Source organism: Stenotrophomonas nitritireducens (assembly GCF_001431425.1).
Lineage (GTDB): Bacteria > Pseudomonadota > Gammaproteobacteria > Xanthomonadales > Xanthomonadaceae > Stenotrophomonas > Stenotrophomonas nitritireducens.
The window spans coordinates 115,344-167,790 of the sequence record NZ_LDJG01000011.1 but is presented as its reverse complement, the minus strand read 5'-3'; the positions used below and the strand labels follow the sequence as shown (position 1 = coordinate 167,790).

At 68.8% G+C, this 52,447-nt stretch carries 50 protein-coding genes and 3 tRNA genes (1 of these 53 running past the window's edge); 25 read left to right on the top strand and 28 right to left on the bottom strand.

Annotated features, from left to right (window positions below):
- Together ABB22_RS08690 and ABB22_RS08685 are read left to right on the top strand one after the other, a co-directional pair.
- Window positions 1–245, top strand: a 245-nt coding sequence (locus ABB22_RS08690; protein WP_152984090.1) for an energy transducer TonB, incomplete at its 5' end; no start/stop codon positions are given.
- Between the two features lie 131 nt (window positions 246–376).
- Window positions 377–931 carry a TonB family protein gene (locus ABB22_RS08685; protein ID WP_055764957.1) on the top strand — a complete coding sequence of 185 codons (555 nt, stop codon included), beginning with the start codon at window positions 377–379 and terminating at the stop codon, window positions 929–931.
- 72 nt (window positions 932–1,003) lie between these two features.
- Here ABB22_RS08685 and aroA read toward each other — a convergent pair whose 3' ends face one another.
- The 4 genes from aroA to ABB22_RS08665 all read right to left on the bottom strand — a co-directional run bounded on the left by aroA (window position 1,004) and on the right by ABB22_RS08665 (window position 5,780).
- Complete coding sequence (aroA, locus tag ABB22_RS08680; protein WP_055764955.1) at window positions 1,004–2,314, bottom strand: 3-phosphoshikimate 1-carboxyvinyltransferase; 1,311 nt, start codon at window positions 2,312–2,314, stop codon at window positions 1,004–1,006.
- Window positions 2,315–2,494: 180 nt separating this feature from the next.
- Window positions 2,495–3,664, bottom strand: a complete 1,170-nt coding sequence (pheA, locus tag ABB22_RS08675) for a prephenate dehydratase (RefSeq protein ID WP_055764954.1) — start codon at window positions 3,662–3,664, stop codon at window positions 2,495–2,497.
- A 54-nt stretch (window positions 3,665–3,718) separates the two neighbouring features.
- A complete protein-coding gene (gene serC / locus ABB22_RS08670) occupies window positions 3,719–4,804 on the bottom strand; it encodes a phosphoserine transaminase (RefSeq protein WP_055764952.1) in 1,086 nt (361 codons plus the stop codon).
- A 142-nt stretch (window positions 4,805–4,946) separates the two neighbouring features.
- The gene (locus ABB22_RS08665) at window positions 4,947–5,780 is read right to left on the bottom strand and encodes an FHA domain-containing protein (protein ID WP_425477796.1); all 834 of its coding nucleotides are present in this window, start codon (window positions 5,778–5,780) and stop codon (window positions 4,947–4,949) included.
- Window positions 5,781–5,869: 89 nt separating this feature from the next.
- Between ABB22_RS08665 and ABB22_RS08660 the strand changes: the two genes are divergently transcribed.
- Window positions 5,870–6,145 carry a polyhydroxyalkanoic acid system family protein gene (locus ABB22_RS08660; protein ID WP_055764948.1) on the top strand — a complete coding sequence of 92 codons (276 nt, stop codon included), beginning with the start codon at window positions 5,870–5,872 and terminating at the stop codon, window positions 6,143–6,145.
- A gap of 91 nt (window positions 6,146–6,236) precedes the next feature.
- Complete coding sequence (locus ABB22_RS08655) at window positions 6,237–6,698, top strand: phasin family protein (protein ID WP_055764946.1); 462 nt, start codon at window positions 6,237–6,239, stop codon at window positions 6,696–6,698.
- A gap of 440 nt (window positions 6,699–7,138) precedes the next feature.
- Here the strand turns inward: ABB22_RS08655 and ABB22_RS08650 are convergent, their stop codons facing one another.
- The 4 genes from ABB22_RS08650 to ABB22_RS08635 all read right to left on the bottom strand — a co-directional run bounded on the left by ABB22_RS08650 (window position 7,139) and on the right by ABB22_RS08635 (window position 13,640).
- The gene (locus ABB22_RS08650; RefSeq protein WP_055764943.1) at window positions 7,139–8,548 is read right to left on the bottom strand and encodes a coniferyl aldehyde dehydrogenase; all 1,410 of its coding nucleotides are present in this window, start codon (window positions 8,546–8,548) and stop codon (window positions 7,139–7,141) included.
- Window positions 8,549–8,708: 160 nt separating this feature from the next.
- Window positions 8,709–11,174: a TonB-dependent receptor gene (locus ABB22_RS08645; RefSeq protein ID WP_055764941.1), complete on the bottom strand. Its 2,466-nt coding sequence runs from the start codon at window positions 11,172–11,174 to the stop codon at window positions 8,709–8,711.
- Window positions 11,175–11,269: 95 nt separating this feature from the next.
- Window positions 11,270–12,409 (bottom strand): SO2930 family diheme c-type cytochrome, encoded by a 1,140-nt coding sequence (locus ABB22_RS08640; RefSeq protein ID WP_055764940.1) that lies wholly within the window; start codon window positions 12,407–12,409, stop codon window positions 11,270–11,272.
- Between the two features lie 10 nt (window positions 12,410–12,419).
- Entirely contained in the window at window positions 12,420–13,640 is a 1,221-nt protein-coding gene (locus ABB22_RS08635) for a parallel beta-helix domain-containing protein (protein WP_055764938.1), read from the bottom strand.
- Between the two features lie 121 nt (window positions 13,641–13,761).
- Between ABB22_RS08635 and ABB22_RS08630 the strand changes: the two genes are divergently transcribed.
- Window positions 13,762–14,799 carry an AraC family transcriptional regulator gene (locus ABB22_RS08630; protein ID WP_055764936.1) on the top strand — a complete coding sequence of 346 codons (1,038 nt, stop codon included), beginning with the start codon at window positions 13,762–13,764 and terminating at the stop codon, window positions 14,797–14,799.
- A 282-nt stretch (window positions 14,800–15,081) separates the two neighbouring features.
- Here the strand turns inward: ABB22_RS08630 and pgi are convergent, their stop codons facing one another.
- The 6 genes from pgi to pcnB form a co-directional block, all read right to left on the bottom strand.
- Window positions 15,082–16,590 carry a glucose-6-phosphate isomerase gene (gene pgi, locus ABB22_RS08625; RefSeq protein WP_055764933.1) on the bottom strand — a complete coding sequence of 503 codons (1,509 nt, stop codon included), beginning with the start codon at window positions 16,588–16,590 and terminating at the stop codon, window positions 15,082–15,084.
- Window positions 16,587–16,967 carry an aspartate 1-decarboxylase gene (panD, locus tag ABB22_RS08620; protein WP_055764931.1) on the bottom strand — a complete coding sequence of 127 codons (381 nt, stop codon included), beginning with the start codon at window positions 16,965–16,967 and terminating at the stop codon, window positions 16,587–16,589. The genes pgi and panD overlap by 4 nt, the downstream gene beginning before the upstream one ends.
- A gap of 307 nt (window positions 16,968–17,274) precedes the next feature.
- Window positions 17,275–18,117, bottom strand: a complete 843-nt coding sequence (panC, locus tag ABB22_RS08615; protein WP_055764930.1) for a pantoate--beta-alanine ligase — start codon at window positions 18,115–18,117, stop codon at window positions 17,275–17,277.
- Entirely contained in the window at window positions 18,114–18,929 is an 816-nt protein-coding gene (panB, locus tag ABB22_RS08610; protein ID WP_055764928.1) for a 3-methyl-2-oxobutanoate hydroxymethyltransferase, read from the bottom strand. Before panB ends, panC begins: the two co-directional genes overlap by 4 nt.
- A gap of 31 nt (window positions 18,930–18,960) precedes the next feature.
- On the bottom strand, window positions 18,961–19,449 hold the full coding sequence (gene folK, locus ABB22_RS08605) for a 2-amino-4-hydroxy-6-hydroxymethyldihydropteridine diphosphokinase (RefSeq protein WP_055764925.1): 489 nt from the start codon (window positions 19,447–19,449) through the stop codon (window positions 18,961–18,963).
- Between the two features lie 5 nt (window positions 19,450–19,454).
- Window positions 19,455–20,825 (bottom strand): polynucleotide adenylyltransferase PcnB, encoded by a 1,371-nt coding sequence (pcnB, locus tag ABB22_RS08600; protein ID WP_055764923.1) that lies wholly within the window; start codon window positions 20,823–20,825, stop codon window positions 19,455–19,457.
- Between the two features lie 41 nt (window positions 20,826–20,866).
- Between pcnB and ABB22_RS08595 the strand changes: the two genes are divergently transcribed.
- Window positions 20,867–20,941 (top strand) — tRNA-Glu (locus tag ABB22_RS08595).
- Between the two features lie 279 nt (window positions 20,942–21,220).
- Complete coding sequence (gene fdxA, locus ABB22_RS08590; RefSeq protein WP_055764921.1) at window positions 21,221–21,544, top strand: ferredoxin FdxA; 324 nt, start codon at window positions 21,221–21,223, stop codon at window positions 21,542–21,544.
- A gap of 147 nt (window positions 21,545–21,691) precedes the next feature.
- On the opposite strand, the gene ABB22_RS08585 is transcribed toward fdxA, so the two are convergent.
- Together ABB22_RS08585 and dapA are read right to left on the bottom strand one after the other, a co-directional pair.
- Window positions 21,692–22,201 carry a hypothetical protein gene (locus ABB22_RS08585; RefSeq protein ID WP_055764919.1) on the bottom strand — a complete coding sequence of 170 codons (510 nt, stop codon included), beginning with the start codon at window positions 22,199–22,201 and terminating at the stop codon, window positions 21,692–21,694.
- A gap of 33 nt (window positions 22,202–22,234) precedes the next feature.
- A complete protein-coding gene (gene dapA / locus ABB22_RS08580; protein WP_055764917.1) occupies window positions 22,235–23,128 on the bottom strand; it encodes a 4-hydroxy-tetrahydrodipicolinate synthase in 894 nt (297 codons plus the stop codon).
- Between the two features lie 63 nt (window positions 23,129–23,191).
- Here dapA and ABB22_RS08575 point away from each other — a divergent pair, with 63 nt between their 5' ends.
- The 9 genes from ABB22_RS08575 to ABB22_RS08535 all read left to right on the top strand — a co-directional run bounded on the left by ABB22_RS08575 (window position 23,192) and on the right by ABB22_RS08535 (window position 29,065).
- Complete coding sequence (locus tag ABB22_RS08575; protein WP_425477797.1) at window positions 23,192–23,851, top strand: glycine cleavage system transcriptional repressor; 660 nt, start codon at window positions 23,192–23,194, stop codon at window positions 23,849–23,851.
- 78 nt (window positions 23,852–23,929) lie between these two features.
- Window positions 23,930–24,409 (top strand): peroxiredoxin, encoded by a 480-nt coding sequence (locus tag ABB22_RS08570; RefSeq protein ID WP_055764914.1) that lies wholly within the window; start codon window positions 23,930–23,932, stop codon window positions 24,407–24,409.
- A gap of 81 nt (window positions 24,410–24,490) precedes the next feature.
- Window positions 24,491–25,891: a PhoH family protein gene (locus ABB22_RS08565; RefSeq protein WP_055764912.1), complete on the top strand. Its 1,401-nt coding sequence runs from the start codon at window positions 24,491–24,493 to the stop codon at window positions 25,889–25,891.
- Window positions 25,888–26,379 carry a hypothetical protein gene (locus ABB22_RS08560; protein WP_055764910.1) on the top strand — a complete coding sequence of 164 codons (492 nt, stop codon included), beginning with the start codon at window positions 25,888–25,890 and terminating at the stop codon, window positions 26,377–26,379. The genes ABB22_RS08565 and ABB22_RS08560 overlap by 4 nt, the downstream gene beginning before the upstream one ends.
- Window positions 26,380–26,403: 24 nt before the next feature.
- Window positions 26,404–27,078, top strand: coding sequence for a YoaK family protein (locus ABB22_RS08555; RefSeq protein ID WP_055764908.1), 675 nt, complete (start codon window positions 26,404–26,406; stop codon window positions 27,076–27,078).
- Between the two features lie 35 nt (window positions 27,079–27,113).
- Complete coding sequence (gene thiD / locus ABB22_RS08550) at window positions 27,114–27,923, top strand: bifunctional hydroxymethylpyrimidine kinase/phosphomethylpyrimidine kinase (RefSeq protein ID WP_055764907.1); 810 nt, start codon at window positions 27,114–27,116, stop codon at window positions 27,921–27,923.
- Complete coding sequence (locus ABB22_RS08545) at window positions 27,920–28,750, top strand: alpha/beta hydrolase family protein (RefSeq protein ID WP_055764905.1); 831 nt, start codon at window positions 27,920–27,922, stop codon at window positions 28,748–28,750. Before thiD ends, ABB22_RS08545 begins: the two co-directional genes overlap by 4 nt.
- 109 nt (window positions 28,751–28,859) lie before the next feature.
- Window positions 28,860–28,936, top strand: a tRNA-Arg gene (locus ABB22_RS08540).
- Window positions 28,937–28,988: 52 nt separating this feature from the next.
- Window positions 28,989–29,065, top strand: a tRNA-Arg gene (locus ABB22_RS08535).
- A gap of 430 nt (window positions 29,066–29,495) precedes the next feature.
- On the opposite strand, the gene gyrA is transcribed toward ABB22_RS08535, so the two are convergent.
- From gyrA to rpsF, 11 genes are all read right to left on the bottom strand, one after another.
- Window positions 29,496–32,192 carry a DNA gyrase subunit A gene (gene gyrA, locus ABB22_RS08525; protein WP_055764900.1) on the bottom strand — a complete coding sequence of 899 codons (2,697 nt, stop codon included), beginning with the start codon at window positions 32,190–32,192 and terminating at the stop codon, window positions 29,496–29,498.
- A 246-nt stretch (window positions 32,193–32,438) separates the two neighbouring features.
- On the bottom strand, window positions 32,439–33,503 hold the full coding sequence (mtnA, locus tag ABB22_RS08520; RefSeq protein WP_055764898.1) for an S-methyl-5-thioribose-1-phosphate isomerase: 1,065 nt from the start codon (window positions 33,501–33,503) through the stop codon (window positions 32,439–32,441).
- Between the two features lie 24 nt (window positions 33,504–33,527).
- Window positions 33,528–34,217 (bottom strand): DUF3011 domain-containing protein, encoded by a 690-nt coding sequence (locus tag ABB22_RS08515; RefSeq protein WP_055764896.1) that lies wholly within the window; start codon window positions 34,215–34,217, stop codon window positions 33,528–33,530.
- 181 nt (window positions 34,218–34,398) lie between these two features.
- Window positions 34,399–35,343, bottom strand: a complete 945-nt coding sequence (gene epmA / locus ABB22_RS08510; protein WP_055764894.1) for an EF-P lysine aminoacylase EpmA — start codon at window positions 35,341–35,343, stop codon at window positions 34,399–34,401.
- A 115-nt stretch (window positions 35,344–35,458) separates the two neighbouring features.
- Window positions 35,459–35,935: a GNAT family N-acetyltransferase gene (locus ABB22_RS08505; RefSeq protein WP_055764892.1), complete on the bottom strand. Its 477-nt coding sequence runs from the start codon at window positions 35,933–35,935 to the stop codon at window positions 35,459–35,461.
- Window positions 35,932–38,412, bottom strand: coding sequence for an NAD-dependent DNA ligase LigA (gene ligA / locus ABB22_RS08500; protein WP_055764891.1), 2,481 nt, complete (start codon window positions 38,410–38,412; stop codon window positions 35,932–35,934). The genes ABB22_RS08505 and ligA overlap by 4 nt, the downstream gene beginning before the upstream one ends.
- Before the next feature lie 422 nt (window positions 38,413–38,834).
- The gene (zipA, locus tag ABB22_RS08490; protein ID WP_055764889.1) at window positions 38,835–39,569 is read right to left on the bottom strand and encodes a cell division protein ZipA; all 735 of its coding nucleotides are present in this window, start codon (window positions 39,567–39,569) and stop codon (window positions 38,835–38,837) included.
- Between the two features lie 48 nt (window positions 39,570–39,617).
- On the bottom strand, window positions 39,618–43,121 hold the full coding sequence (gene smc, locus ABB22_RS08485; protein ID WP_055764888.1) for a chromosome segregation protein SMC: 3,504 nt from the start codon (window positions 43,119–43,121) through the stop codon (window positions 39,618–39,620).
- A 325-nt stretch (window positions 43,122–43,446) separates the two neighbouring features.
- Window positions 43,447–43,896, bottom strand: a complete 450-nt coding sequence (gene rplI / locus ABB22_RS08480) for a 50S ribosomal protein L9 (protein WP_055764886.1) — start codon at window positions 43,894–43,896, stop codon at window positions 43,447–43,449.
- An 80-nt stretch (window positions 43,897–43,976) separates the two neighbouring features.
- Window positions 43,977–44,207 carry a 30S ribosomal protein S18 gene (gene rpsR / locus ABB22_RS08475; RefSeq protein WP_054666474.1) on the bottom strand — a complete coding sequence of 77 codons (231 nt, stop codon included), beginning with the start codon at window positions 44,205–44,207 and terminating at the stop codon, window positions 43,977–43,979.
- An 11-nt stretch (window positions 44,208–44,218) separates the two neighbouring features.
- On the bottom strand, window positions 44,219–44,650 hold the full coding sequence (gene rpsF / locus ABB22_RS08470; RefSeq protein WP_055764884.1) for a 30S ribosomal protein S6: 432 nt from the start codon (window positions 44,648–44,650) through the stop codon (window positions 44,219–44,221).
- A gap of 259 nt (window positions 44,651–44,909) precedes the next feature.
- Between rpsF and ABB22_RS08465 the strand changes: the two genes are divergently transcribed.
- Window positions 44,910–46,124: an MFS transporter gene (locus ABB22_RS08465; protein ID WP_055765425.1), complete on the top strand. Its 1,215-nt coding sequence runs from the start codon at window positions 44,910–44,912 to the stop codon at window positions 46,122–46,124.
- Between the two features lie 41 nt (window positions 46,125–46,165).
- On the opposite strand, the gene ABB22_RS08460 is transcribed toward ABB22_RS08465, so the two are convergent.
- On the bottom strand, window positions 46,166–46,504 hold the full coding sequence (locus ABB22_RS08460) for a HesB/IscA family protein (RefSeq protein ID WP_055764882.1): 339 nt from the start codon (window positions 46,502–46,504) through the stop codon (window positions 46,166–46,168).
- Window positions 46,505–46,649: 145 nt separating this feature from the next.
- Here ABB22_RS08460 and asnS point away from each other — a divergent pair, with 145 nt between their 5' ends.
- The 8 genes from asnS to ABB22_RS08420 all read left to right on the top strand — a co-directional run.
- Window positions 46,650–48,044: an asparagine--tRNA ligase gene (asnS, locus tag ABB22_RS08455; RefSeq protein WP_055764880.1), complete on the top strand. Its 1,395-nt coding sequence runs from the start codon at window positions 46,650–46,652 to the stop codon at window positions 48,042–48,044.
- 24 nt (window positions 48,045–48,068) lie between these two features.
- On the top strand, window positions 48,069–48,374 hold the full coding sequence (locus ABB22_RS08450; protein WP_055764878.1) for a hypothetical protein: 306 nt from the start codon (window positions 48,069–48,071) through the stop codon (window positions 48,372–48,374).
- Window positions 48,371–48,685, top strand: a complete 315-nt coding sequence (locus ABB22_RS08445) for a hypothetical protein (RefSeq protein ID WP_055764876.1) — start codon at window positions 48,371–48,373, stop codon at window positions 48,683–48,685. Before ABB22_RS08450 ends, ABB22_RS08445 begins: the two co-directional genes overlap by 4 nt.
- 7 nt (window positions 48,686–48,692) lie before the next feature.
- On the top strand, window positions 48,693–49,331 hold the full coding sequence (locus ABB22_RS08440; RefSeq protein ID WP_055764874.1) for an FMN-binding negative transcriptional regulator: 639 nt from the start codon (window positions 48,693–48,695) through the stop codon (window positions 49,329–49,331).
- A 74-nt stretch (window positions 49,332–49,405) separates the two neighbouring features.
- Window positions 49,406–50,068, top strand: coding sequence for a carbonate dehydratase (gene can / locus ABB22_RS08435; protein ID WP_055764873.1), 663 nt, complete (start codon window positions 49,406–49,408; stop codon window positions 50,066–50,068).
- A gap of 19 nt (window positions 50,069–50,087) precedes the next feature.
- Window positions 50,088–50,603, top strand: coding sequence for a 3-hydroxyanthranilate 3,4-dioxygenase (locus ABB22_RS08430; protein WP_055764872.1), 516 nt, complete (start codon window positions 50,088–50,090; stop codon window positions 50,601–50,603).
- A 173-nt stretch (window positions 50,604–50,776) separates the two neighbouring features.
- Window positions 50,777–52,051, top strand: a complete 1,275-nt coding sequence (gene kynU, locus ABB22_RS08425) for a kynureninase (protein WP_055764870.1) — start codon at window positions 50,777–50,779, stop codon at window positions 52,049–52,051.
- Between the two features lie 18 nt (window positions 52,052–52,069).
- On the top strand, window positions 52,070–52,447 hold the 5' end (the start) of the coding sequence (locus ABB22_RS08420) for an FAD-dependent monooxygenase (RefSeq protein ID WP_055764868.1). Its footprint extends 996 nt past the window's final position; the window shows 378 of its 1,374 coding nt (coding positions 1–378); its start codon is at window positions 52,070–52,072; its stop codon lies beyond the right edge, outside the window.

Genomic DNA, 52,447 nt, shown 5'->3' with positions numbered 1-52,447 from the left:
CGCCTCCGGCCTACCCGCCGGCCGCGCTGCGGCGTGGCGAGAGCGGCACGGTGGTGGTGCGCGTGGACGTCGATGCCAGCGGCATGCCGCTGGACGCGAAGATCGTCCAGCGCAGCGGTTCGCGCGACCTGGACCGCGCGGCGCTGGATGCGGTGCGCGGCTGGCGTTTCCAGCCGGCGCAGAGCAACGGCCAGCCGATGGTCGGCAGCCTGGAAATTCCCTTCGATTTCCAGCCGGCCCAGTAAGCTGAACGCAGCGTGCGCCGTACGCTGAACTGCCGCGGACCCGCGGGCGGCGCATTGACGTCGCGCTGACACCCGCGCCGTGGCTGACGGGCCAGACTCCAGGCGTCACTGGACGCATAAGGAGCCTGACGATGAGTGCCACTCACGCCCATGAACTCAATGCCGCCGCGCAGAGCGGACAACCCAGCAGCCATTCCACTTCGCCCGTGCTGTGGATGGCCCTGCTGCTGGCGATCCTGGTCGGCGTACTGACCCTGATGTGGCGGCACGCCGAGCGGGCCCCCGCGGTTCCTGCCAGCGCGGAAACCACGCCGGTCGTCGCGGCGCCGACGATGGATGCGCCGGCAGCCATGCGTACTCCCGCCACCGCATCGCATGGCCCGCGCAAGCCGGCGGCAGTCGGCGACCGCCAGGCGCGCCCGCTGGCCGGCAACCCCTCCCCCACCTACCCGCCGGCCGCACTGCGCGCCGGGGTCGAAGGCAGCGTCGTGGCCAGCCTGCAGGTCGATGCGCAGGGCAAGGTCACCGACGCCAGCATCGTGTCGCACGACGGCGAACGCAGCCGCGACCTGGACCGCGCGGTGTTGAACACGCTGGGTAGCTGGAAGTTCGAGCCGGCGCTGCGCAACGGCCGCGCGGTGGCCACCGTGGTGCGCGTCCCGGTGGATTTCCGCACCGGGCGCTGAGCGCGTCGCGATTGAAAGAAACGAACGGACCGGCAGCTCCACGCTGCCGGTCCGTTGCATTTTCCCCTGCCGTCAGGCGACCGTCAGCGCGAAACCCGCACCGCGCGCCAGCTGATCGTAGCCGGGGAAGGACGTCGCCACGTTGGCGACATCGTTGATCCGCACCTGCCCCTGGCTGAGCTGGCCGGCGATGGAGAACGCCATGGCGATGCGGTGGTCGCCATGGCTTTCGATGGTGCCACTGCCGAGCACGCCCGGATGGATGGTGGCGCCGTCCTCGGTCTCGTCGATGCGCAGGCCCAGCGTGCGCAGGCCGGCAGCCATCGCCGCAAGGCGGTCGGATTCCTTCACCCGCAGTTCGGCCGCGCCGCGCACCACGGTCGGGCCTTCGGCCGCCGCGGCGGCGATGAACAGCGCGGGGAACTCATCGATCATGTCCGGCACCACCTCCACCGGAATCTCCGCGCCCTTGAGCGGCGCATGGCGCACCACCAGGTCGGCCACCGGCTCGCCACCGTGTTCGGCCGGGTTCTCTTCCGTGATGTCCGCCCCCATCAGCCGCAGCGCGGCCAGCAGGCCGGTGCGGCGCGGGTTCAGGCCCACCGAGCGCAGGCGCACCTGTGAGCCCGGGATGATGCTGGCGGCGACGATGAAGAACGCAGCCGAGGAGAAATCCGCCGGCACCGCGATGTCGGCGGCGTGCAGGCGCTGGCCGCCGCGCAGGCGCGCCCGGCCTGGCTCGAAGTCGATCTCCACGCCGAAGGCGCGCAGCATGCGCTCGGTGTAGTCGCGGGTCGGGTGCGGCTCGACCACGGAGGTCTCGCCCTGCGCGTACAGGCCGGCCAGCAGCACCGCCGATTTCACCTGCGCGCTGGCCACCGGCAGTTCGTAATGGATGCCTTGCAGCGGCTGGCCGCCGTGGATGTGCAGCGGCGGCGTACCGTCGTCCTGCGTGTCGATGCGCGCGCCCATCTGCGCCAGCGGGCCGGTCACGCGGCGCATGGGGCGCTTGGTCAGCGACTCGTCGCCCACCAGGATGGTGTCGAACGGCTGCGCCGCGAGCAGGCCGGCGAGCAGGCGCATGCCGGTGCCGGCGTTGCCGCAATCGAGATCGCCGGCTGGCGCTTTCAGCCCATCCACGCCGACGCCATGCACGATGCGCCGCGACGGCGACGGGGTTTCGAAGCGCACGCCCATGCGCGCGAAGATCGCGGCGGTGGCGCGGGTATCTTCGCCCTCGAGGAAACCATCGATGCGCGATACGCCATCGGCCAACGCGGCGAACATCACCGCCCGGTGCGACACCGACTTGTCGCCGGGAATATCGAGCGTGCCCTGCAGGGGCTGGCCTTTGCTTGCGATCCAGTGGGGCTGGGAGGTCATGCCGGGTCTCTCTGGTGAATCCCTTCTCCCGCCGGGAGAGGGTGCCCCAAGGGGCGGATGAGGATGCGACGGGGCTCAGCGTCGAGGTGTTGCGCCCCGGCCCCTGCGCTGGCGCAAGGGCGTTGGTAGAGCAGCGAACCGGTGGCCCGCCAACCGCCCCTCTGGCCGAGGGGCTTCAAATCACGGCACGGCGACCGGATAGGAACCGAGCACCTTGATCTGCGCCGAGTGCGCCTTGAGCTCGGCCAGCGCGGCCTGCATCGATGCGTCCTCGATGTGGCCGGCCAGGTCGATGAAGAAACCGTATTCCCACTTGGCCTGGTGCGACGGCCGCGACTCGATGCGGTTCATGCTGATGCCATGGCGCGCGAACGGGCTGAGCACGTCGAACAGCGCGCCGGGCTTGTCGTGTATGAAGACCAGCACCGAGGTGCGGTCGTGGCCCGAGGACGGGAAGAACTGGCGGCCGATCACCAGGAAACGCGTGGTGTTGTCCGCATCGTTCTGGATCGGCTTGGTCACCACTTTCTTCAGGCCGTAGACATGGCCGGCGCTCTCGCCGCCGATGGCCGCCGCGTCGTCGGCGTTGCGCGCGCGGCGCGCGCCTTCGGCATTGCTGGATACCGGCACCTTCTCCGCCTTGGGCAGGTTGGCGCGCAGCCATGCCGAGGTCTGCATGAACGACTGCGGGTGCGCATAGACGCGCTCGATGTCCTCCAGCCGGCCGCTGCGCGACATCAGGAACTGCTGCACGCGCAGTTCCACTTCGCCGCAGATCTTGAGGTTGGAGGTCAGGAACATGTCCAGGGTGATCTGGATCGTGCCCTGCCCCGAGTTCTCCACCGGCACCACGCCGAAATCGGCGTTGCCGGCCTCCACTTCCTGGAATACTTCCTCGATGCTGGCCAGCGGCAGGCCCAGCGCCGAGCGGCCGAAATGCTTGAGCACGGCCTGTTGGCTGAAGGTGCCTTCCGGGCCGAGATAGCCGATCTTCAGCGGCTCCTGCTGCGCCAGGCAGGCCGACATGATCTCGCGGAACACGTGCACCAGCAGTTCGTCCGAGAGCGGGCCCTCGTTGCGGTCCACCACCATGCGCAGCACCTGCGCCTCGCGCTCGGGGCGGTAATAGTCGACGGCGGCGGCGAGCTTGCCCTTGGCCTTGCCGACCTGGTGGGCGAACTGCGCACGCTCGGCGATCAGCGACTGGATGCTGCGGTCGATCTGGTCGATCTTGGCGCGCACGTCGGCCAGTACCGGCTTGGCCACGGCGATGCCCGTTTCCTTGGCAGCGGCCTTCTTCGCGGACGCCGGCTTCGCCTTGCTGGTGGTCTTGGGTGGCTTGGATGCCATGGTTCTCGTCTGCCTGTTGCGTGCCGGCGCGATGCGCGCGGCGGGATCTGCGGATCAGCCGTTGCGCTGCTGGAAGTCGTGCATGAACGCCGCCAGCGCCTGCGCGCCTTCCAGCGGCATGGCGTTGTACAGCGAGGCGCGGATGCCGCCGACCGCCTTGTGGCCCTTGAGCGCGATCAGCCCCGCGGCCTTGGCATCAGCGACGAAGCGTGCGTCCAGTTCGGCGCTGGGCAGGAAGAACGGGATGTTCATCCGCGAACGCACCCCCGGCGCCACTTCGTTGCGGTAGAAGCCACCGGAACCGTCGATGGCCGCATAGACCAGCGAGGCCTTGGCCGCGTTGCGGCGGGCGAACTCGGCGGTGCCGCCCTGCGCCAGCATCCACTGCACGGTCAGGCCGAGCAGGTACCAGTTCCAGGTCGGCGGGGTGTTGAGCATGGAATCGCGCGCGGCGTGCGAGCGGTAATCGAAGATGTCCGCACGCGGCTGGCCGGCGCGTTCGAGCAGGTCGCGGCGGACGATGACCACCACGATGCCGACCGGACCGAGGTTCTTCTGCGCGCCGGCGTAGATGACGCCATAACGCGAAACGTCGATCGGCTCGGAAGCGATGGAAGAACTGAAATCGGCCACCAGCGGCACCGCGCCCACGTCCGGCACCTCTCGGAACTCGACGCCGTGGATGGTCTCGTTGGCGGTGATGTGCACGTAGGCCGCATCATCGGAAAGCTGCCACTGCGCGCGCGCGGGAATGTCGCGGAAGCCGCCGGCCTCGCCGTCGGCGGCGATGTTCACCTCCACGTAGGGCTGCGCCTGCTTGACCGCCGTCTTGCCCCAGTGGCCGCTGACCACGTAGTCCACGCGCTGCCCGGGCGCGGCGAGGTTCAACGGCAGCAGGGCCTGCTGCGTGGTCGCGCCACCGGCCAGGAACAGCACCGCGTAGTCATCGGGAATGCCGACCAAGGTACGCAGGTCGGCTTCAGCCTGCGCCGCCACCGCCATGAAATCAGCGCTGCGGTGGCTGATCTCGACGATGGACGCGCCCACGCCGTTCCATTCCAACATCTCCGCCTGCGCCTGGCGCAGGACCGATTCCGGCAGGGTCGCGGGGCCGGCACTGAAGTTGAACGCGCGCGTCATGTCACACCTGTCCAAGGGGAACCCCAAGTATGCCGCAGCGCAACAGGCTTTGGGGGCACAGGAAAAGTTGCATCTGCAGCCAATCCGCACGGGGTGCCACCGGGTGCCCGGAAGGCGGTTCCACCGGGAGGCGGAAGGAAGGTCAGCGGGCGCCGAACAGCAACAGCGCGCTGATCGCGCCGCCCAGCAGCAGCGCGCTGAGCAGCAGCCACGGCCAGCGCCGCGCGCGCGGCGGCCGGAGTTCGTCCGCGCCCGGCTCCTGCTCCGCGCCGGAAGCCTCGGCCGCGGCGGAGAACGCGGCCGAATGGGCATCCAGCGGGACTTCGAGCACGAAGCGCTGGTTGCCTTCAAACACCACCTGGTCGCCGCCCTGCAGCCAGCAGTGCCGGACCGCGACGCCGTTGACCCGGCATCCTTCCGGCGAACCGAGGTCGCGCAGCAATACCCGGTCGCCGTGGCGCTCGAACCGCGCCTGCCGTTCGGGGAAAACCGGATCGTCGATCACCACGTCCGCCGCGCCGTCGCGGCCGATGGTGCGGGGGCGGTCGAGCGGGTAACAGCGCCCATGGTGGCGGCCGCCGACGCCGCGCAGCAGCACGCGCAGGTCCTCGCCGTCATCGCCGGTTGCCGCTGGCGGCTGCGCGACGGGTTCGCACTCCCCGCGCAGCAGCATCTCCACGCCATCGACGTAAACCGAGTCGCCGGCGCGCAGCAATGCCATGCGCCGCACCGGGCGGCCATTGACATGGATGCCGCGGCTGCCGCTGGCCACCTGCAGCCAGACCCCGCGCTCGTCGGTGCAGAAGCGCGCCAGCAGCAACGGGCCGACGCTGTCGTCGCCCAGCCGGACCTGCCCGCTGGCATCGCGGACGATGCGCTGCACCCCCGGCGCTAGGGGCTGATCGGGCTGCTGGCGATTGCTGAAATGGACTTGCAGAGTGCGCACCGGCGGCAGCCTAGCAGGTTGGCAGGACATGCAGAAGGTGGTCGCGGGACTTGGACTGCGCGGCGCGTGTCCGCACAATGCCGCACCCTTGTTCCACGCCAGCCCGCCAGGAGCTTCCCATGTCCACCATCGACATCCGCCACGCCCACACCCTGTCCGACGAAAGCGCCCGCGAAGCCATCGCCGAGGTCGCCCGCAAGCTGCAGGAGCGCTTCGACGTCAACGCCCGTTGGGAAGGCACCAATCTGCATTTCGCCCGTTCCGGCGTCGATGGCGTGATCGAGATGCTGCCCGGCGCGGTGCGGGTGAAGGCCGAACTCGGCTTCCTGCTGTCGGCGATGAAGGGCATGGTCGAATCGGAAATCCAGCGGGTGCTGGCCGAAAAACTGGGCTGAACGAAGCCGCGCGGATGCCGGGCGCCATCACGCCGCGCAGGCATCGCCGCCGCTACGGTATTCCCTGTCGCCCGCACAGAGGAACGCCGCCATGAATACCCACGAACACCACGATGCCGGCCGCGACCCCGGCGCGGCCGCGCAGGAGCGCGGCGCACGCACCGGACGCACGCTCGCCGGATCGGCGCAGCAGGTCTGGCTGGCCGGGCTCGGTGCGCTGTCGCGGGCCCAGGCCGAGGGCAGCCGGCTGTTCGAATCGCTGGTCAAGGAAGGCGAATCGATGGAGGCGCGCAGCCGGCAGGATTCGACACGCGGCGAGACCCTGCGCGATTCGGTGGAAAGCACGCTGGAGCAGGCCCGCGAGCGCGCGGCCGGCACCTGGGACCGTGTCGAGAAATCCTTCGAGGACCGGGTGCAGCGGGTCCTGCGGCGCATGGACATTCCCAGCCGTTCCGACATCGAAGCGCTCAACGCGCGGCTGGACGCGCTCAACCATCGCCTGAACCGCGCCGAAGCCAACGCAACGCCCAGGCAGGCACCTGAAGAACACTGATGTTGCAAAGCAGCATCAACTGAGCAAGAATCGACCCGACCCGCCAGCAGTACCGCGCCGTTTGTCTCCCTCCCCTCACGGCTCCGGATGGCGGGTTTTTTATTGCCGCGATCCCGTGCGGCAACCGCTCCGGGCCATCGCCAGGCGATGTCATGAGCCGCTCCAGGCGGTTTTTTGCGCCCGCTCTCCCGGCGACTCCCCGCATGCCGCCATCCGTGCGTGATGAGCGCGGTTACAGGAGCGCACTTCCGTACGCGGCGGGGCCCGCCCGCCAATGCCTCATCGCGCACTGCAGCGCGCTTCCGCATGGCAGCGCTGCCGCCCTTCACTGGCGACTGCCTTTCGTCGCCGTTGGCGCAGCGTTGCAGCTGCCCGGCCTGACCCTGCCCTGGCGTTGAAGCCTTGGGCGGGGCGAGTCCTGCATCTACGAGCCGGGGATGTCAGCGCACGATCAGGTCGATCAGCCACTGCGCCTGCCGGTACGGCGGTTTCAGCAGGTCGCCACCGGTACGACGGGCCTGCCACAGGATCGGCAGCTGCTTGCTCATCGCGTCGAAGCCGACGCGGCCGTGGTAGGCGCCCATGCCGCTGGGGCCGATGCCGCCGAACGGCAGGTTGCTGATGGCGAAATGGAACAGCGTGTCATTGACCGAGATGCCGCCGGCCAGGGTGCTGCGCAGGATCCGCTCCACGCTGGCGCGGTCATGGCTGAACGGGTACAGCGCCAGCGGGCGGTCGTGGGCGTTGACGTAGCCGATGGCCTCGTCCAGCGAACGCACGCTGCGGATCGGGAACACCGGACCGAAGACTTCCTCCTGCATCACCGTCGCATCGTCGCCAGGTTCCAGCACCAGGGTTGGCGGGAACAGGCGCTGCGCCGGATCGGCTTCGCCCAGCACGATCACCTCCAGTCCGCGCGCACGGGCGTCGTCCACGTAACCCTGCAGGCGCGCGTACTGGCCCGCGTTGATGATGCGGCTGTAATCGCCATTGCCGGCCAGGCCCTCGCCATAGCGCGCGCGCACCTGCGCGCGCAGCGCCTGCACCAGCGCATCGCGGCGCGACGCGCCTACCAGCACGTAGTCCGGGGCGATGCAGGTCTGCCCGCAGTTGAACCACTTGCCGGTCGCCAGCCGTGCCGCGGCCTGTTCCAGCGGATAGTCGTCGCAGACGATGGCCGGCGACTTGCCGCCCAGTTCCAGCGTCAGCGGGGTCAGGTTCGGCGCGGCGGCGGCCATCACCTTGCGCCCGACCGCGGTGGATCCGGTGAACACCAGGTGGTCGAACGGCAGCGCGGCGAACGCGCCGGCCACGTCGGCGCCGCCCTCGGCGACGGCGACACGATCGGCGGGAAACACTTCGGCCAGCAATTCGCGCAGGAAGGCCGCCGTGCGCGGCGTGTGCTCGGAAGGCTTCAGGTAGACGTGGTTGCCGGCAGCGATGGCGGTGGCCAGCGGGATCAGCGCCAGGTTGACCGGATAATTCCATGGCGAGATGACGCCGACCACGCCTACCGGCTCGGGGCGGATCTCCGCGCGCGCCGGCAGGAAGCGCCAGCCCACGCCGACGCGTCGCGGCTTCATCCAGCGGCGCAGGTGCCGGCGCAGGTGGTCGATCTCGTTGAGCACGGTCATGCCGTCGGCGATGCGCGATTCGTGCAGCGAACGATGGCCGAAATCGGCGGCGATGGTCTGCGCCATCTCGTCGAGCCGCCGCTTCAGGGCCTCGCGCAGGCGCAGCAGGTCGGCGCTGCGCTGCGCGCGGTCCGGCTTGTGCATCTGCCAGGCGGCGCGCAGGCGGTCCAGGGTCGGGCGCAGTTCGGAAACGGGCGTGGTGGCGAGGATATCCATGCGATGAAGTCTGTGGAGGCCGGCGGTCCGGCATTGCATCGGGAGGATGGGCCGGCGCATGCCGCCGCGTCCAGCATGGATGCGGCGGCACGCGCCTCGTAGAGCGGGGCTGCGCCCCGCCGGGAATCCATCGGCCAGGCCCCTGCCCGGCAGGCGCGGGTCAGAACCGGTACGCCAGCTCCATGCCATAGAAACGCGGCTCGCTGACGCCGGCGGCTGTGGTGCCGACCACCGTGGTGCCATAGGTATACAAGCCGTTGACGTAGCGGTTGTCGAACGCGTTGTTGACGTACGCGGCCACGCTCCACTGCGTGGACGGCGAACGCCAGCGCAGGTACAGGTCGGTGCGGTTGCGTTCCTCGCCGATGGTGAAGGTGGCATAGCGCCCGCAGTTGCCCTGGCTGGAAGAACCCGAGTTGCAGCGCCCGCGCCCGCCATAGGAATGCCGCGCCGAGAACGTCAGGTCGCCGTGCCCGCCCAGCGGCACGGTGTAGGCCGCGCCGGCGGCGAAGGACAGGTTCGCCTCCCCGGTCGGTTGCCCGCTGAGATCAACGCCATCCGGGGTGATGAAGTCCTTGTAGGTCGAGTCGATCCACTCGGCGGCGAAGTCCACGCTCAGGTGCTCGCTGGCCTGCCAGCGCGCGCTGAAATCCACGCCGCGCGCGGTCAGGTCGCTGGTGCTGACCACGTAGCGCGGGATGTCGGCCGAGGTGTCAAGGCGGATCGCCTGGCGGTTGTCGTACACGTAGTAGAACGCCGAGGCCTCGTACTGGATGCGCAGGTCGCGCAGGTCGCGCTTGATGCCGGTCTCGAAGTTCCACACGCTTTCATTGTCGAAGGCCGCGCCCGGCGAGAACACGTTGTAGCCGCCGGCCTTGTAGCCCTTGGCCACCGAGGCGAACAGCATGGTGTCCCCGGACGGGTGATAGTCGACGACCAGACGCGGGCTCCAGTCGCTCCACGCATGCCTGGCGCGGTTGGTCACGCCCTTGTTGGCCATCGAGATCGGGTCGCTGAAGGCCAGGTCGAAGCCGGCCAGGAACGCCGCATCGAGCGGGATCAGGCCGTCGCCATCCTCGTCCATGGCGCACAGGCCCAGTGCCTCGCACGGCACCGGCTGCGGCAGCACGCCGTACTGCTGCAGCGTCTGCAACGCCTGGTTCAGCGCGTCGGCGCGATGGTAGTCATTGAACCAGGTGAATTTCTTCTCATCGCGCGTATAGCGCAGGCCGAAGGTCAGGTTGAGCTTGTCGGTGGCGTGCCAGATCACGTCGCCGAACGCCGCGTAGGCGGTGGAGTCGACCGTGTTGTCGTAGGCCTCGCGCCACGGATGGCCGAACAGCTGCACCGGGATGCCGTAATAATCCGCCGCGTCCTGCAGCATGCCGAACAGCGGCATGCCGTACAGGCCCGCGGCGGCGGTGTTGATGCTGTCGCTGGTCAGGTCGACCACGCTGGATTGGCTGGCCTTCTCCTGGAACCAGCTCGCACCGGCCACCCAGTCCAGCCGCTCGGTGTTGCCGCTGAACTTGAACTCCTGGTACCAGGTGGTGTTGTCCTCGATGTTGATGGTGTCCAGGTACAGCTCGCTGCGGTTGGTGCCGTCTTCCTCGGCGCGGTTGTAGGTATCGAAGCTGCGCCAGGAGGTCATCGAGCTCAGGTGGCCCCATTCGAACGCGTGGTCGAGGATCAGGGTCGCGCCATCGAACTTGCGGGTCTCGTCGTTGTCCGGCACATCGGTGTAGGCCGCGTGGCCGATCGGGTTCTGGTACTGCGCCGGATCGGCGGGCACCGGCGGCACGCCCGGCGCCGGCGGCAACGCGACGATGCCGATGGCCGGGCGCGAGCGCTGGTCCATGTCCTCGTGGTCCCAGCTCAGCAGCATCTGCGTGTTGTCGCCGATGTCCCAGCGGAAGGCCGCGCGCGTAGCCCAGTTGCGGCCGTCGTCCAGCGGCTTGCCGGTGGCCGCATCCTTGACCCAGCCGTCGGTCTGGCTGCTCATGGCATTGAGGCGGAAGGCCGTGGTTTCGCCGGCCGGCAGGTTGAGCATGCCGTCGAAATACTGCTTGCCGTAATTGCCCATGCGCACGCGCGCGCGGCCTTCGAGTTCGTTGCCGGGCCGCTTGGTCACGATGGACACCGCGCCGGCGGCGGTATTGCGCCCGAACAGGGTGCCCTGCGGGCCTTTCAGTACTTCGATGCGTTCCACGTCGAGGAATGGCAGCACCGTGCCGCCGCCGCGGCCGGCGTAGACGCCATCGACATAGACGCCGACGGTCGGATCGGTACCGATGCCGAAATCGCCGGTGCTCAGGCCGCGCAGCTTGAAGCTGGCCTGGGTCGGCTGGTCGTCGCTGATCGACAGGCCCGGGACGAAGCTGTCCAGGTCGCCCAGGTTCTCGGCCATGGTCTGTTCGATGACGTTCTCGCCGATCACCTGCAGCGCGATGGGCACGTCCTTGAGTTCCTGCTCGCGGCTCTGCGCGGTGACCACGATCCGGTCCAGCTCGATCGCATCCGGCTGCCCTGGCGGCGGATGTTGCGCCTGCGCGGCAAGCGCCGGCGAGGCCAGCAGCGAGGTCAGCAGCGCCTTGCGGACGCCGCGCGACAATCTGTTGTAGGTCATCGAGTTCCCCTTTCCCATTGAGTTCCCCTTGCCATTGGTCGCGCGCGGCACTGCCAAGGCCGCGCGCTTTCCACTGTGTGCATGCCTGCTCCGCGCTACGCGCCGCACTCCTGCGCGGACATGGCCGCGATCCACTGCCGTATCAGTTCCACGCCCTCTTCGTGGACCAGGCTGCGCCCCAGCTCCGGCATCATCACGCCCGGGTCGGTGCTCTCCATCCGGTAGGTCAGGATCGAGTCGTCCGGTTTGCCGGGAACGATGTCCCAGGCCCGGTTGCCGGTGCCCTGCCCCGCGGCGATCGGCAGCTTGCAGCGCCCTACCCGCAGCGGATCGTGGGTGTTCGAATCCAGCCACATGCCCGAGGTGCGCGCCGCGCCTTTCTGGCTGTGGCAATGCCCGCAGTTGATGTCCAGGTACGAACGCGCACGCGCTTCCAGCGGCGCCTGCACATCGTTCCAGGCAAGGTTCCGCGGCAGTTCGCCGGCGGGCACCTCACCCAGGTAGCCGACCTCCTGCCAGTGCTGCAGCTGGTTGGCCTTGCCGCCGGCATAGGCGACATCGTGGTTGAGATGCCGCGCCTTCGGACCGATCGGGAAAATCTGCTTGGACTTGAGATCGACGCCATGACAGCCGGCGCACTGGTTCTCGTCCGGCACCATGTACTCGATCTGCTGGCGCCTGCCGTCCTTGTCCGCCAGGGTCAGCGGCACCAGGTCGCCGGTACGCATCAGCCGGGCCTCGCTCTGCTCGGCGTTCCATACATAGGGCAGCGCGATCCAGCCCGACTCACGACGCACCAGCAGCCGCGTCTCCACCAGCCGCACCTTGCCCAGCGTCAGCCCCCCATCCGCCTCGGCGCCGGCGTCGTCGCTGCGCAGCACCGTGTCGCCCTCGCCACGCGGGTAATAGAAGGTCTTGCTGATGATGGTGCCGACCGGGAAGTCCAGCGCCTCGTCCGCCTGGTAGCGCGCGGATGCGCCTTCCGGCATCCACACCGTGCGCAGCTTGTGCGCGTAGTCGGTGAACAGGGCCGAATCCAGGTCGTAGGGCAGCACCCGCGCATTGAGCCGCAGCCGGCCCTCCGCCACGTAGACAACGCTCCAGTCGGACAGGCGCTCGGGCATGCCTTCGGCGAAGAAATGCACCGGCTTGGGCGCCGGGGTGCGCGCGCAGGCGGCCAGGATCAACAGCGCGGCCAGCCCGGCCACCCCCAGGAAGATTCGATGCAACGCCATGGGCGCCACCTCAACCGCGCTTCAGGTCGATCGCCGGCAGCGACGGCAAGGCGCAGTCGTAAGGCTTGGCGTCCTTGCTCGGATTCTTGTAGCCGCCGGGGCCGTCGGCATTGAGCACGCCGGACACGTCGCGCAGGCAGATCTGCGGGCCTTCCCTGCGCTGCGGATTGACGTAGCCGTCGAACAGCACGTCCGGGAAATGGCCGGTCAGCCCGTACATCGCCACCTTCAATGCCTTGAAATCCATCCGGTCGGGCGAATCGCCGCCGCCGGACAGGCGGTTGCCGTGCACGTGGATGCGCTCCGGATAGGGATCGAACTCGCCCGAGGCCTTGTCGTCCTTGTAGCCGGTGGAATACACGCTGGAAACGATGATGTTGGCGGTCTGGTTGTCGGCGATGTCGTTGTCGAAGATCTCGATGTTGTCGTTGGAGTTGATCACCACGCCGCTGCCGGCCGGCACGCTGGCCACCGGCGTGCCCTTGGCGCCGAAATTGTCCAGGTTGTTCGCCACCACCTTGTTCCTGAACACGCGGATCGCATCGCCCTGCTGGGTCAGCGCGGGCATGTTGAACACCAGGATGCCGCCGGTGTTGCCGGTGGCCACGTTGTCGTAGACGTCGGCGTTGATCGTGTTCTCGACCTCGATGCCGGCCACGTTGCGCTCGGCGCGGTTGTTGCGGACGATCACATCGCGCGACTGGCCCACGTAGATGCCCGAATCCGAGGCGCCGATCGCCACCGAATTCTCGATCAGCACGTTCCTGCACAGCACGGGGTACAGGCCGTAGCCGCCGTTGCTGGTCTTCGGCCCGCCGGTCCACTCCACGCGCACGCCGCGGATGGTGACGTTCTCGGACTGGCTGATCTTGAAGCCATCACCCTTGCTGTCCTCGATCGCCAGGTTCTCCAGGGTGAAGCCGTCGGCGTTCACCAGCAGGCCCTCTGCGCCGGCCTTCTGGCCCTTGAAGCTGAGGATGGACTTGTCCATGCCCTGCCCGCGCAGGGTGACATTGTCCACGCGCAGGCTGAGGCTGCGGTCGAACTGGAAGGTGCCCTCCGGCACCTCGATCACGTCGCCCGGCTTGGCGTCCAGCAGCTTTTCCTGCAGGACCCTGGCGAAGCCGGCGTCGCCCGCCGGCGGCGCCGGCGCGTCGGGAGCCTTCTGCTGGCAAGCGGACAGCAGGAGCGCAAGAGCGCCGATCGTGCCGACAAAAATGCTGCGTTGCATGAATTCTCTCCCGTACGTGCTCGCCAAGTCTGCGCCGCAGTCTGGTGCGTATGAATGCATTGCGCGAAGGGCATAAGCGGCATACAAAGGGGGGCAAAACGGACAATCGGAAGGACTTCGGATGCGTTTGAACACCGCAATCGGCGACGATCTGTCCACCGCCGACCGGCCTACCAACATCCTCTGCGGCCTGATGCAGCTCGCCGCCGAGACCGGAATCGACTGCAATGGCTGGTTCGCCGGAACCCGCCTGCAACCGGAGGAAATCAGCAATCCCGACACCCGCATGTCCTACCGGCAGGCGATCACGGTGATCCGCCGCGCCCTGCCCTCGCTGCCGGTCGAAGGCGTGGGCCTGGTGCTGGGCGACCGGCAGAACCTCGGCAATTTCGGCCTGCTCGGACTGGCGATGAAGACCGCCCCCGATTTCGGCGAATCAGTGCGGGTCGGCCTGGCCTACCAGCGCAACAGCGGCGCGCTGATGGACATCACCCTGGCCGAGCATGACGACACCTGCGTGGCCGCGGTCGCCACCGCGCCGGACGAGGCCAGCGATCTGCAGCCGTTCCTGTGCGAGGAACTGTTCTCCAGCGTGCTGCAGCTGGTCCGCGAACTGGTCGGCCCGGACTTCCGCCCGCTGCGCCTGGAACTGGGCTACCCGGCTCCCCGCTACGCGCAGCGCTACCGCGATCTGTTCGACTGCGAAGTGCGTTTCGGACAGCCGCGGCATGCGCTGGTGATCGAACGGCGCTGGCTGGAACTGCCCTTTGCCAGCTACAACCCGGCAACCTCGAACCAGGTGATGACCCTGTGCCGCATGCAGATGGACGTCCAGCCTCCATGCGGGGAGACCACCGCCGCGCTGGAAAGCCATCTGCGCACGCGCCTGCGCGAAAACCCGCAGATGGCCGAGATGGCCGCCGCACTGCACCTGAGCGAACGCACGCTGCGCCGGCAGCTGGCCGATGAGGGCACATCCTTCAGTGCGGTCCACGACCGCGTGCGCACCAAGCGCGCGATGGAACTGCTGCGCGATCCCAAGCTCTCCATCGTCGCCATCGGCGGCCGGCTGGGCTTCAACGATGCGCGCGAATTCCGTCGCGCGTTCAAGCGCTGGACCGGACGTGCGCCGAGCGAGGCACGGCGCTCCGGCGACTGATGGCAGGCCCCGCCCTGCGGAGAACACCCGGCTCCGCGGCACCGGGCATTACCCCGGGGGGCTTGCGTGATAATGCCCCAGCGGGGCGTTGCCCCGCTCTACGAGGAACACGCGCCCTGTAGCGCCGGGCAGCGCCCGGCGGGGCTGGCCCGGTAAACCGGCTGGGCGCTGCCCCGCTCTACGGAGCATTCGGGCGCTGGACGGAAAAACGCCGCGCATCACTGCGCGGCGTTCCGTTTTTCGGCCCATGTTTCGCCGGCACGTTGCGCCGTACCGCGTCGATCAACCGCGCAGCCGCCCCAATACCTCGCGCGTCATCGGATCGGCGATTTCCACCCCCTGCCCCTGCAGCGCCGGCAGCAGCTGGTTCGCAAGCTGCTTGCCCAGCTCGACGCCGAACTGGTCGAAGGCATTGATGCCCCACACCAGCGACTGCACGTAGACCGCGTGCTCGTACATGGCGATCAGCGCGCCCAGTGCGTGCGGGGTCAGCGCGTCGAGCAGGATCAGCGTGCTCGGGCGGCCGCCCGGATACTGGCGATGCGGATCGTCGCTGTCCTGGCCGTTGGCCAGCGCCTCGGTCTGCGCCAGCAGGTTGGCCAACAGCGCCTGGTGGTTGACGGTATAGGGATCGTCGTTGTGCACGCAGCCGATGAAATCGGCCGGCACGATGCTGGTGCCCTGGTGCAGCGCCTGGAAGAAGCTGTGCTGCACGTCGGTGCCCGCCCCGCCCCACCATACCGGCACGGTGTCGGCATCGACCGGGCTGCCGTCGAGCTTGACCCGCTTGCCCAGGCTTTCCATCACCAGTTGCTGCAGGTACGCCGGCAGCAGCGCCAGGCGCTGGTCGTAGGTCATCACCGCGTGCGTGGCGCAGCCGAGCGCGTTGCGGTTCCAGATATCGGTCAGCGCGTGCAGCACCGGCAGGTTGCGTTCCAGCGGCGCACTGGCCGCGTGCGCATCCATTTCCGCCGCGCCGGCAAGCAGCTGGCCGAAGCGCTCGAAGCCGATCGCCAGCGCGATCGGGAAGCCCACCGCCGACCACAGCGAGTAGCGGCCGCCGACCCAGTCCCACATCGGCAGCACGCGTGCCGCGTCGATGTCGAAGGCCCTGGCGGCGCGCTCGGGATTGGCGCTGACCGCGTACAGGCGCTCGCTGCCGCCCAGCCAGTCGCGCAGGATCGCGCCGTTGAGCAGGGTTTCCTGGGTACCGAAGGTCTTGGAGATCAGGATGCCGGCGGTGGTCGCCGGGTCCAGCGTGGCCAGCGTGCGCTGCATCGCCGCGCCATCGACGTTGGAGACGAAGTGCACGCGCAAGCGCGCGCCGCTGGCCGGACGCAAGGCGTCGGCCACCAGCCGCGGGCCAAGATCGGAGCCGCCGATGCCGACGCTGACGATGTCGGTCACGCTGCTGGCTTCCAGCGCCTTGACCAGCTCGCCCATGCGCCGCTGCACGGCCACCGCTTCGGCATGCTCGGCCGCCGCCTTGGGGCTGGCGTCGCCGCGCAGCGCGCTGTGCAGCACGGCGCGGTCTTCGGTGATGTTGATCCTTTCGCCGCCGAACAGGCGCGCGAAGCCGCCGGCGACGTCGCAGACGGCAGCCAGCTCCAGCAATGCATCGAGCGCGGCGCGGTCGTATGTCTGCCGCGCGAAGTTCACGTACAACGGACCGACCTTGAGCGCCAGGGTTTTCACCCGGTCCGGCTCGGCGGCCAACAGCGAGGGAATACCCGTGCCCTGCAGTCGCTGGGCGTGGGCGTGCAATGCGGTCAATCCGTCGTTCGTCGTCATGCGGCCTGTGTGGGGATGGAGTGGTTGGTGTGGGTGATGCGGTTGTCGCCGTCGACGTAGACCAGCTTGGGCTGGAAGCTGTCGGCCTCGGCTTCGCTCATGCTGGCGAAGGCGGCGATGATGATCACATCGCCCACCTGCACGTGGCGCGCGGCGCCGCCGTTGAGCGAGATCACGCCGCTGCCGGCTTCGGCGCGGATGGCATAGGTGGAGAAACGCGCGCCGTTGGTCACGTCCCAGATGTGCACCTGTTCGAACTCGCGGATGCCGGTGGCTTCCAGCAGGTCGCCGTCGATCGCGATGGAGCCTTCGTAGTTCAGCTCCGAATGGGTGACGGTGGCGCGGTGGATCTTGGTCTTGAGCAGGGAAAGTTGCATGGCGGTGCCGGAATACTGCGAAAGAAAGCACGCAGTCTAGCACCGGCGCGGGCCCTTGCCCGCACTGCAACATGGACTGTCCGGCCCAGCCGGAAGGGTATGAAAATGGCGCCACGAGGGCGCCATTTGCTGGCTTCGCCGGGGTCCGGCAGGACATCCGATGCCCCATCGGCATCCCCCGGCAACGCCCGGCCGGACGTTGCCCGACGCTACAGGAACACCGCCCTCTCCCTCCCGGCGTAGAGCGGGGCGACGCCCCGCTGTGGACTTGCCGATGTAACCCTGTGCTACAGGAACCGGGGGCGGCTCAGAACTCGATGTTGTCGATCAGCCGGGTATTTCCCAGCTTGGCGGCGACCAGCGCCACGCGGGCGCCGTTCTGCCCCTCTTCCGGCTCATCCAGGTTCGGCAGCCGCACGGCCGCATAGTCCACCTGGAACCCGGCCGCCTGCAGTTGCGCCGCGCCTGCGGCCTCGACCTGCCCCCGCGGCGTGCCAGCCAGGCTGGCCTCGCGCATGCCCAGCAGCACGCGACGGATCACCGCCGCCTGCGGACGGACCTCGGCGCCGAGGTACTGGTTGCGCGAGCTCATCGCCAGGCCGTCGTCCTCGCGCACGATGTCGCCACCGACGATCTCGATCGGGAAGGCCAGGTCGGCCACCATCTGCCGGATCACCGCCAACTGCTGGTAGTCCTTGCGGCCGAAGGCGGCCATGTCCGGCTGTACCTGGTTGAACAGGCGCGAGACCACGGTGCACACGCCATCGAAATGGCCCGGCCGGTGCGCGCCTTCCAGCAGCGCGCTCACGCCCGGCACATGCACATTGGCGGCCAGTTCGACGCCGAACGGATACATCGACTCGACCGTCGGCAGCCACAGCACGTCGCAGCCGGCCTGCTCCAGGCCGCTGGTATCGGCCTCGGGCGTGCGCGGATAGCGGGTGAAATCCTCGTTCGGGCCGAACTGGGTCGGATTGACGAACACGCTGGACACCACGCGGTCGGCATGCCGGCGCGCCAGCGTCACCAGCGAATAGTGGCCGGCGTGCAGGTTGCCCATGGTCGGCACGAAGCCCACCCGCAGGCCCTCGCGCTTCCAGCCGCCGACGATGGCGCGCAGCCGGGAAAGTTCGGTGACGGTCTCGATCATGATGCGTACGCATGCTCCGCGTCGGGGAAGGTACCGGCGCGCACCGCGTCGGCGTAGGCGCGGACGGCGCCGGCCACCGAACCGCCTTCGGCAAGGAAATCCTTGACGAACTTGGGCCGGCGGTGACCGCTGTCCAGGCCGAGGAAATCGTGCATCACCAGCACCTGGCCGTCGCAGCCGGCGCCAGCGCCGATGCCGATGGTGGGGATCGCCACGTCGGCGGTGACCTGCGCGGCCAGCGGCGACGGCACGCATTCGAGTACCAGCAGCGCAGCGCCGGCCTCGGCCACGGCGCGCGCATCGGCGCGCAGCCGTTCGGCGGCCTCGCCACGGCCCTGCACCTTGAACCCGCCCAGGGTAAGCACCGACTGCGGGGTCAGGCCCAGGTGCGAGCACACCGGGATCTCGCGCTCGACCAGGTAGCGGATCACGTCCAGCTTGAAGCCGGCGCCCTCGATCTTGACCATCTCCGCGCCCGCGCGCAGCAGCTGCAGCGAAGCCTCGAGCGCGCGCTCGGGCGTGGCGTCGGCGCCGAACGGCAGGTCGGCCACCAGCAGGGCGCGCTGCAGTACGCGTGCCACCGCGGTGGTGTGGTAGGCGATGTCGGCAACGGTGACCGGCAGCGTCGAATCGTGGCCCTGCACCACCATTCCCAGCGAATCGCCGATCAGGATCAGGTCGACCCCGTTGGCGTCGAAGGCACGGGCGAAGCCGGCGTCGTAGGCGGTCAACATCACCAGTTTCTGGCCATTGCGCTTGGCCTGCGCCAGCGCCGGGACGGTCCAGGGCTTGCTGTCTGCGTGGGTGCTCATGTGGGGATAACGATCGGTGATGAGCCGCGCATTATCCCCCTATCGGCGCGATACCGCAGGTTTCGATGCCGACCAGCGCGCCACGCACCGTTCCATGGCCGGGAATCACGGCCTCCGGCGCCACGTCGGCCAGCGGCAACAGCGCGAAGGCGCGCTCGTGCAGATGCGGGTGCGGCACCTTCAGCTGCGGCAGGTCGATCACCTGCTCGCCGTACAGCAGCAGGTCCAGGTCGAGCGTACGCGGCCCCCAGCGCTCGCCCGGCAGGCGCACGCGACCGAAGGCCTGCTCGATGGCCAGCAGGCGTTCCAGCAGCAGCGGCGCCGGCAACGCGGTCTCCAGCGCAACCGCGGCATTCATGAAATCCGGCTGGTCTTCGTTGCCCCATGCCGGGGTGCGGTACAGCCGCGAGGCGGCGAGCAGGCGGCAGTCCGGCAGCGCCGCCAGCGCCCGGATCGCCGCGCGCACGGTGGCCGGCGCGTCGCCGAGGTTGGCGCCCAGCCCGACGCACGCCATGACCATGCGGCCTACTCGCCCGCTGCGGCGCTGCTGCGGCGGCGACGGCGGCGGCGCTTGGGCGCGCCCTCTTCGGCCACGCCTTCGACATGCAGCGAATCCAGTGCCGATTCCAGCTCGCGGCCCGACTGCTGCTGCGCTTCGCGCCAGAACTCGATGTCGGCCGCATGCTCGCTGGACGCGGCCTGGCGCAGCACCAGAAAATCGAACGCGGCGCGGAAGCGCGGATGGGTCAGGGTGCGGAACACGCGCTTGCGCTGGCGCGAGCCGAAGCGCGACTGCAGCAGCCAGATTTCCTGCATCGGCAGCGAGAACCGGCGCGGCAGCGCGATGGTGGTGAGCTGGTGCAGGGTGACGCGGTCGGCGGCGCGGCGCTGCGCCTCTTCCGGCGCCAGCCCCTGCCGCTGCAGCGCGATCAGGGTGCGGCAGAACGCCGGCCACAGCAGCAGCGCGAACAGGAAAGCCGGGGACACAGGCTCGTCGTTGGCCACGCGCTCGTCGGTGCTGCGCAGCCCTTCGACCACGAAGCTGCGCAGCGCGCCGCTGCGGTTGCTCTTCAGCGCGGCCGCGCTCTCCGGGAACAGCGCCGCCAGCAGGCCATGGCGCTCCAATCCCTCGAAGCTGGCCACGCCGTGGCCGGACAGGAACAGCTTGAGCACTTCCTCGAACAGGCGCGCCGGCGCGGCTTCGTCCAGCAGGCTGGCCAGGCGCGGGATCGGCGCGGCGGTGGCCGGCTCGATCTCGAAGTCGAGCTTGGCCGCCAGGCGCACCGCGCGCAGCATGCGCACCGGGTCCTCGCGGTAGCGCTGCTCGGGATCGCCGATCAGCTTCATGCGCCGCGCCAGCACGTCCTCGAAGCCGCCGACGTAGTCGCGCACCGAGAAGTCCTCGATGGCGTAATACAGGGCGTTGCAGGTGAAATCGCGGCGCACCGCATCGTCCTCGATGCTGCCGTAGACGTTGTCGCGCACCAGCATGCCGTTCTCGACCTCGCGGTCGCCGCTGCCATCGTCGCTGTTGGCGCGGAAGGTGGCGACCTCGATGATCTCGCGGCCGAACACCACGTGCGCCAGGCGGAAGCGGCGGCCGATCAGCCGGCAGTTGCGGAACAGCTGCTTGACCTGCTCCGGCGTGGCGTCGGTGGCCACGTCGAAATCCTTGGGCCGCCCCCCCACCAGCAGGTCGCGGACCGCGCCGCCGACCAGATAGGCGCCGAACCCGGCCTCGCGCAGGCGGTAAAGCACACGCAGTGCGTTCGGGCTGACGTCCTTGCGCGAAATGGTGTGCTGGTCGCGCGGGATGACGCGCAGGGTGAACGGCGCTGTAACTGTGGAATTGATGGTGGCGATTCCGGTTGGGGTTGCAGGGTTGCCTGGCGGCAAACAGGTGCATATACTAGCGCGCTCGCCGGACGCGACCAAACGCTCCCTTCGTCTAGTGGTTAGGACGTGGCCCTCTCAAGGCTAAAACAGGGGTTCGAGTCCCCTAGGGAGCGCCAACTCCGTCCGCGAAATCAAAAAGCCCCGCCCGCGCGGGGTTTTTTGTTGCCTGCCATCCTGGCAACCCTCCTCCGCGCCACCAAAAGGCGACGCCGAAAAAGCCAGCCTCCCACCCGGCTCCCGGCAGTGCCAGCCACCGGCCGGCGGGCGCGCGATGCCGGATTGATGAAGTTGCCGGCCAGCGCTGCTCCTGCGCCATGCAGGCGCGCAATGAGAATGCCTGCGCCCATCCCTCGCTTACTGCTCTAGAATTACGGGGTTCAACGCCGGACCCCGTCATGCCCTTTGTCGTCACCGAAAACTGCATCAAGTGCAAACACACCGACTGCGTCGAAGTCTGCCCAGTGGACTGCTTCCATGAAGGCCCCAACTTCCTGGTGATCGACCCGGACGAGTGCATCGACTGCACCCTGTGCGAGCCGGAATGCCCGGTCAACGCCATCTATCCCGAGGACGACGTGCCCGCCGGGCAGGAAGGCTTCGTAGCGCTGAACGCCGAACTGGCCAGGTCCTGGCCGGTGCTGACCGTGCGCAAGGATCCGCCGGCCGATGCCGCCGAATGGGACGGCAAGCCGGACAAGCTCAAGCTGCTGGAACGCTGACCCGCCTGGCGGGCCACAGGAAAAAGGGCGCCGTCGGCGCCCTTTTCGTTTCCGGTGCTGCCGTCGCCGGCGATGCCCGTTGCCATGGACAGGCCCCGGAAGCACCGCGCCCATGGCGGATGCCGCCACGGGCTGCGATGGCCGCGCTTACTGCGCGAGCTTCGCCTTCAATGCCTCGAGCAGCTTGATCGGCGCCGGGTCGGTGGCCGGCAGGCCGCGCGGATCGACCGCCGACACATAGGTGCCGGCATCGACGCCGACCACGCGCACCAGGAAGTTGCTGCCTTCGTAGGCCACGTCGTACGAGCCCAGCAGCTGCGCGCGGCTGGCGATGGTCACGCCCTCGACCGTGGCGAGCGCGTCGCCGACCTTGCCGAACACCTCGTCGCGGCTGCCCTTGACGGTGAAGCCACCCTGCGCGGGCTGTGCCGCTGCGGCCTGGGTCGGACGCGCGGCCGAGGCCAGCGCCGGCACCTGCGATGCGCCGGCGGTGTTGGGCAGGTTCAGATCCGGCGGCACTTCGAGCGGACGCATTTCCGGCGCCAGCGCATAGTCGCCGCGCGCGCCGCGGTGGAAACAGCCGGTCGCGGTGACGGTGGTGGCGATGGCGAGCAGTGCCAGCGAAAGTGCGCGTACGGCGGAACGGGAATGACGCATGGTGGATCTCCTGGTTCTGGCCACTGCAAAGGTTCAGTGGCTGGATAGTTCTTCCAGCGCGCCCACGTCGGCCGCCAGATGGTCGGCGGCGGCATGATGCGAGGCGGAAAGCGGCAACAGCGGCAGGCGCAGTCCATGGCCGATGCCCAGGCGCTGCAGCAGCGCCTTGACCGGGATCGGGTTGGATTCAAGGGTGAAGAAATCGTGGTAGGGCTGCAAGCGTGCGTCCCAGGCCTCGGCAGCCGCGTGGTTGCCGGCACGGGCCAGGTCGCACAGGGTACGGAAGGTACCGGGCAGGACATTGGAACCGACCGACACCATGCCGTCGGCGCCGGCCAGCATCGAGCGCGCGGCGTTGGCATCGTCACCGCCAAGGATGGCGAAACCATCGCCGCGCAGTTCCAGCAGCGCCTTCATCCGCGCCATGTCGCTGACCGCTTCCTTGATGCCGACGATGTTCGGGTGCGACGCCAGTCCGGCCACGGTGTCCGGCAGCAGGTCGCAGCCGGTGCGGCCGGGCACGTTGTACAGCACCACCGGCAGGCCGCCCTGTTCGGCCACGGCCAGGTAGTGCTGGCGCAGGCCTTCCTGGGTCGGGCGCACGTAAGGCGGCGTGACCACCAGCGCATGGGTGGCGCCGTTGCGCGCGGCGCGACGGGTCGCCTCGATGGTCCTGGCAGTCCCGGACTGCCCGGTCCCCGCCAGCACCGGCATGCGGCCGCCCAGGACAGCCACGGCCGCGCGCAGCAAAGCGTCGCATTCGGCCTCGGACAGCGTCGACGCCTCGCCCGTGGAGCCGGCCACCACCACACCCTGCGCGCCGCCAGCCGCCTGCAGCGCCAGCAGGCGCTGCCAGCCCTCGGTATCGAGCGCGCCATCGGCAAGGAAAGGCGTCGCCAGGGCGGTGATGAGGCCGGAAATGGACAAGGGAAACGCCGTTCTTCGTGGGGGCTGGGAATCCCGCCTGGAGGCGGGTTCGTGACCGGGGGCATGTTACTTGCCGGTCGAAAGCACGGGCAAGTATGCTGGGTGCCAGCGAACGTGCCCGCGCCGGCGCCGTTCAGACTCACAGAGCATCCCGGAACCACCTTGACCAACAGCACCCCGCGGCCGCAGCCGACCGAAAACCACCTCCTGATCAACGCCTACACGACGCATCCGGAGTCCCCACTGCTGTCCGTCACCCGCCGCATCGCCGACAGCGGCTGCAACCTGGTCGATGCGCGGCTGTCCACGGTGGGCCGCGACGTCTCGGTCACCACGCTGGCCACCGGCTCGTGGGATTCGGTGGCAAAGCTCGAGGCGATGCTGACCCGGCTGGAGCGCGAGGAAGGTCTGAAGCTGGTGTGGTACCGCACCGCCGCCAAGCAGGCCCAGTCCAACCTGCTGCCCTACATCGTCGAGGTGATCGCCGCGGACAAGCCGGGCATCCTGTTCCAGCTGGCCGATTTCTTCGACCGCCAGGGCATCACCATCGAGAACCTGCAGAGCACCCGCTACCAGGCCATGCAGACCGGCGCGGAGATGTTCTCGGCGCAGATCACCATCGGCGTGCCGGCCAACATGCACATCGCCGCCCTGCGCGACGATTTCCTCGAGTTCTGCGACCACCTCAACCTGGACGCGATCATGGACCCGATGAAGTTCTGACCGTTCGCGCGCCCGTCACGGGCAGGCGGCGTTTCATGTAATTGCAATCGTAGTAACCCAGGCTCCGGAAAGGATCTGATGAACATCGGCGACACCCTGGACCGCACCGTCCTCGACCTGCCGCTGGCCCTGTCCGGCGGCGATACCACCACCCTCGCCGCGCAGGCCGGCCACTGGCTGGTGCTCTACTTCTATCCGAAGGACAGCACCCCCGGCTGCACCACCGAGGGCATCGACTTCAATGCCCTGCTGCCGAAGTTCAAGCGCGCCGGCGCGGTGGTGATGGGCGTCTCGCGCGACTCGGTGAAGTCGCACGACAACTTCTGCGCCAAGCAGGGTTTCAAATTCCCGCTCATCAGCGATGCCGACGAGGCGCTGTGCAACGCCTTCGACGTGATCCGCATGAAGAACATGTACGGCAAGCAGGTGCGCGGCATCGAGCGCAGCACCTTCCTGGTCTCGCCCGACGGCACGCTGGTGCAGGAATGGCGCAAGGTCAAGGTCGCCGGCCATGCCGATGCCGTGCTTGACGCACTGAAGGCCGCCCAGTCCAAGTGAACCCCATCGCCCACCTCGTCCGCCGCGTCCCTGCTCCGCAGGCCGTGGCGGTTTTTCCCTGCCCGTAACCAGGAATCGACGATGACCCGAGGCAAGCGCATCTACGTGCTGGATACCAACGTGCTGATGCACGATCCGACCGCGCTGTTCAAATTCGAGGAGCACGATGTCTACCTGCCGATGCAGGTGATCGAGGAACTGGACAACGGCAAGAAGGGCACCTCCGAGGCCAGCCGCAACGCGCGCCAGGTCAGCCGTTTCCTCAACGAACTGATCGAAGCCTCCGGCATCGGCGGCATCGCCAAGGGCGTTCCGCTGGTGCTGCCGCAGGGGCTGCAGCTGCGCGGCGCGCGCAGCGCCGGCCACCTGTATTTCCAGACCAGCCATTTCGAGGCCGGCAAGAGCTTCGGCGCGGTGATCCCGGACAACGCCATCCTCGGCGCGATCCTCGCGCTGAAGGAGCAGACCCCGGATGTACCGGTGGTGTTCGTCTCCAAGGACATCAACCTGCGCATCAAGGCGGCCATCGCCGGCATCGACTCGGAGGACTACGAGAACGACCGCGCGCTGGACGATTTCAGCCTGCTGTATACCGGCGCCACGCCCCTGCCCGAGGATTTCTGGAAGAAGCATTCCAGCGACCTGCGCAGCTGGAGCGACAAGGGCCGCACCAGCTACGAGATCCGCGCCACCGACGACGAGGAATGGTTCCCCAACCAGTATGTCTACCTGCCCGGTGAGGACGAGGTCGAACTCAAGGTCGCCAAGGTAGAGGCCGATGGCCGCATCACGCTTGCCCTGGTGGACGATTTCCGCCATGGCGCGCATTCGGTATGGGGCATCACCGCACGCAACCGCGAACAGAATTTCGCGCTCAACGCGCTGATGGACCCGGAGATCGACTTCGTCACCCTGCTCGGCACCGCCGGCACCGGCAAGACCCTGCTGGCGCTGGCCGCGGGCCTGGCGCAGACCATGGATACCCAGCGCTACCGCGAGATCATCATGACCCGCGCCACGGTCAGCGTCGGCGAGGACATCGGCTTCCTGCCCGGCACCGAGGAAGAAAAGATGACGCCGTGGATGGGCGCGCTCACCGACAACCTGGAAGTGCTCACCCACAACCAGGAGGGCGGCGCCTGGGGCCGCGCGGCGACCAATGACCTGCTCGCCTCGCGCATCAAGATCCGCTCGCTGAACTTCATGCGCGGGCGCACCTTCCTGTCGCGCTACCTGATCCTGGATGAGGCGCAGAACCTCACCCCGAAGCAGATGAAGACCCTGATCACCCGCGCCGGCCCCGGCACCAAGATCGTCTGCCTGGGCAATGTCGAGCAGATCGACACGCCCTACCTGACCGAGACCACCTCGGGCCTGACCTACGCCGTGGACCGCTTCAAGAACTGGCCGCACAGCGCGCACATCACCCTGCGCCGCGGCGAACGCTCGCGGCTGGCCGATTACGCCTCGGAGGTCCTGTGAGAAAGCACCACGCCCTCGCCCTGCTCGCCGCCGGCGCCCTCGCGCTGGCGGCCTGCACGCCGGCCAACACCCGCTCCGGCAGCGTGCCGACGGCGATCAAGGCCGGGCAGTCGTGGGTGGTCACGCGCCCGATCGTCGCCGCGCAGGTGCTCGACACCTGCTCGCGCGACAGTCCGGCCAGGCATGCCGATGGCGTGAGCGGCTACTGGGCGCCCAGCCGCGCGCAGATCGACGCACTGGAAAGCCGGCTGCAGCAGTTGCAGCCCACCATTGCCGAACCGGCGCGTTCCGGACGCCAGTACGTGGGCTTCATCGCGCAGGGCCGCCAGCTGATCTACATCAACGCCTTCACCCTGCCCGACCACGACAAGACCAACCCGGCGCGCGAAGCGGTGCGGGCCTGCGACGGCGGCGCCGCGTTCTGGGGCGCGGTGTACGACCCGCAGGCCGGGACCTTCTCCGACATCGCGACCAACGGCGGCTTCTGACCGGCCGGCGATACTGTCCGCGACATGGGCATACAGCTTCCCCGCTGGGTGTGGATCGGCGCGATCGCGCTGTCCTGCGTGGCCGGCATGGTCAACGTGGTCGGCTTCCTCGGCTTCGAGCACCAGGCCGTCAGCCATCTCACCGGCACCACCAGCCAGCTCGGCATGGCGCTGGTGCAGCGCGACTGGCGCAGCGTCGCGCACCTGTGGAGCATGCTGATCGCGTTCTCGCTGGGCGCGATGCTGAGCGGGCTCATCGTGCAGGATGGCGCGCTGCGGCTGGGCCGGCGCTACGGCGTGGTGCTGACCCTCGAATCGCTGTTGCTGCTGGCGGCGATCCCGCTGTTCAAGCAGCAGCAGATCTGGGGCGCACTGGCCGCGGCCATGGCCTGCGGCCTGCAGAACGCAATGGCCACCACGTTCAGCGGCGCGGTGGTGCGCACCACCCACCTCAGCGGCATGTTCACCGACCTGGGCATCGGCCTGGGCCATCTGCTGCGCGGCCTGCCGCTGCAGGTCCGGCGGCTGACGCTCAGTGGCCTGATCATCGGCGGCTTCCTCGCCGGCGGCATCATCGGCGCCTGGCTGTTCCAGCGCTTCGGCTACGACGCGCTGCTCGCGCCGGCGCTGCTGACCGGCTGTACCGGCGCCACCTACATCGTCTACCGGCTGTCGCGGCGCCTGTATACCGCGCCCTGACGGCAGCGTTGGGCGAAACACTGCACAATCCGGCCATGACGCCTTCCACGCCCGTTTCCGTCCTCACCATCGCCGGGTCCGACTCCGGCGGCGGCGCCGGCATCCAGGCCGACCTGAAGGCCTTCGCCGCCCACCGCGTGCATGGCCTGTCGGCCATCGCCGCGCTGACCGCGCAGAACACCCGCGGCGTCACCGCCGTGCACGTGCCGCCGCTGGAGTTCCTGCAGGCACAGCTCGACGCCTGCTTCGACGATTTCGACATCCACGCGGTCAAGCTCGGCATGCTCGCCAACGCCGACGTCATCCATCTGGTCGCCGACGTCCTGGAAAAACATCGCCCGCCGCAGGTGGTGCTGGATCCGGTGATGGTCGCCACCAGCGGCGCCAGGCTGCTGGAAACCAGCGCGCTGCATGCAATGCGCGAGCGCCTGTTGCCGCTGGCCACGTTGCTTACGCCGAATACGCCGGAGGCCGAACTCCTGCTCGAACGCCGCATCGCCAACGCCACCGAAGCCGAGGATGCGGCCGCCGCGCTGCTGGGGCTGGGCACCGGAGCCGTGCTGCTCAAGGGCGGGCATCTGGACGAAGGCCCACGTGTGATCGACCGCTATTACGATGGCGTCACCGGCGAGGAATTCAGCCACGTCCGCCTGCCGGTGAACGCGCACGGTACCGGCTGCACGCTGGCCTCGGCCATCGCCGCGCAGCTGTGCCGCGGACTGTCCCTGCCCAATGCCTGCGAGGCCGCCATCGACTACGTGGCGCGCGGCCTGCGCGGCGGCTACCGCCCCGGACGCGGCGAGGTCATGGTGCTGGATCATTTCGGCGCATCGGGCCCGGCATGAACGCTCACACCGCGCTCGACGTCACCGCGGCGGACGGACACCGTTTCGAACTGCTCGCCCACGTGCCGCCCCGGCCCGAGGCGGCCATGCTGTGGCTGCCCGCACTGGGCGTGGCCGCTCGCCATTACCTGCCGCTGGCCGACGCCCTGGCCGCGCGCGGCGTGGCTGTGTTCGTCCACGAATGGCGCGGCAACGGCAGCAGCAGCCTGCGCGCGGACAGACGCAACGACTGGGGCTACCGCGAACTGCTGCTGTACGACATCCCCGCCGCCGAAGCGGCCGCCCGCGCGGCGGTGCCGGGCGCCCCGCTGCGCCTGGGTGGGCACAGCCTGGGCGGGCAGTTGGCGTGCTGCCACGCAGGCCTGCATCCTGACGCCTTCGCCGCGCTCTGGCTGGTTGCCAGCGGCACCCCATGGTGGCGCGGCTTTCCTGCGCCCCGACGCTGGCTGCTACCGCTGGCCTACCGCTTCCTGCCCTGGCTCGCGCAACAGCGCGGGGCGCTGCCGGGGCGCAGGCTTGGCTTCGGGGGAACGGAGGCGCGCGGCCTGATCCGCGACTGGGCCCGCGTCGGCCTGAGTGGCCACTACGCCGCGGCGGGGATGCCCGTCGACCTGGAAGCGGCGATGCATGCCCTAGCGCTGCCGGTGAAGGCGCTGCTGTTCGACGCCGACTGGCTCGCCCCCACCGGCTCCATGCGCCACCTGCTGTCCAAGATGCCGGCCGCACCGGCGACGCTGCGGATCATGTCCGGCAACGAACTGGGCACGCGCGCCGACCATTTCAGCTGGATGAAATCGCCAGCCATCGTGGCTGATGGCCTGCTGTAATTCCCGCCGCACGATACGGCCCGAGGCTGCAATAACTTTCGTTATAGGAAAATTTCACAAAAGCGTTGACGCATGCGCGTCATATCCGCATAATTCCGCTCCTGACGACGCGCCCGTAGCTCAGTTGGATAGAGTACCTGGCTACGAACCAGGCGGTCGGGAGTTCGAATCTCTCCGGGCGCGCCAGTTTGGAACACTGTTCTTGCAGTGATCCCCGTCAGAACAATAAAGGTAAAACGCGCCCGTAGCTCAGTTGGATAGAGTACCTGGCTACGAACCAGGCGGTCGGGAGTTCGAATCTCTCCGGGCGCGCCATTACACCGAACAGCAGGCTTTGCCTGCTGTTTTTTTTCGTCCCGGCGACGGCATCTCCATCGCGCTCCGCTCCGGCGACGCAGGCCAGGCGTTCCTTTCACACGGCCGACGCAAACAACCCCCGCCACCGATCGACGAACGGACGCCCCGGAACCGCCGGCCGCAGATGGCAGCGGACAGCGCCGGCTTCGATCGCCAGGGAAATCCGCCCGTACGGGAACAGTTCCCCGCAGAACAGGCAACGCCACTGGCGCATCCTGGCCAGGCGCCACGGAACCCCGCCATCCTGCAGATCCGGAAGGCATCGCACCAGGGCTACCCCGCCTGCCTCCACCATTGCAGCCCGGACCGCAGCCCCGCATCCCGCGATGATCCATAAAAAAAGCGCCGGCTTCCGCCGGCGCTTTCATTGCACTCGAACCGCTGCCGATCAGGCTTCCGGCGGCGCGGCAGCCTGCTCCGCATCAGCCGCCACGGCATCCTCGTCCGCATCGTCGGCCGACTGCAGCGAGGCATCCAGGCGTTCGACCGCCTGCAGCTTCTCGCCCTTGGACAGGCGGATCAGGGTCACGCCCTGGGTGTTGCGGCCCACGCGCGAGATCTCCGAGCCACGGGTACGCACCAGGGTGCCGCCATCGGAGATCAGCAGCACTTCGTCGCCGGTACCCAGCAGCACCGCACTGACCAGTTTGCCGTTGCGCTCGCTGGTCTGGATGCCGATCACGCCCTGCGTGCCGCGGCCCTTGCGCGGATAGTCGGCCAGCGGGGTGCGCTTGCCGTAGCCGTTCTCGGTGGCGGTGAGGATGTACTGCACGCCGGCATCGTCCACTGCATCGACGATCTCGGCACCGTCGACCGACACGTCCTCGACGCTGTTGTCGTCCTCGCCCTCGTCCTCAACGCCACCGGCGCTTTCGGCCACGATCAGGCTGACCACTTCCTCGCCTGTAGGCATCCGGATGCCGCGCACGCCGGTGGCGGTGCGGCCCATCGAGCGGACCTTGTCCTCGCCGAAGCGCACGGTCTTGCCATTGGAGGCGAACAGCAGGATGTCGCGCTCGCCATCGGTCAGGCCGACGCCGACCAGCGCATCGCCCTCATCCAGATTGATGGCGATCTTGCCGCGCGCCAGGCGGAACGCGAACTCGCTCAGCGGCGTCTTCTTCACCGTGCCGTTGCGGGTGGCGAAGAACACGAAATGGCCGTCGTCGTACTCGCGCACCGGCAGCACCGCCTGCACGCGCTCGCCGTTCTCCAGCGCGATCCAGTTGATGATCGGACGGCCGCGCGCGCTCGAGCCGGCTTCCGGCAACTGGTACACCGGCAGCCAGAACACCTTGCCCGAGCTGGTGAAGGTCAGCAGCGTGTCGTGGGTGTTGACCAGCCACAGCTGCTCGATCGAATCCTCGTCCTTGGTCGCCGCCGCGCTGCGGCCGCGGCCGCCACGCTTCTGCGCGCGGTAGGCCGATACCGGCTGGCGCTTGACGTAGCCGGCGCGCGACAGCGTCACCACCACGTCCTCCGGCGCGATCAGGTCGAGGATGTCCAGGTCTTCCTCGCTGTGGCGGATCTCGGTGCGGCGCTCGTCGCCGTACTCGGCGCGCACGCTTTCCAGCTCCTCGCGGATCACCTGCAGCAGGCGGTCCGGGTTTTCCAGGATGTGGATCAGCCCGGCGATCACTTCCAGCAGCTGCCTGTATTCCTCGGTGAGCTTGTCCTGCTCCAGGCCGGTGAGGCGGTGCAGACGCATTTCCAGGATCTGCGTGGCCTGCACGTCGGACAGCTGGTAATTGCCATTGACCAGGCCGATGCCCTTGGGCAGGTCTTCCGGACGCGAGGCCTCGGCGCCGGCGGCACCCAGCAGCGCGCCGACCAGGCCCGGCTCCCACACCTTGGCGAGCATGCGCTCCTTGGCCTCGGCGGGGTTGGACGAGGTCTTGATCAGCTCGATCATCTCGTCGATGTTGGCCAGCGCGACGGTCAGGCCTTCCAGCACGTGCGCGCGCGCGCGCGCCTTGCGCAGTTCGTAGATGGTGCGGCGGGTGACCACCTCGCGGCGGTGGCGGACGAACGCCTCCAGCATCTCCTTGAGGTTCAGCAGCTTCGGGCGGCCGTCGACCAGCGCCACCATGTTGATGCCGAACACCGACTCCATCTGGGTCTGCTGGTAGAGGTTGTTCAGGACAACTTCCGCCGACTCGCCGCGCTTGATCTCGATGTAGATGCGCATGCCGTCCTTGTCGGACTCGTCGCGCAGCTCGCTGATGCCCTCGAGCTTCTTTTCCTTGACCAGCTCGGCGATCTTCTCGATCAGCCGCGCCTTGTTCACCTGGTAGGGAATCTCGGTGACGATGATCGATTCGCGGCCGTTGTCGGCCACTTCGATGTCGGCCTTGGCGCGGATGCGCACGCGGCCGCGGCCGGTGCGGTAGCCGGCGATGATGCCCGCGGTGCCGTTGATGATGCCGGCGGTCGGGAAATCCGGGCCCGGGATGTACTCCATCAGGCCATCGACGTCGATCGACGGGTTGTCGATCAGCGCGATGCACGCATTGATGGATTCGGTGAGGTTGTGCGGCGGGATGTTGGTGGCCATGCCCACCGCGATGCCGGCCGAACCGTTGACCAGAAGGTTCGGGAAGCGCGTCGGCAGGACCGTCGGCTCCAGTTCCTTCTCGTCGTAGTTGGGCTGGAAATCGACGGTTTCCTTGTCGATGTCGGCCAGCATCTCGTGGCTGATCCGCGACAGGCGCGATTCGGTGTAACGCATCGCCGCCGGGCTGTCGCCGTCGACCGAACCGAAGTTGCCCTGGCCGTCGATCTGCATGTAGCGCAGCGAGAACGGCTGCGCCATGCGCACCAGCGTGTCGTAGACCGCGCTGTCGCCGTGCGGGTGGTACTTACCGATGACGTCGCCGACGATGCGCGCCGATTTGTAATACGGCTTGTTGGCGTGCGCGCCCAGCTCCTGCATCGCGTAGAGGACGCGGCGATGGACCGGCTTGAGGCCGTCGCGGGCGTCGGGGAGCGCGCGCCCCACGATCACGCTCATGGCGTAATCGAGGTAGCTCTTGCGCATCTCGTCTTCCAGGTTGACCTGGATGATTTCCTTGGCGGTTTCTGCCATTCGGATTCCGTATTCTGGTAGCGGTCCGGAGCGGCGCCGACGGCCCTTGTGGGCGGTCCCGGCACAAGCCCGATTCAAGTGGCCGAGTTTACCACACGGCGCCGTCTGCCGCCTCAGGCAGCAGCACTTTTAACGGAATAAATCAGGGACTTAGCCGCCGATTGCGGCACTCGGCGGCGGTTTCCGCCGAGTACCGGCGGAGCGCCGCCGCGCGCACCGCCGCGGACGGCAGGCCACGGGCCGGATTCAGCCGCCGAAAGCGGCCTGCATGGCACCGGCATCGGGATTCAGGATCACGCCCTTCTCGGTCACGATGGCGTCGATCAGGCTGCCCGGGGTCACGTCGAACACCGGGTTCCAGGCCTGGATGCCTTCGGCCACGGTGCGCACGCCGCCAACACCGAACAGCTCGCCCGGATCGCGCTGTTCAATCTCGATTTCATCGCCATGCGCGGTGCCCATGTCCACCGTCGAGGACGGCGCCACCACCATGAACTTCACGCCGTGGTGGCGCGCGGCGATGGCCAGCTGGTAGGTGCCGATCTTGTTGGCGGTGTCGCCGTTGGCGCAGATGCGGTCGGCGCCGACGATCACCCACTGCACCGCGCCGGTCTTCATCAGGTGCGAGGCGGCCGAGTCGGCGACCAGGGTCGCGTCGATGCCGTCCTGCTGCAGCTCCCACACGGTCAGGCGCGCGCCCTGCAGCCACGGCCGGGTCTCGCCGGCGAACACGCGTGCGATGCGCGCCTGCGCGATGCCCGCGCGGATCACGCCCAGCGCGGTACCGAAGCCGGCGGTGGCCAGCGAGCCGGTGTTGCAATGGGTCAGCACGCCGCTGCCCGGCGCGATCAGGCCGGCGCCCAGCGCGCCCATGTGGCGGTTGGCGGCCAGATCCTCATCGGCGATGGCCTGCGCCTCCAGCGCCAACGCCTGCTTCCAGTCGCTGCCGGCGCCGGCCAGCGCGCGGCGCATGCGCGCCAGCGCCCAGGCCAGGTTGACCGCGGTCGGACGCGCGGCATTCAGGCGCGCCATCGCCGGCGCCAGCGCACGCGACGCGGCGGCGCCATCGTCGGCCTCGATCCCGCGCGCGGCCAGCACCACGCCCCAGGCGGCGGCGATGCCGATGGCCGGCGCGCCACGCACGGTGAGCGCGTGGATGGCCTCGGCGACCGCATCGCTGTCGCGGCACAGCACGTGCTCCACGACAAAGGGCAGCTTGCGCTGGTCCAGCAGCTCCAGCGCGTCGCCGGTCCAGCGGATCGGGCGGATATGGTCGTAGCGGGCGTAATCGATGGCGTGGTTTGCGTTCATCGCGCCATTGTATCGGCGCCGCCGTCAGTCGGCGGAAAACTCGGCGCGGCAGCCCTTGTCCACCCAGATGCCGGTGCGGTCCCAGCCCCAGCTGCGGCCTTCCTCGCAGGCGGCGCTGGACAGCTGCCTGAGCAGGGTGACCCTGCGCTCGACGCTCACCCCGCACTCCCGGCGCATCTCGCTCTTCGATTCGCAGGTGACCTGGCGCGGAACGTCCACGAAGCCGGAGCCGTCTTCGGCGCCCACCTCGAACTGCCCCTGGCAACCGCGGCTCACCCAGATCTCGTTGCGCCCGTATCCCCAGGTGCGTCCTTCCCTGCACGGCAACAGCGACTGCTGGCGGATCAGGCGCACCGGCGCGCCACGCAGCAGCACCGGGCAGGTAACGGTCCGGCCCCTGGATTCGCAACGCACCATGCGCCGCACCAGGCGCTGCCCGGGAGCCGGCTGTTCGGCGGCGAACTCGGCGCGGCAGCCACGGCTGACCCATACGCCCCGCTCCTCCACGCCCCAGCTGGTCTCGCGGATGCAGCTCTGCGTGGAAAGCTGACGCACCAGCTGCACGCCGCGCGACACGTCCATCGCGCAGCGCTGGCGTGCACCGCCGTCCGATTCGCAACGCACCACCGGCGCATCCGCAGACGACGACTCGTCCTGCCCGGCCAGGGCCAGCATCGGCATCAGCCACAGCAATGGGCCGCAAACACCTTTCATCCGACCTTCCCACCCTGCAATCCGATGGACTCCGCGGATACAGACTCTGCATCCGCAGGCGTGATCAGAGCATCATCCGCGGCACGCAGGCAATACATGCGCGGGTGATGCGGCGGAAACGGCAAAGCACGGGGTGCGGGCAGGCCTGCGCGCCCGCGGCCGCCGGCACGCAAGGGTGCACTCAGGCGTGGGCGAAATCGAAGGCCAGCACATCGGCGATGCGGCCGGTACCGGCCAGCGCCATCAGCAGGCGGTCCACGCCCACCGCCACGCCGGCGCACTGCGGCAGGTCCGGCAGCGCGGCCAGGAACGGCTCGTCCAGCGGCGGCTGCACGTCGCCGCGCGCGGCGCGCACCGCCAGATCGCGCTGGAAGCGCTGGCGCTGCTCCCCGGCATCGTTCAGCTCGTGATAGCCGTTGGCCAGTTCCACCGCGCCCAGGTACAGCTCGAAGCGCTCGGCCAGCGGCGGTTCGCCCGGGCGGATGCGGGCCAGCGCCGCCTGCGTGGCCGGCCAGTCGTGGACCACGGTGATGCGGTCACCTGGGAAGTGCGGCTGGATGCGATGGGTCATCAGCAGGTCCAGCCAGTCGTCGCGGGTGAGACCTTCGGGATTGATGCCGATGCCGGCCAGCGGCGCGCGCAGCTGCGCTTCGTCGGCGCAGAACGGATCCACGCCCACCGCGTCGATGAACAGTTCGCGATAGGCCAGCACCTGCAGCGCGGCTTCGCGGCCGACCATCGCCAGCGCCGCGCGCACCAGTTCCACCGTTTCATCGATCAGACGATGGTGATCCCAGCCGACGCGGTACCACTCGAGCATGGTGAACTCGGGGTTGTGGCGGCCGCCGGCCTCGCCATTGCGGAATACCCGGCCCAGTTCGTAGCAGTCGCCGACACCGGCGGCGAGCAGGCGCTTGAGCGGATACTCGGGCGAAGTGCGCAACCAGCGCACCGGCGAGCCGGCATCGACATGGCCGCTGAAGCGGGTCTGGAAGCCGTCGATGTTCGGCTCGGTGTTGCCGGCCGCCGACATGATCGGCGTCTCCACTTCCAGCACGTCGCGGCGGGCGAAGAAATCGCGGATCAGGGCATTCAGGCGCGCGCGCCGGCGCAGGGCCTCGATCATGGCGCACACCCGACCGCCATGGATGGCGGGAATGCCGGTTCTGCAGGAGCAGGAAACGGCCGTGCGCCACCCTGCGGGCGGCTTCGCCGTGAATAACGGCTGTCCTGCCGTTCTTTCATGGATGCAGCCCCTTCGGCGTGGCGGCCAGCGGCAGGGTCAGGATGTCCCGCTCGTCGTCGCGGTAGCCGGCCGACAGGTACAGCGCCTTGGCCCGGGCGTTGTGGTGGTTCACTTCCAGCCGCATGACGCTGGCGCCCTCGACGATCGCCCAGTCGCGGGCCAGCGCCAGCGCCTGCCGGCCCCAGCCGCGGCCACGCGCGGCCGGGGCCAGATAGAGCTCGTCCAGCAGCACGAAGCGGCCGCCCTGCTCCACGCTGAAACACCAGCCCAGGGTGATGTAGCCGGCTTCGGCCACATCGTCGCCTTCCAGCAGCAGCACCGCCCCGCAGGCCGGATCGGCCAGCAGCGTGCGCAGGCCGGGCTCGACCAGTGCCGGATCAAAGGCGATCTGATCCTCCGCATAGAAGGCGCGCACCATGGCGATCAGGCGTGGGAAATCCTCGGGTGCGGCGAGGCGGAAGCGCAGGTTCATGGTTGTTGTCCGTGTCCGGTGAGGAAGGCGAGCAGGCGCGGTTCGTCCCACACCTCCACGCCCAGTTCGTTGGCCTTGTCCAGCTTGGAGCCGGCTTCGCTGCCCGCGACCACGAAGGCGGTCTTCTTCGACACGCTGCCGGCGACCTTGGCGCCCAGCGCTTCCAGCCGCGCCTTGGCGGCGTCGCGGGTCAGCAGCGACAGCGTGCCGGTCAGCACCACGGTCTGGCCATCCAGCGGCCCGGCCGGCTGCGCACTGGCTTCCGGCGCCAGTTCCAGCAGGCGCTGCATCTGCGCCTCGCCCTTGAGCAGCAACTGGCCGTGATTCTCGCCTTCCAGCCACTGCACCAGTCCGCGCGCGGTGTCCTCCGGCAGACCGGCGGCGATGAAGTGCCCCGGCTCGGCATCGAGGATCTGCTGCGCGGAGGGCAGCGCGGCCACCAGTTTCTCCGCGCGCAGCCGGGTGATGCCGGGAATCTCGGCCTCGACCAGCAACTGCGCCAGGTCCAGCCCTTCGCGCAGCCGCGCCGATGGCAGGCGGGTGTCGCGGATGCGCACCTGCCCGACCTGCAGCAGCGCATCGATGGCCTGCTGGTTGCCTTCCTGCTCGAAGAAGTGACCCAGCGAACGCGCCACCTCGCCGCCGATGTCGGGCACGCGCTTGAACAGCGGCCACGGCAGCTGGCGGATCAGCTCCAGGTCGCCGAACCACTGCGCCAGCGCCTTGGCGGTACTCTCGCCGACATGCTCGATGCCCAGCGCGAACAGCAGCCGCTCCAGCGTGGCATCGCGGCTGGCGTCGATGGCGGCGATCAGGTTGTCGGCCCAGCGGGTGGCGATCTTCTTCGTGTTCCATTCGAAGGCCACCGGCAATGCCAGCGCCTGCGCGCGCCAGTTGCCGCCTTCGCCATCGAGCCTGAGCACGGCATTGAGCACCGCACCACTGCCCTCGACTGGCAGGTGCGGTTTGAGACTGGTGGCCAGCGCGGAGGAATCGTCGGCGTCGAGCACCAGTTTCAGGTGCAGCAGCTGGTCGCGGGTGAGCCGGTACAGGTCGGCGACGCCGCGGACGATGCCGGCATCCACCAGGGTCTCGATGTACCGGTCGCCTAGCCCGTCGATGTCCATCGCGCGCCGCGAGGCGAAATGGGCGATGGCCTCCTTGCGCTGCGCCGGGCAGCTCAGCTCGCCAGAACACCGCCATACCGCCGCGCCCTCCTCGCGCACGATCTCGGCGCCGCAGACCGGGCAGGCCGCCGGCATAGTCCACGGCGTCGCCCCCTGCGGGCGGCGCTCAGCGATGACACTGACCACTTCGGGGATCACGTCGCCGGCGCGGCGCACGATCACCGTATCGCCCACGCGCACGTCCAGCCGGGCGATCTGGTCGGCGTTGTGCAGGGTGGCGTTGGTGACGGTCACCCCGGCCACCTGCACCGGCTGCAGGCGCGCCACCGGCGTGGCCGCGCCGGTGCGACCGATCTGGATCTCGATCGCCTCCACCGTGGTGGTCTGCTCCTGCGCCGGGAACTTGTGGGCGATGGCCCAGCGCGGCGCGCGGGCGACGAAGCCCATCTCGCGCTGGCCGTCGCGGTCGTCGAGCTTGTAGACCACGCCGTCGATATCGAACGCCAGCCCGTCGCGGCGCGCGCCGATCTCGCGGTAGTAATCGAGCAGGCCGTCGGCGCCCTCGACCACGCGGCACAGGTCGCTGACAGGGAAGCCCCACTGCGCCAGCCGCGCCAGCGTCGCCGAATGCGTGGCCGGCAGCTCGCCGCCGTCGACCTCGCCGGTGCCGTAGGCATAGAAGCTCAACGGCCGCTGCGCGCTGACCTTCGGGTCGAGCTGGCGCAGCGAGCCGGCCGCGCCGTTACGCGGATTGGCCAGCACCTTGCCGCCATGCAGGCGCGCCTGCTCGTTGTATTTCTCGAAATCGGCGCGCGGCATGTAGACCTCGCCGCGCACCTCCAGCACCGCCGGCCAGCCTTCGCCATCGAGCCGGGCCGGAATCACCTGGATCTGGCGCAGGTTAGCGGTGACGTCCTCGCCGGTGGTGCCGTCGCCGCGGGTCGCGCCCTGCACGAACGCGCCATCCTCATAGCGCAGGCTGATCGCCAGGCCGTCGAGCTTGGGCTCGGCAGAGAACAGCAGCTGGCTGCGGTGCAGGCGCTCATCAATGCGGCGCACGAAGTCGCGCACTTCCTCGTCGCTGAAGGCATTGCCCAGCGACAGCATCGGCAGGGCATGCATCACTTCGGCGAAGCGCGAGGACGGCCTGCCGCCGACCTGGTGGCTGGGCGAATCGGCGTTGTCCAGCTGCGGATGCGCCGCTTCCAGCGCCTCCAGCTCGCGCATCAGTGCATCGTACTCGGCGTCGGGAATCAGCTGTTCGTCGTGCTCGTGGTAGGCCTGTGCGGCCATGGCCAGCTGCTGGCGGAGCTCGGCGATGCGCTGGCGGGCGGTGGCGTCGGAAGTCATGCGCCGATTTTACCCGCGCGGGTGCATGCATCGCGCGATGCGATGGCGAATGCGCGGGGCGCCGACCCTCATTGCGAGGCGCTCGCCCGGCAATGCCTGGCAGGACGCTGTCCAGCTCTGCAGGGTCACGGTGCTTCTCCGCGTGCGGCGGGGATTGCAGGTGAGGCCACAGCGGGGCGTTGCCCCGCTCTACATGGCGACTGTGTTCTGCAGCGCCGGGCAGCGCCCGGTGGGGATTTACCGGTGAGGCCATAGCGGGGCGTTGCCCCGCTCTACATGGCGGCTGCGTTCTGTAGCGCCGGGCAGCGCCCGGTGGGGATTTGCCGATGAGGCCACAGCGGGGCGTTGCCCCGCTCTACATGGCGGCTGCGTTCTGTAGCGCCGGGCAGCGCCCGGCGGGGATTTGCCGGTGAAGCGGAAAGTTACCAGCGCGGCGGCTTGGTCAGCGGCGGCGCCTGGTGCTGGCGATCGTAGGCGCGCAGTTCGTCGCGGATGTGGGCGATGCGCTGCCGGCCCAGCGCGTTGCGGCTGTCGTCCAGCACCACGCCGTCCAGCAGTTCGGCCATGCGCTGCACGGTGGGCAGCATTTTTTCCCAGGCGTCGAGCGCGGTCATCGGCGCCGGCAGGGTCAGGAAGAAGGCGATGGCCGGGGTTTCCATCTCGCGGATGTGGGCCATGTCGAAGCTGCCCGGCTTCATGATGCTGGCCATGCTGAAGATCGGCCCGCGCTCGGGGTGGCCCTCGACCAGGCGGTGGAAGACATTCATGTAGCCGAACACCAGGCCGGTCTTCTCCGCGGCGACCACGATGTCCTCGCCGCGCAGCGACAGGCCCGCGCGCGCGGCCACGTACAGCGAGACGATCTTGTCGAAATCCTGATTGGCGCGCTTGCCCAGTTCACTGCCTGCCGCTTCCACCTCCGGCAATCCCAGTTCCTGCTGGGCCGCTTCGACGCCGGCATCGGTATCGGCCGGCGCTTCGATGCCCTCGCCCTCCGCGCCCAGCACCGGTTCGCGCCGCGGCCGCTCGCCGCTTTCGGCCGGCTCGCGGCGCTTGCCCTGCGCCGGCTTCTTCGGCCGTCCGAACAGGAAGATCGCCGCGATCAGCAGCACTCCGGCGGCCAGGATGCCGATGCGCAACAGAGCCATGTCGGACATGCAGTGGGTTCTCCGGTCAACGTGTTCAGATCGATAAAGAATGGCACGTCAGGCCGCGCCCGCCAAACGCGCGGCTTCTTCCAGATCCACGCTGACCAGGCGGCTGACGCCCGGCTCGCGCATGGTCACGCCCGAGAGCTGGTGCGCGGCCTCCATCGTCGCCTTGTTGTGGCTGACGAACAGGAACTGCACTTTTTCGCTCATTTCCTTGACCATGTTGGCCAGGCGGCCGACGTTGGCCTCGTCCAGCGGTGCGTCCACCTCGTCGAGCAGGCAGAACGGCGCCGGGTTGAGCTGGAAGATGGCGAACACCAGCGCCACCGCGGTCATCGCCTTCTCGCCGCCGGACAGCAGCGAGATGCTGGACACGCGCTTGCCCGGCGGGCGCGCCATGATGGTCACGCCGGTGTCGAGCAGGTCCTCGCCGGTCAGTTCCAGGTAGGCGTGGCCGCCGCCGAACAGGCGCGGGTACAAGGCCTGCACGCCGGCATTGACGCGGTCGAAGGTGTCCTTGAAGCGGCCACGGGTTTCGCGGTCGATCTTGCGGATCGCCTCTTCCAGCGTTTCCAGCGCGGTGGTCAGGTCCACGTTCTGCGATTCCAGGTACTCCGAACGCTGCGAGGCCTCGCCGTATTCGTGGATGGCGGCGAGGTTGACCGGCTCCAGTCGGCGCATGCGCGCGTCGATCTGCTGCACCGCCTGTTCCCACTCGCCGATGCGCGCTTCCTCGGGCAGGGTGTTGACCACATCCTCCAGCACGAAGCCGGCCTTCTCCACCGCTGCCTGCAGCTGCTCGGCGCTGAGCACCAGCGCCTGCTGGTCGAGCTTGCGCTGGGAAATGCGTTCGCGCTGCGCCAGCGCCTGTTCGTCGCGCTGGTGGCGGGTCTGCTCCAGCGTGCGCAGTTCGGCATCGATGCCGTCCAGCTGCGCGCGCGCCTCGGCCAGCACGCGGTCCACGCGCACGCGCTCGCCGAGAGTGTTCTGGTGCTCGGCCTCCAGCGCCTGCACCGGCGTGTCGCCCTGGTCCAGCTGCGAATGCAACTCGCCCAGGCGCGAATCCAGCTGCCCGCGCTGGGTACTCATGCGCTCCAGCGCCTGCGACAGCGAGGCGATCTGCGCGCGCTGCGATTCCAGGGTCAGCGCCAGCGCGTGCATGCCGTCGCGCACGTTGCGCGCCGCATCGCGCGCCAGGTCGCGGGCCTCGGTCAACTGGCGGCGCTCGCCTTCCAGCGCCTGCCGCGTGGTTTCCAGGTCGCCCATGCTGGACACGGCGTCCTCCAGCCGCACCCGCGCCTCGCCGGCCTGCTCGCGACTGTCGTCCAGCGCTTCGAGCAACTGCGCGAGCTCGCCTTCGATACGCTCGATGCGGGTGCGCGCCGATTCCAGCCGGCCGCGCTGGCTCTGCAGCTGCCCGGCCAGTTCCGAAGCGCCGCGGTGGGCCTGGTACAGCGCCCGCTGCGCTTCCTCGCGCTGCTGCTCGGCGGCCAGCAGTTGTTCGCGGAACGTGCCGAGCTGGCGCTCCAGCTCGCTCTCGCGCTCCTGCAGGCCTTCGATCTGCTCGCGCAGGGTGACGATCTCGCGCTCGCGCAGCAGCGCCCCCTGCTTGGCCGCGCCCTGCCGCGACACCCGCAGCCAGCCCTCGCCCAGGCGCTCGCCGTTGCGGGTGATGATCGAGTCGCCGTCATCCAGCTGGCGCTGCAGCTCGCGTGCGGCGGCCAGGTCTTCGGCGCCATGCAGGCGCGCCAGCAGGCGACGGATCGCCAGCGGCCCCTGCACGCGCGCGGCCAGCGAAGTCGGCGCGAAATCGGCGTTGCCTTCGGCATCGGCCACCAGCGCGATGCGGCCCTCGCCGAGTTCGCCCAGCGCATCGACCAGGGTTTCGGGCGCATCGACCAGCACGCCCTCGATCAGCTGGCCCAACGCGCTTTCCACCGCGTTTTCCCAGCCGCTTTCCACCGTGATGCGCTCGCCGACGCGCGCCGCCGAATCCAGCCCGCGCGCCTTCAGCCAGGCCACCGCGGCGCCCTGCTCCTGGCCAAGCGCGGCCTGCTGCAGGGTTTCCAGCGAAGACAGACGGCCGCGTGCGGCCTGTGCCTGCTTGCGCACTTCGGCCAGCTCGGCCTGGCTGGTACGCTGCCGTTCCTGCAGCGTCGCCGCGCTTTCCTTGCGCAGTTCCACCTGTTCGTTCAGCTCGTCCAGCGCCGCGGCCTGCGACTCGTGCTGCAGCTGCAGCTGCTCGAATGCCTCGGCCAGCGCTTCCACGTCGAGACCGGCGCGCTCGGCCGCCAGCGCCTCGCGGCGGCGGTCGGCCTCCAGGATCTGGCGGTCCAGATAATCGACGCGGGTGCGCTCCACTTCGCCCGAACGGGTGGCTTCGGAGGTATTGCGGTTGTGCGCCTCCCAGCGCTGCTGCCAGTCGTGCAGCGCGGCCTCGGCTTCGCGCAGCCCTTCCTGGCGGAATTCGTTCTCTTCCTGCTGCTGTTCCAGCTGCGGCTCGGCGTCCGCCACCGCCTCGCGCAGCACCATCAGCCGCGCTTCGTCGCCGCTGATGTGCTGGCCCAGTTCGGCCAGGGCCTGGCGGGTCTCGTCGCGCGCCTTGTGCAGGCGCTGCGCCATTTCGCGCTGGTGCTGGATCTGCTGCTCCAGCCGGGCCAGCGTGCTGCCGACCTGGTAGACGTCGGCCTGCGCGCGGGCCAGCGTCTCGGCCGCTTCCTCGCGGCGCATGCGGCCGGTCTCGATGCGGCTCTCGGCTTCGCGCTGTTCGGCGATCAGCTGCTGCAGCTTGGTTTCCTCGCGCGCCAATGCCTCGCGCAGGCCGCCCAGGCGGGTATCCAGCCCACGGTATTCCAGCGCCTTCCATTCGGCGTCCTTGACCCGGCGCTCTTCCTGCAGGGCCTGGTACTGCTCGGCCTGGCGCGCCTGCCGGCGCAGGTGCTCGAGTTGCTTGCCGATTTCCTCGCGCAGGTCGTTGAGCCGGTCCAGGTTCTCGCGGGTGTGGCGGATGCGGGTCTCGGTCTCCTTGCGGCGCTCCTTGTACTTGGAGATGCCGGCCGCCTCTTCCAGGTAGACGCGCAGGTCTTCCGGGCGCGCCTCGATGATCTGGCTGATCATGCCCTGCTCGATGATCGAGTAGCTGCGCGGGCCCAGACCGGTACCGAGGAACAGGTCGGTGATGTCGCGGCGCCGGCACTTGGTGCCGTTGAGGTAATAGTTGCTGCTGCCGTCGCGGCTGACCAGGCGCTTGACCGATATTTCGTTGAACGCGGCGTACTCGCCGGCGATGGTGTGGTCGGTGTTGTCGAAGATCAGCTCGACCGTGGCCTGCGATACCGGCTTGCGCCCGGACGACCCGGAGAAGATCACGTCGGTCAGCGAATCGCCGCGCAGGCGGCTGGCCGAGCTCTCGCCCATCACCCAGCGCACCGCATCGATGATGTTGGACTTGCCGCAGCCGTTGGGCCCGACCACGCCGGTCATGTTGGTCGGCAGGTGCAGCGTCGTGGGATCGACGAACGACTTGAAACCGGACAGCTTGATCGTGGATAGACGCATGAGGCGGGAGGTTCCAGTGCCGGGCCGAGGGGGCGGCACCGTGGTTTTCCGGGAATCGGGAGTGGGTGGACCGCAATCCGCAGGGAGTATAAGCCCCTCTCCCGCCGGGGCGCCGGCACCGGCACACGCTCCCGGCCCCGGGGGAAGAGGCTGGGATGATGGCGCATGCGAAGCCCGCGGCACATGGCCGTACGGAACTTCAGCGCAGCGCGTCACGCGCCAGGCGCACGCCCCCATCGCTGGCGGGCAACACGCTTCGACCCGGAAGGAAAAAAGAACGGGCGCCTTGCGGCGCCCGTTCCGGATACAGCTTGAACCGCAGGGATCAGGCGTCGGCTTCGACGATGACCTTGACGGTGGTTTCCACGTCGGCGTGCAGCTTGATGACGACGTCGTATTCGCCGACAGCGCGGAAGGCGCCTTCGCCGAGGATGACTTCGCTCTTTTCCAGCGGCAGGCCGGCGGCGGTGAAGGCCTCGGCGATGTCGCGCGGGCCGACCGAGCCGTACAGCTTGCCTTCGGTCGACGCGTGGGCGCCGATGGTGACGCTGGCATCGGCGAACTTGGCGGCGCGGGCTTCGGCGTCGTCGTGCGAGGCCTTGGCCTTGGCTTCATAGTCGGCGCGCTTGGCTTCGAAGGCGGCGACGTTGGCTTCGGTGGCCGGCACGGCCTTGCCGTGCGGGACCAGGAAGTTGCGGCCGTAGCCCGGCTTCACGTCGACCAGGTCACCCAGGTTGCCCAGGTTGGTCACCTTCTGCAGAAGAATCAGCTTCATTTTCTTGCTCCGTTATTCGTTAGCGATGCCCCTTCAGGCGCACCGCAACGCTTGCTGTCCGAATGGACGGGGTAGACGTATCAGACGTCGTGGTTGTCCGTGTACGGGATCAGCGCCAGGAAACGGGCGCGCTTGACCGCCGTGGACAGCTGGCGCTGGTACTTGGACTTGGTGCCGGTGACGCGGCTCGGCACGATCTTGCCGTTCTCGGTCAGGTACTGGCGCAGGGTGTTGAGATCCTTGTAGTCGATCTCCTTCACACCTTCGGCCGTGAACTTGCAGAACTTGCGGCGACGGAAGAACTTGGACATGAGCTGACTCCTTATTCGGCAGAGGCGGCGTCGTCGCCGGCTTCTTCATTGTTGGAATTGGCAGCTTCTTCGTCGTCACGACGACGGCGCTCGCCACGCTCGGGCTTGTCGCCCTTCTCGTCCTTGCTCTTCATGATCAGCGACTGCTCGGTGTCGGCCTCGTCACGCTTGATGACCAGGTTGCGCAGCACGGCGTCGTTGAAGCGGAAGCTTTCGGTCAGTTCGTTCAGCACCGACTGGTCGGCTTCGATGTTCATCAGAACATAGTGGGCCTTGACCAGGTTCTGGATCGGATAGGCCAGCTGGCGGCGGCCCCAGTCTTCCAGACGGTGGATCTTGCCGTTGCCGTTCTCGACCAGCGCCTTGTAGCGCTCGACCATGGCCGGGACCTGCTCGCTCTGGTCCGGGTGGACCAGGAACACGACTTCGTAATGACGACTCATGTTTTTCTACCTTTCGGATGTAGCCCTCTCGGGCCGGACAGCCCCCCGGCATGGAACGCGGTGGGGCAAGGATCCCTGCACGAGGAGCGCAGGGAGCCGCGCATTATCCACTGCGCACGCGCTCCGGACAAGTCGGCCCTGTCCATGCCCGATCCGGACCGGGGCACGGCGTTTGCCCGGCGCACCGGCTCCGGCAAATCCATTGCTGCACCGCAGCAGTACAATTGGCAGCCGCATCCCCGCCGATCCCGGATACGTCGTGCCCTCCCCCTCTTCCCTGGCCGCGAGGCTGAACCCGCGGCAACGCGCCCTCATCCTGCTGGCCCTGTCCCTGGGCGGCTTCGCCATCGGGACCAGCGAGTTCGCCAGCATGGGGCTGATGCTGGAAATCAGCCGCGGGCTGGCAATCAGCGAGGCCCAGGTGGGCCACCTGATCAGTGCCTACGCCATCGGCGTGGTGGTCGGCGCGCCGCTGCCGGCCTTCGCCGGCGCAGGCGTCGGCCGCCGCACCCTGCTGCTCTGGCTGATGGGCTTCTATGCCGCCGGCAACCTGGCCAGCGCACTGGCGCCCAACTACGCAAGCATGCTGCTGGCGCGCTTCGTGGCCGGCCTGCCGCATGGCGCCTACTTCGGCGTGGCGATGCTGGTGGCCGCCTCGATCAGCCCGCCGGAGCAGCGCGGCGCGGCGGTCTCGCGGGTGCTGCTGGGCCTGTCCATCGCCATCCTGGTCGGCAACCCGCTGACCACCTGGCTCGGCCAGCAGTTCGTCTGGCGCATCGCATTCGCCCTGGTCAGCCTGCTGGCGCTGGTCACCATGGCGATGCTCGCGCGCCATCTCCGCCCGGACCCGGACGAGGTCCGCACCACCCCGATGCGCGAACTGCGCGCCTTCAACCGCCCGCAGGTATGGCTGGCACTGGCGATCGGGGCGATCGGTTTCGCCGGCATGTTCTGCGTGTTCACCTACCTGGCGCCGACCCTGGTCGGCGTCACCGGCGTGGACGAGCGCTGGATGCCGGTGGCGGTGGGCCTGTTCGGCGTGGGCGCGATCATCGGCAACGTGGCCGGCGGCTGGCTGGTCGACCGCCTGCAGTTCCGCGCCGCCGGCGTGCTGCTGGCGTGGTCGATCCTGGTCCTGCTGCTGTTCCCGCTGGCCGCCGGTTCGGCCTGGGCGGTGGCCCCGGCGATCATCGCGGTCGGCACCATGGGCGCGCTCGCCGTTGCCCTGCAGACCCGGCTGATGGACGCGGCTGGCGAGGCGCAGACCCTGGCCGCGGCCTCCAACCATGCCGCCTTCAACACCGCCAACGCGCTCGGCCCGTGGCTCGGCGGCATGGCGATCGGCGCCGGCTACGGCCACGCCTCCACCGGTTATGTCGGCGCGGCTACCGCCGCGATCGGCCTGCTGCTGTGGGTCGCGGCGACCTGGCTGGAGCGCCGCCACGCCGCGCGGTCGCTGGCCTGCTGCCAGTGAACCGCCTGGCGCGGCATCGGCCAGCGCCCTGCCGCTGCGCCTCAGCGGTGGGTTTCGTCCGTGGTGAAGCTCTCGCCGCACCCGCACTCGGCGGTGGCGTTCGGGTTCCTGAAGGTGAAGGTCTCGCTCAGGCCCTGCTTGCCGAAGTCGATTTCGGTGCCGTCCACCAGCGCCAGGCTGTCGGCGTCGACGAAGATGCGCACGCCGTCCTGCTCGAACACGGTGTCGTCCTGGCGCTGTTCGCGCGCCAGGTCGGTGATGTGGCCCCAGCCCGAGCAGCCGGTGCGGGTCACGCCGAAACGCAGGCCCAGCGCGCCGGGAGTCTGTTCGACGAAGCGCTGGACGCGGGCGAAGGCGACGGGAGTGAGATGGATGGCCATGGGGGAGCGACTCCGGGGATTGCGGGGCGATTATAGGAAAAGCCGGCTGTACCGGCCCCGGATGGCGGATTCCTCGCCTGTCCGGCCGCGCAGCCGCTAGAATTCCATGTTCACAGATCGAGTCGATCAGCAGAGGATTCAAGTCATGACGGTGGTCAGCGTTGCGCACGCCCTGGCCGGGAAGATCCCGGAAGGCGGAGAAGTCACGGTTCGCGGTTGGGTTCGCACGGTCCGTGCCTCCAATGGGCTGGCCTTCGTCAACGTCAGCGACGGCTCCGGCTTCGCCCCGATCCAGGTCGTGGCCACCGATGCGCTGGCCAACTTCGAGGACATCAAGCGCCTGACCCCGGGCTGCTCGGTCATCGCCAGCGGCAAGCTGGTCAAGTCGCAGGGCAAGGGCCAGAGCTTCGAGATCCAGGGCGAGAGCCTGGAGATCGTCGGCTGGGTCGAGGACCCGCTGACCTATCCGATCCAGCCCAAGCCGATGTCGCCGGAATTCCTGCGCGAAGTGGCCCACCTGCGCCCGCGCACCAACCTGTTCGGCGCCGTGACCCGCATCCGCGACTGCCTGTCCAAGGCCGTGCACCGTTACTTCCACGAGAACGGCTTCTACTGGATCAGCACGCCGATCGTCACCACCTCCGACGCCGAAGGCGCCGGCCAGATGTTCCGCGTCTCCACGCTGGACCTGGCCAACCTGCCGCGCACCGGCGATGGCGGGATCGACTTCAGCCGCGACTTCTTCGGCAAGGAAACCTTCCTGACCGTGTCCGGCCAGCTCAACGTCGAGGCCTACTGCCTGGCGCTGAGCAAGGTCTATACCTTCGGCCCGACCTTCCGCGCCGAGAACAGCCACACCACCCGCCACCTGGCCGAGTTCTGGATGGTGGAGCCGGAAATCGCCTTCGCCGACCTGGCCGAAGACGCCCGCGTGGCCGAAGAGTTCCTGAAGTACCTGTTCCGCGCGGTGCTCGACGAGCGCGCCGACGACATGGCCTTCATCGCCGAGCGCGTGCAGAAGGATGCCATCACCCGCCTGGAAACCTTCGTCAACGCGCCGTTCGAACGCATCGAGTACACCGATGCGGTCAGCCTGCTGCAGAAGTCCGGCAGGAAATTCGACTACCCGGTGGAATGGGGCCTGGACCTGCAGACCGAACACGAGCGCTGGCTGACCGAGGAGCACGTCGGCCGCCCGGTGGTGGTGACCAACTACCCCGAGCACATCAAGGCCTTCTACATGCGCCTGAACGACGACGGCAAGACCGTCGCGGCGATGGACGTGCTGGCCCCGGGCATCGGCGAGATCATCGGCGGCAGCCAGCGCGAGGAGCGCCTGGACATCCTCGACGCGCGCATGGCGCAGTTCGGCCTGGATCCGGAGCACTACCAGTGGTACCGCGATTTCCGCCGCTACGGCTCGGTGCCGCACGCCGGCTTCGGTCTCGGCTTCGAGCGCCTGGTGGTCTATGTCTGCGGCCTGTCCAACATCCGCGACGCCATCCCCTACCCGCGCGCGCCGGGCTCGGCGGAATTCTGACCCAGTGACACGGAGGCCACGCCGGTGACCCTGTTCTTCGCCCTGTGCTTCATCGGCGTCGCCATCGCCGGGTTCAGCGCGTTCCTGATCTTCTGGCCGCTGACCCTGGTGCATGTCCGTGACCGCCATCCCACGGTGGCCGGCGGCTTCGGCGACTTCGCCTTCCTCGACGGCAAGGCACTGCGCTGGCTGGTCGGCGGCCGCTACCACGCGCTCGACGACCGCGCGCTCAGTGGCCTGGCCACCCCGGCCCGGATCGCGCTGTGCGTGATCTGGTTCGGGCTGGGCATGGCCGGCCTGCTCTGGCTTTATTCCCTGGCAATGAAATGAACGACATCGATACTTCCGCCGACCAGTGGTGGCTGGCCAGCCTCGGCACCACCCTGGTCTGGGCGCGCCTGCGCGTGCGCCCGGCCGGTACCGCCGAGGTGCTGGACAGCGACGGCAACACCCTGAGCTACGACAGCGAGGACACCGCGCGCGCGCAGTTGTTCGACGCCGAATTCGTCGCCTGGGACGGGCTGGACGAAGAGGACGCGCTGGCGCGCGGCTTCTCGCTGCATGAAGTGCGGCCGCCGCAGGCCGGCAACGACGCCGACCTGCGCGGACGCATGGTGCAGTCGCTGGGCGGGCGCGCCTGATCGGCCTGTGTTCACCCCGCGCGCCTTCGCCGAGCATGATCTGGTGTGGCTGGATCGCCTGCTGCAGCGCGATCCGTTCGTCACGGTGCTGACCACCGGTGCCGACGGCCTGCCCGAGCTGACCCGGCTGCCGGTGCTGTACCGGCGCGACGGCGAGCGCATCGAACTGCTCGGCCACTGGGCCCGGGCCAACCCGCAGGCACGTCAGGCCGGTGCCGCCAAGGTGCTGGTCGATGGCCCGCACGGTTATGTGTCGGCCAGCTGGTATCCGGACAAGGACAGCGCCGCGCGCGTGCCGACCTGGAACTATGCCAGCGCCGAACTGCGCGGCCGCCTGGAGCCCTTCGACGATGAAGACGCGCTGGCCGCACTGGTCGGCGAACTCAGCGACCACTTCGAGGCGGGCGTCGGCCAGGCCTGGCGCTTCGAACCGGAGCGCGACGAGCAGCGCCGCCAGTTGCGCGGCATCGTCGGCTTCCGCTTCCAGGTCGAACAGGTACAGATCAAACTGAAACTCAGCCAGAACCACCCGGACGCCAACCAGCAGGCGGTGATCGCCGCGCTGGAACGCCTGCCCGGCCATGCTTCCCATGAACTGGCGCAATGGATGCGCCGGCATCGCGGGCAGGCCGCCGCCGGCGACTGAGCGCCCCCGTTTCCCGCGACGACGCGGCCATGCTGGCCGCGCCATCCTCCCCACCGACGTCAGGGACACCCCAAATGAAAGACATCCGCAGGCTGCTGCAGAACAACCGCGAATGGGCGGACCGGATCGCCAAGGAAGATCCCGAGTTCTTCCACCAGCTGGCCAAGCAGCAACATCCGGAATACCTGTGGATCGGCTGCTCCGACTCGCGCGTGCCGGCCAACCAGATCATCGGCATGGCCCCGGGCGAGGTATTCGTGCATCGCAACGTCGCCAACGTGGTGGCGCACAGCGACCTGAACTGCCTGAGCGTGGTGCAGTACGCGGTGGACCAGCTGAAGGTGAAGCACATCCTGATCGTCGGCCACTACGGCTGCGGCGGCGTGCACGCCTGCCTGCACAATACCCGCGTCGGCCTGGCCGACAACTGGCTGCGCCATGTCGGCGACGTGGCGCAGAAGCACTCGGCGATCCTCGATGCGATCGAGGACGACGAGCTCAAGCATGCCCGCCTGTGCGAGCTGAACGTCATCGAGCAGGTCGCCAACCTGTGCCGCTCGACCATCGTCGAGGACGCCTGGGCGCGCGGCCAGAAACTCATGGTGCACGGCTGGGTCTACAGCCTCAAGGACGGCCGCGTCAGCGAGATGGGCATCGACGTGGGAGCGGCCGAAGACCTGAAACCGGCCTACGAGAGCGCCCTGGCCTTCGTTCCGCGCCACGGCCGGCGCGACTGATTCCCGACCGGAACCGACCATGCTCGCCTCGCCGATCAACCTGCACGCCTGGATCGAGGACAACCGCCACCTGCTCAAGCCGCCGGTGGGCAACAGGATGATCGACAACGGCGACTTCATCGTCATGGTGGTCGGCGGGCCCAACGCGCGCACCGACTTCCATTACGACGAAGGCCCGGAGTGGTTCTACCAGCTCGAGGGCGAGATGGTGCTCAAGGTGCAGGAGGACGGCGCGGTACGCGACATCCCGATCCGCGCCGGCGAGATCTTCCTGCTGCCGCCGCGGGTACCGCATTCGCCGCGGCGCCCGCCGGGCGGCATCGGCCTGGTGGTCGAGCGCAAGCGCCTGCCGCACGAACTCGACGGCGTGGCCTGGCATTGCGAACGGTGCAACCACAAGCTGTACGAAGAGTTCTTCCACCTGGGCAACATCGAGACCGACCTGCCCAGGGTATTCGACCGTTTCCATTCCTCCCTGCAGCACCGCACCTGCATGCAGTGCGGCGCGGTGCATCCGCTGCCGGCACAGGGCTGAGCGCCCTCCGGCACGCACCGCCACACGCCCCCGTAGGAGCGGCTTCAGCCGCGATGGGGCTTTACCGGTCGAACCCTTCGTCGGGCAAGCCCCATCGCGGCTGAAGCCGCTCCTACGACCGTGTGCCGCGGGCCGGCGGTACACTGCGGCAACCCTTCAATGCGCGCGCCACGATGAACGAAATCCTGTCCCCGGCCCATGCCACCGCGCTCGATGCGGCAGATCCGCTGCGCCAGCTGCGCGGCCAGTTCCTGTTCCCGCAGCACCAGGGCGCCGACCAGGCCTACTTCGTCGGCAACTCGCTCGGCCTGCAGCCGCGCGGCGCGCAGGCGATGGTGCAGGAGGTGATGGACCTGTGGGCGCGCATCGCGGTCGAAGGCCACTTCACCGGCCCGACCCATTGGATGAACTACCACCGCCTGGTGCGCGACCAGCTGGCGCGCGTGGTCGGCGCGCAGCCGGTGGAAGTGGTGGCGATGAACACGCTGAGCGTGAACCTGCACCTGATGATGGTCAGCTTCTACCGGCCCACGCGCGAGCGCCCGGCGATCCTGATGGAAGCCGGCGCCTTCCCCACCGACCGCCACGCGGTCGAGGCGCAGATCCGCTTCCATGGTTTCGATCCGGCCACCGACCTGATCGAAGTGCAGCCGGACGAGGCCAACGGCACGCTGTCGATGGCGGCGATCGAACGCGCCATCGCCGAGCACGGCAGGCGCGTGGCATTGGTGTTGTGGCCCGGCGTGCAGTACCGCACCGGACAGGCGTTCGACCTGGATGCGATCACCCGGCTGGCACGCGCGCAGGGCGCCAACATCGGCTTCGACCTGGCCCACTCGGTCGGCAACGTGTCGCTGGCGCTGCACGATGTCGCCCCCGATTTCGCGGTGTGGTGCCACTACAAATACCTCAACGGCGGCCCGGGCGCGGTCGCCGGTTGTTTCGTGCACGAGCGCCACGCCCGCGACACCACGCTGCCGCGCTTCGCCGGCTGGTGGGGCCATGAGCAGGCCACGCGCTTCCGCATGGCGCCGGAGTTCGTGCCCGAACTGGGCGCCGAGGGCTGGCAGCTGAGCAATCCGCCGGTGCTGGGGCTGGCGCCGCTGCGCGCCTCGCTGGAACTGTTCGACCAGGCCGGCATGGAAGCGCTGCGCGCCAAGTCGCTGCAGCTGACCGGCTACCTGGAGACGCTGGTGCGCGCACGCCTGTCCAACGTGCTGCAGATCGTCACCCCCGCCGAGACCGGGCGGCGCGGCTGCCAGTTGTCGCTGCGCGTGGCCGGCGGACGCGAACAGGGCCGTTCGCTGTTCGAATACCTGCAGTCGGTCGGCGTGCTGGGCGACTGGCGCGAGCCCGACGTGATCCGCATTTCCCCGACCCCCATGTACAACCGCTACCGCGACGTGCTGCGCTTCGTCGAGGAAGTGGAAGCCTGGGCCGGCCCCTGATCCAACGGAACCACCGACTTGAGCGTTTCCTCCCCGCGTCACCTGACCCTGATCGGCGCCGGCCTGGCCGGCTCCCTACTCGCCATCCTGCTCTCGCGCCGCGGCTGGCGCGTCACCGTCTACGAACGCCGCGGCGACCCACGCGTGGCCGATTACGAAAGCGGCCGCTCGATCAATCTCGCGCTGGCCGAACGCGGCCGCAACGCACTGCGCCAGGCCGGCGTTGAAGCGGCGGTGATGGAGCGCACGGTGATGATGCGCGGACGCATGGTGCACCCGCGCGATGGCGGTGCGCCGCAGCTGCAGCGCTACGGCCGCGACGACAGCGAAGTGATCTGGTCGGTGCACCGCAAGGACCTCAACACCACCCTGCTGCAGCTGGCCGAGGACGCCGGC

What these genes read in the sequence shown, in the direction of transcription:
- ABB22_RS08570 (WP_055764914.1), top strand. Translation starts at nt 23,930, where the DNA reads ATGAACATCGGCGACACCCTGGACCGCACCGTCCTCGACCTGCCGCTG.
- ABB22_RS08545 (WP_055764905.1), top strand. Translation starts at nt 27,920, where the DNA reads ATGAACGCTCACACCGCGCTCGACGTCACCGCGGCGGACGGACACCGT.
- fdxA (WP_055764921.1), top strand. Translation starts at nt 21,221, where the DNA reads ATGCCCTTTGTCGTCACCGAAAACTGCATCAAGTGCAAACACACCGAC.
- rpsR (WP_054666474.1), bottom strand. Translation starts at nt 44,207, where the DNA reads ATGTCCAAGTTCTTCCGTCGCCGCAAGTTCTGCAAGTTCACGGCCGAA.
- ABB22_RS08430 (WP_055764872.1), top strand. Translation starts at nt 50,088, where the DNA reads ATGCTCGCCTCGCCGATCAACCTGCACGCCTGGATCGAGGACAACCGC.
- ABB22_RS08635 (WP_055764938.1), bottom strand. Translation starts at nt 13,640, where the DNA reads ATGCAACGCAGCATTTTTGTCGGCACGATCGGCGCTCTTGCGCTCCTG.
- panD (WP_055764931.1), bottom strand. Translation starts at nt 16,967, where the DNA reads ATGCAACTTTCCCTGCTCAAGACCAAGATCCACCGCGCCACCGTCACC.
- asnS (WP_055764880.1), top strand. Translation starts at nt 46,650, where the DNA reads ATGACGGTGGTCAGCGTTGCGCACGCCCTGGCCGGGAAGATCCCGGAA.
- ABB22_RS08685 (WP_055764957.1), top strand. Translation starts at nt 377, where the DNA reads ATGAGTGCCACTCACGCCCATGAACTCAATGCCGCCGCGCAGAGCGGA.
- mtnA (WP_055764898.1), bottom strand. Translation starts at nt 33,503, where the DNA reads ATGAACGCAAACCACGCCATCGATTACGCCCGCTACGACCATATCCGC.
- folK (WP_055764925.1), bottom strand. Translation starts at nt 19,449, where the DNA reads ATGGTCATGGCGTGCGTCGGGCTGGGCGCCAACCTCGGCGACGCGCCG.
- serC (WP_055764952.1), bottom strand. Translation starts at nt 4,804, where the DNA reads ATGACGCGCGCGTTCAACTTCAGTGCCGGCCCCGCGACCCTGCCGGAA.
- ABB22_RS08565 (WP_055764912.1), top strand. Translation starts at nt 24,491, where the DNA reads ATGACCCGAGGCAAGCGCATCTACGTGCTGGATACCAACGTGCTGATG.
- ligA (WP_055764891.1), bottom strand. Translation starts at nt 38,412, where the DNA reads ATGACTTCCGACGCCACCGCCCGCCAGCGCATCGCCGAGCTCCGCCAG.
- smc (WP_055764888.1), bottom strand. Translation starts at nt 43,121, where the DNA reads ATGCGTCTATCCACGATCAAGCTGTCCGGTTTCAAGTCGTTCGTCGAT.
- ABB22_RS08665 (WP_425477796.1), bottom strand. Translation starts at nt 5,780, where the DNA reads ATGTCCTGCCAACCTGCTAGGCTGCCGCCGGTGCGCACTCTGCAAGTC.
- can (WP_055764873.1), top strand. Translation starts at nt 49,406, where the DNA reads ATGAAAGACATCCGCAGGCTGCTGCAGAACAACCGCGAATGGGCGGAC.
- gyrA (WP_055764900.1), bottom strand. Translation starts at nt 32,192, where the DNA reads ATGGCAGAAACCGCCAAGGAAATCATCCAGGTCAACCTGGAAGACGAG.
- thiD (WP_055764907.1), top strand. Translation starts at nt 27,114, where the DNA reads ATGACGCCTTCCACGCCCGTTTCCGTCCTCACCATCGCCGGGTCCGAC.
- kynU (WP_055764870.1), top strand. Translation starts at nt 50,777, where the DNA reads ATGAACGAAATCCTGTCCCCGGCCCATGCCACCGCGCTCGATGCGGCA.
- pgi (WP_055764933.1), bottom strand. Translation starts at nt 16,590, where the DNA reads ATGACGACGAACGACGGATTGACCGCATTGCACGCCCACGCCCAGCGA.
- ABB22_RS08645 (WP_055764941.1), bottom strand. Translation starts at nt 11,174, where the DNA reads ATGACCTACAACAGATTGTCGCGCGGCGTCCGCAAGGCGCTGCTGACC.
- ABB22_RS08505 (WP_055764892.1), bottom strand. Translation starts at nt 35,935, where the DNA reads ATGAACCTGCGCTTCCGCCTCGCCGCACCCGAGGATTTCCCACGCCTG.
- ABB22_RS08575 (WP_425477797.1), top strand. Translation starts at nt 23,192, where the DNA reads ATGTTACTTGCCGGTCGAAAGCACGGGCAAGTATGCTGGGTGCCAGCG.
- zipA (WP_055764889.1), bottom strand. Translation starts at nt 39,569, where the DNA reads ATGTCCGACATGGCTCTGTTGCGCATCGGCATCCTGGCCGCCGGAGTG.
- ABB22_RS08445 (WP_055764876.1), top strand. Translation starts at nt 48,371, where the DNA reads ATGAACGACATCGATACTTCCGCCGACCAGTGGTGGCTGGCCAGCCTC.
- ABB22_RS08655 (WP_055764946.1), top strand. Translation starts at nt 6,237, where the DNA reads ATGAATACCCACGAACACCACGATGCCGGCCGCGACCCCGGCGCGGCC.
- rplI (WP_055764886.1), bottom strand. Translation starts at nt 43,896, where the DNA reads ATGAAGCTGATTCTTCTGCAGAAGGTGACCAACCTGGGCAACCTGGGT.
- ABB22_RS08640 (WP_055764940.1), bottom strand. Translation starts at nt 12,409, where the DNA reads ATGGCGTTGCATCGAATCTTCCTGGGGGTGGCCGGGCTGGCCGCGCTG.
- ABB22_RS08555 (WP_055764908.1), top strand. Translation starts at nt 26,404, where the DNA reads ATGGGCATACAGCTTCCCCGCTGGGTGTGGATCGGCGCGATCGCGCTG.
- ABB22_RS08630 (WP_055764936.1), top strand. Translation starts at nt 13,762, where the DNA reads ATGCGTTTGAACACCGCAATCGGCGACGATCTGTCCACCGCCGACCGG.
- pheA (WP_055764954.1), bottom strand. Translation starts at nt 3,664, where the DNA reads ATGGCATCCAAGCCACCCAAGACCACCAGCAAGGCGAAGCCGGCGTCC.
- epmA (WP_055764894.1), bottom strand. Translation starts at nt 35,343, where the DNA reads ATGATCGAGGCCCTGCGCCGGCGCGCGCGCCTGAATGCCCTGATCCGC.
- ABB22_RS08515 (WP_055764896.1), bottom strand. Translation starts at nt 34,217, where the DNA reads ATGAAAGGTGTTTGCGGCCCATTGCTGTGGCTGATGCCGATGCTGGCC.
- ABB22_RS08660 (WP_055764948.1), top strand. Translation starts at nt 5,870, where the DNA reads ATGTCCACCATCGACATCCGCCACGCCCACACCCTGTCCGACGAAAGC.
- ABB22_RS08585 (WP_055764919.1), bottom strand. Translation starts at nt 22,201, where the DNA reads ATGCGTCATTCCCGTTCCGCCGTACGCGCACTTTCGCTGGCACTGCTC.
- ABB22_RS08460 (WP_055764882.1), bottom strand. Translation starts at nt 46,504, where the DNA reads ATGGCCATCCATCTCACTCCCGTCGCCTTCGCCCGCGTCCAGCGCTTC.
- aroA (WP_055764955.1), bottom strand. Translation starts at nt 2,314, where the DNA reads ATGACCTCCCAGCCCCACTGGATCGCAAGCAAAGGCCAGCCCCTGCAG.
- rpsF (WP_055764884.1), bottom strand. Translation starts at nt 44,650, where the DNA reads ATGAGTCGTCATTACGAAGTCGTGTTCCTGGTCCACCCGGACCAGAGC.
- panB (WP_055764928.1), bottom strand. Translation starts at nt 18,929, where the DNA reads ATGAGCACCCACGCAGACAGCAAGCCCTGGACCGTCCCGGCGCTGGCG.
- ABB22_RS08650 (WP_055764943.1), bottom strand. Translation starts at nt 8,548, where the DNA reads ATGGATATCCTCGCCACCACGCCCGTTTCCGAACTGCGCCCGACCCTG.
- panC (WP_055764930.1), bottom strand. Translation starts at nt 18,117, where the DNA reads ATGATCGAGACCGTCACCGAACTTTCCCGGCTGCGCGCCATCGTCGGC.